Source organism: Verrucosispora sp. SN26_14.1, from assembly GCF_004307965.1.
Classification (GTDB): Bacteria; Actinomycetota; Actinomycetes; order Mycobacteriales; family Micromonosporaceae; genus Micromonospora.
In genome coordinates this window covers 1-57,671 of record NZ_SISL01000002.1, presented here as the reverse complement: position 1 = coordinate 57,671, position 57,671 = coordinate 1, and the positions used below count along the sequence as shown (strand labels likewise).

Here is a 57,671-nt window from a genome sequence, read left to right as displayed (position 1 = left end):
AGGTGGCCGCCGCCGTCGAGGTCGTCGGCAGCCACGCGTCCCGGCTCGACAAGGTGACCGACCCGCTCCCGCTCCTGGCCCACGTGTTCGAGGTACTCGACCTCACCACCGTCGCCATGGAGCACGGCCAGGTACGGGTGGACACCGATGCCGCATCCCTGGCCGACCGACTGATCTCGACCGCTGGTCAGATCCTCGCGGCCATCGACGACCCGCCCCGGCTACCGCCTCCGGTCCGCGAGATGATGCGCCGCAACAACACCCTCGACGTCCACGATCCGGCCGGGCCCCGCACCGTCGGCGGAATCAACCTGGGCGCACGGATGCGCGAGATTCTCCTGGCCTGAACCCCGCGATCACGGGGCATCCCGGAACAGCCGAGGCCGCTACCGACATTTTCGCTGGTTACGGCCCTGATCGCGAAGTGCACCCGAAGGCTCGAACACTGCGTGGCGGTGCCGAACCCGCATCCGGACCACGCCCGCTTCACGGCTGCGGACCTCCTACTCACCAGCGCCACAGACCTGTCGCTGGACGCGGTCATGGCCGCACTGGCCGGGCAGGCGGGCCGCCTCCGCTGAGCGGAGGCATCGAGGAACCAGTCCGCGGCCCGGTTGGTGGTGTCGTTGCGGAAGTTGTAGCGGGTGGTCGCGTTGCCGCCGCACCCGTGCATGATCTGGCGGCGACGTCGAAACGGCGGCTGGTCGCCCAGGCCGCCGCGGGCCTTGCTGCTGAATGGCACCCGGGCAATGAACGGTTCCGCACCGTGTCCGCGACTCGGAATCGTCTCGATCTTGTGGTGGCCATGGGGATTCTCCGTGGTCCGCAGCCGGGCCTTCCCCACCTTGCCAGGGGAGTCGACGATTGGCCGAGCCCATGATGAATGGCGACAAGGAACTGACACCAGTTGCTGCAGAATCCAGCAGACCACCCCAGAAGCCGTCCATATTCATTATCAACAAACGATTACGCCATCTCTATCCATTCTTTACCGAGGAATCGCTGGCGGGCCGCCGACGACCGCGCGCCGACACCGAGGGCACTTCGCAAGGACGACGGGTCGGTGCCGCTCTTGCGAGTCACGCGAGGGATCGACTCTCCTGGCCGGACAAATATCGCTAATTCAGCGCAATCTCCCGGGAAGAGCGACCCCCGGGGTGAACCGCTGGGCACCGCTCGCTCTCGGTCGCGCCCCAGGGTCGCCTCGATCCTCGCGCGGGCGGGTGCTGCCGACCCGGGACGAGCCACGACGAGAAGGTACGGTTCGCCCGAATCGGGCCTTTGGCCTCGTCGAACGGCCTGGTTACCAGCTATTTTCATTTCATTGAAGGCCGTCGAGAGCTGAGGAAGCCTGGTAAGGGCTCATTTCCACCATCGACCTCAGGCCGCTCAACGCCTCGGAGGCAGCGGACTCCCGACGAAAATCGGTCATCACTGTTAACCTATGCCACCGGAGGTCGGCGCAATGGAGGGGGAAATATTTGTGGTCGCAAGCGCGCAAGCACGACTGTTGGGGCCGGTCACGGTTGCGACCACCGATCGGGAGGTCGAACTCGGCCCACCGAGGCAGAAGTCCGTTTTCGCCGTGCTGGCCGCAAACGCCAACCAACGGGTCAACCGGGACGAACTGATCGAGGCCGTGTGGGGCAGCGAGCCTCCGGCGACGGCACGCAACAGCGTCCACACCTACGTGGCCGGCATCCGTGCCCGCCTAGAGCCTGAGCGTCCCCTCCGCGCGCCGTCGGAACTGTTGATCTACAACGGGTCCGGGTACACGCTGCAATTCGCGCCGGAGAACATCGACCAGCAGTACTTCGAGGCCCGTCTGGCAAACGCGGGTCGGTTGCGCCGGATGAACTCCCTGCACTCGGCGATCGGCGAGCTCGATGCGGGCCTGGAATCCTGGCGAGGAACTCCGTACGGCGGCACGGTGGGGCCCTTCGCGGAGGCCGAACGCCTCCGGCTGAGCGAGATGCGGCTGATCGCGCTCGAAGACCGTGCCGAGCTACTCCTGGAAACCCGACAATATTCGCAGGTCATGGTGCACCTGCTAAGTCTGGTACGGCGCCACCCGACGCGGGAACGGCTGCGATACCTGCTGATGTCCTGTTATGTACGGATGGGCCGTCAGCCGGCCGCCCTTCAGGAATACCACGACATACGCGCTGCGCTCGCCGAGGAGGTCGGCGTCGAGCCGGGCGACCGACTTCAGCAACTCTACGAGCAGATCCTGCGCCGCACCGGCGACGGCGCCGACGGCCAGCCGATCGGGCTGCCGGACGACCGTGTCCTGGTCAGGCTGTCGACCGGACCGGCCCCACCGATGACCGGCGGCCAACTCGACGAGCCCGACGGACAGTCCACCACGATGGCACAGCTGGCCCGGACCGTCCCCGGCTTCACCGGCCGGGCAGCAGATCTGCGACAGCTCAATGACGTGGTGTCCGCCGCACACAGCGCGGGGGAAGCCGCGGTCGTCGCGCTCACCGGCCCGCCGGGGGTCGGCAAGACCGCGCTGGCGGTGCAGTTCGCCCACTCCCTCGCCCGGCAGTTCGACGACGGGCAGCTGCACATCGACCTGCGCGGCTTCGCCGAAGAGGGCAGCGGTCCGATGTCCGGAGGAGAGGCTCTCGGGCATCTTCTCGCCGCGCTCGGAGCGCCCTCTCCCGGCGGCGACCTGGAACGGATGAGTGGGTTGTACCGGAGCCTGGTGGCGGGGCGACGGATGCTCATCCTGCTCGACAACGCCCACTCAGCCGAACAGGTGCGGCCACTGTTGCCGGGTGCCACCTCCTCGCTGACCATCGTCACCAGCCGCAACCGCCTGACCGGACTGACCGTCCGCGACGGCGCCCGTCAGCTCGCCCTGGGCCCGCTGGGCGAGAGCGATGCCGTCGAGCTGTTCGGCAACATGCTCGGGCGGCCGGCGACGTTGCAGCGGAACCGATCCGCGGTGCGCAAGGTGGTGCATGCCTGCGGGCGGCTGCCGCTGGCACTGCGGATCGCGGCTGCCCGCATCGCCGGATCGCCAGCACCGGACCGGGCGCTACTCGAACCGGTCGGGACCGAACTACTGGACCGACTGGAGGTCCCCGGGGACGAGCACTCCTCGCTGCGCAACGTCTTCGGTTGGTCCTACCGGGCGTTGGCGCCGGAAGCGGCTGCTATGTTCGTGGCGCTCGGGCGGTCCACCACCCGCACCATCAGTCTCACCACCGCGAGCGCGTTCGCCGGCACCGAGTCTTATCACGCGCGCCACGCCCTAGACGCGCTCATCGATGCAAGCCTGGTCGAGGAGATGGCGACGGACCTCTTCCGGTTGAACCCCCTGATCTTCGCGTATGCACGCGGCTTGGCGACGGCCGGCGACCTGGAATCGGACCCGTGCCGCGCACCTGGATGCGCCACACGGGTCCGGCCGCAGGCTATTCGTGATGAATCGCTCGGAGGACATTCATCTTCGAGGCCCGACGGGCGGGCCACAGGGCGGCGACCACCGCGATGACGATCGCAGCGAGCAGGTAGGAGCCCAGGCGGCCCACGGGAATGCGGAGTGTACTGACCTCGTCGGCCATCGCCCGCTGGAGAGCCCAGCCGACGGCCGTGCCGAGCGCCACCCCGAGGACGGCGCCAAACAGTGCGATCATTATCGATTCGTACCTGATCATGGCGGCGACCTGGGACCGCGCCATCCCGACTGCCCTCAGCAGACCGATCTCCCGGGTCCGCTCGATGACCGAGAGGCCAAGGGTGTTCACAATCCCGAGGGTCGCGATTGCGATCGAGAGAACGAGCAGCACCACCACGACCGTCAGGATCTGATCGATGCCCTGACGGGCGGTCGCCTTGGCATCCTCCCGGTCCTGGAGGTCGACGTTCGGGTACGCCCGCAGCACGTCACGCACCTCAGTGAGCGCTGTCGCGGCCCGAGTGTCGTCGAGGTCCACGAAGGCCTTCTGGATCAGCGTGGTAGGCGCGTGGCTGGTGTAGCCGTCGGGATGGATCACGATCGAGCGGCCCACCACTCGGTTGTCGGAGAAGATCCCGCCGACCCGGAAAGTGGCGGTTTTGCCGTCCGGATACCTACCCGAGACCGTGCTGCCGATCTGCCAGGCCCGCGACTCGGCGAGCGAGCGCTGCACCAGGATGTCGTCGGTTCCCAGCGCCGCGGAGCCCGCCACGATCGTCAGGTTCGCCGGCACCGCCAGGGCCTGCGCGTCGGCGACCACAGCCGCCATCTCCTCCTTACCGACTAACAGCGAGCCGATCTGCAACGGCGTGACGGTGCGGACGCCTGGCACCGCGGCCACCTTGTCGACCACCTCCCGGTTGAACCCGGTCAGCCCACGTGGCTCCATCGTGTAGTCGGCGCCGAACTGTCGGTCGACATCGGCCTCGGCGGAGGCACTCATCGAGGTGGCCAGCACCGTCGCCACCGACACCAGGGCCAGCCCGACCATCAACGCGGAGGCGGTCGCCGCCGAACGGCGAGGGTCCCGGTGGGCGTTCTCTCGACTCAGCCGGCCCACCGCGCCGGTCACCTTCGCGATCGGCCAGCCGAGCAGCCGGATCACCGGGCGGCCCAGGTACGGGCTGAGCATGGCGGCGGCCAGCAGCAGGACCAGCCCGCCGATCACCACCAGGGCGGCGCCGCCGGCGCCGGGGTCCGCCATTCCGCCGGCCAGTGCCGCGCCACCGAACAGCGCCACCACCAGCCCGAGGACCAGCCGGACCAGCCGGGCCCGGCGGGCCTCCGTGACGTCGTCGCGCAGTGCCGCCATCGGCGGAATCCGCGACGCGCGCCGCGCCGGGATGTACGCCGCCGCCACCGTCACGAGCACGCCCACCAGGTAGGACCAGAACACCGTCGTGGACGCGACGACCGGCGTCCGCAACGGCAGCTGGGTGCCCGCGAACTGGGTGAACAGCAAGCGCAGCAGGAACGACACCCCGACGCCGGCAACCAGACCGAGGGTGGAGCCGAGCAGCCCGATACCCAGCCCCTCGACGAGCACGGCCCGGGTCACCTGGGCGCGTCCGCCGCCCAGCGCGCGCAGCAGTGCGAGCTCCCGGGTGCGCTGCGCGATCAGCATGACAAACGTGTTGAAGATGATGAATGAACCCACCACCACCGACACCCCGGCGAAGGCCAGCAGGAAGCGGCTCAGCAGGGCGAAGAGTTGCATGAGTTCGGCCTCGAACTGTTCCGCCTGCTGGTCCGGTGTCGTCGCCTCGTACTGCTCCGACAGCAGCGGCCGCACCTGCTCGATGATCTGCTGCTGGGAGGCGCCCTGGTCAGGTTTGAGGAAGACCGCGGAGTAGCGATCCGGCCCGGTCAACAGTTCGTGGGCGGCAGCTGGCGAATAGCCGATGTACGTCACCACCCGACCGATGTCGTCGTCCTTGAGCGCGAAGATGCCGACGACCTTCATCTTGCGGGTGTCGCGCTGGGCGACCACCGTGAACGAGTCACCGACCTTGACCAGACCTTCGGTCGCGGTCCTGGTTTCCACCACTATCTCGTCCGCCCCGACCGGCTCCCGGCCGCTGAGCAGCGTAAGGGTGACACCTGGCCGCGGCGTGAACGCGCCGCCCAGGTTGGCGTTGACCCCCTCACCGACGATCGAGCCATCGTCGCGCACCAGCGCGGAGTATCCCTCGATCTGCCCGTACACCTCGGCGTCGGTGACCTTCTCGGTGAGGGTGGCGAGCAGGGCGGCCGGGACGGTCGGCGGCGGCGCGCCCTCACCGGAGACCGTCTCCACCCCGCGCACGGTCACCGTCTCCGCCTGGGCCCGCTTCTCGAGGAGCGGCCCGAAGCTCTGGCTCGCCGTGTCCCGGAAGATCATCGTTCCGGCGACGAACGCGACCCCGAGCGTGACGGCGATCGCGGTGAGCAGAAACCTGGCCCGGTGAGCGAGCAGGTTGCGCAGCGCCAGCTTGGCGATCATGACTGGAGCTCCTCGGCCGCCGCCACCCGGGCGTCCAGATTCTTCATCCGTTCCAGGACGGTCGCCGGGGTCGGCTGCCGTAGGCGGTCGACCAGGCGACCGTCGGCGAGGAACACCACGTTGTCCGTGTAGGCGGCGGCGACCGGATCGTGGGTCACCATCACGATCGTCTGTCCGCTGGCGCGAACCGATTCCCGCAGAAAGTTCAGCACCTCGCCGCCGGAGCGGGAATCCAGGTTTCCGGTCGGTTCGTCGGCGAAGATGACGTCCGGCCTGCTGGCCAGGGCACGCGCGCACGCCACCCGCTGCTGCTGGCCGCCGGAGAGCTGACTGGGCCGGTGGTCGAGGCGATTGCGCAGATCGGTGGTCTCGATGACGGTGTCCAGCCACTCCGCGTCGGGCTTCCGGCCTGCGATGCTCATCGGGAGGATAATGTTCTCCAGGGCGGACAGGGTGGGGATCAGGTTGAACGACTGGAAGATGAAGCCGATCCGGTCCCGCCGTAGCCGGGTCAGCTGTTTGTCGTCCATCCCGGTCAGCTCGTCGCCGCCGATGAATACCCGGCCCGCGTCGACCGTGTCCAGCCCGGCCAAGCAGTGCATCAGTGTCGACTTGCCCGAGCCGGACGGCCCCATGATCGCGGTGAATTCTCCGCGTGCCAGGTCGATGGTCACGTCGTCCAACGCGACCACGGCGTTCTCGCCCAGCCCGTACCGTTTGGCCACGCCCTCGGCCCGAACCGCGGCCGTCCCGTCGCTGTGTGCGGGAGGGATCGGCTGCGCCGTTCGCTCCGTGATTCCGGTCATGGGTGCTCTCCGATTCGGCGGATCTGCGGTCATGTCGAGGCCGGCGGACGATCTCATGTTGGCCCACCACGGTGCCTGGCCTCGAGTGGCGAAAGTGCCCGATCCGGTGGCCGGCCTTCGACTTTGGTCGACTGCACCGGCCACGCCGCCGGTCGGTGGTCTGCGGGCATGAGCGGCTTCGGCGCCCCGGCTCCGCGCGACGTGGCGCACGCTCACGCAACCGGCCCGCGGAAGGCGGGAACGGACCAGCACCGACCCCGTGCGCGCTCATGACCCTTCGCTGGCGTTGGCGCGGGGCCCGCAACGTCGTCGTCGACGTCTGCTGCGTCGGCATCGCGTTGATCATCGCGGTCGCCATCGCCGGTGAGGCCGAGGGCACCGGCCAGGTCACCGGTCGGGCCCTGTTCTGGGCGCTGGTGCCGGCTGTCGTCGGGTCGGTCATGCTCTGGTGGCGGCGGCGGTATCCGGTCCGGGTGGCTATCGCGCTCGCCCCACTGGCAATGGTCACCGACATGGTGGCCGGCGCTCTGTTGATCATCGTGTTCACGCTGGCCGAGTACTGCAGGTGGCGGGTCACCGCCGCTTTCACGGTGACCTATATCGCGGCCCAGGTGCCGTACCTGCTGGCCCGGCCGGAGCCGGACCAGTCCCCGCTGGTCATCAGCACGGTCCACGCGTTCCTGCTGACGATGGTCGCCCTCCTGGGCACGCTCGTGCGAGCGAGGCGGGACGCCGTCGCCGCGGTGCGGGACCGGGCGGCACGTGCCAAAGCCCAGGCGGAGCTGCGCACCGAGCAGATCCGCGCTGTCGAGCGGGCCCGCATCGCCCGGGAGATGCACGACGTTCTCGCGCATCGAATCTCGCTGGTGAGCTTGCACGCGGGAGCGCTGGAGATCCGGGCCGACCTCCCTGCGGCGGACGTTTCGAAGTTGGCCGGAACGATCCGGGTCACCGCGCACGAGGCCCTCGACGACCTGCGGGAGATCCTGGGCGTGCTTCGAGGTGGTGGCCTGGCCGTCGACGGCGCACCGATGGGCCTACGCCCGCAACCGGATCTGAACGACCTCGCCGCCCTCGTCGCGGAGTGCCGGGAAGCCGGCGCTCAGGTCACCGTCACCGACGACCGACCGGACCGGGCGATGTCCACATCGGCGAGCCGTACCGCGTACCGGGTGGTGCAGGAAGGGCTGACCAATGCCCGTAAGCACGCGGCGGGCATCGAGGTGCGGGTGCGACTGGCCGGTACGCCGGACGACGAGTTGTACGTGGAGCTGTGCAACCGGCTGGCGGACCGGGCCACCGCCATTCCGGGCGCTGGCGCCGGCCTCGTCGGGCTCGCCGAGCGGGTTGTTCTCGCCGGCGGACGATCCCGGCACGGCGTCCGGCCCGACCAGTCGGGAGCCCTGTTGTTCCGTCTGGAAGTGTGGCTGCCGTGGCAGAAATGATCCGGGTGCTGGTCGTGGACGACGACCCGCTGGTGCGGGTGGGACTGTCGTTGGTACTCAGCGCCAGCGGCGACATGGAGGTGGTCGGCGAGGCCGGTGACGGCAGGCAGGCGCTCGAGGCGGTCAGCAGGTTGGCCCCCGATGTGGTGCTGATGGACATCCGCATGTCCGGCATGGATGGCCTGTCGGCGACCGAGGCGTTGCGGGCATCCGACGCTCACATCGCCGTAGTCGTGATCACTACCTTCGACACCGACGAGCACATCCTGCGGGCACTGCGCGCCGGTGCCAGCGGGTTCCTCCTGAAGGACACTCCCCCTCTGGAGATCATTGACTCGGTACGCCGGGTTGCCGTAGGGGAGTCGATGCTGTCCCCGACGGTCATCAAGCGACTGATCGACCACGTGGTGCGTGCCGATGTCGACACCGGGCGCATCAACGACCGCACGGCGTACGCCCGGGCCGCGCTGGCCCGGCTGAACGAGCGTGAGCGCGAGGTCGCCGAAGCGATCGGCGCCGGCCGGTCGAATGCGGAGATCAGCGCCATGCTCTACATGAGCCTCACCACGGTGAAGGCATACGTGTCGCGCATCCTGGCCAAGCTGGAGTGCACGAACCGGGTTCAGGTCGCGATCTTGGTCTACGAGGCCAGAGGCTGACCCGTTGCGGTGGTCACCGCACGACGGCGGTGCCGCCCCTGCCCCCACGGACGCCGCTCATCTCGGATTGATCAGGTCGGGCCGGGTCCAGCCGTCCAGGTCGTACTCCGACATGCACTGATCGGCGAACCCCTTAAGCGCGTCGGCCTGACCGTTCGCCTGGTACGCCTGCAGCGTCTGGACCCGGATACCCTCGTGGTCACCGCCGTAGTTGCGCTCGTACAGCTCGTGCCGGGCACCGAACTCGGTGCCGATCGCGTCCCAGAGCAACTTGAGCAGCTTCACCCGGTCGATCGCCTGCACTCCACGGGAGCCGCGCAGATAGCGGTCCAGGTACGGCCGGACGTCCGGGTGCTTCCAGTCGTCGGCATGCGAGTTCAGATAGATCAACGCGCTACCCAGGGTCTGCTGGATGATCTCGCGGATGCGCGGATAGCCCACGCCCATGAACGTCCGGTACGCCAAGCCGTAGTTGAGGTTCGGCTGCACCGCACCGCCCACCCACGGCGTGGGTGATTTCGCCATTGCGTCCGAGAGCCCCCAGAACATGTCGCGCCAGTTCAGGATCTCGCCAACCTGTGCCTGCACTCCACGGAACGTGCCGGAGCCGGTCGTCTCCACCGCCTTCAGCACACAGCCGGCGATGAAGTCCAGCTTTACCGCCAGCCGGGCACAGCCGTGGAACGTGAACCGCTCGACGAAGCCGGACTTCGTGGCGAACGCGTTCGCGGACGCCGCATCGTAGGAGAAGACGTTCTCCCACGGCACCAGGACACGGTCGAACACCATGATGGCGTCGTTCTCGTCCATCCGGCTGGACAGCGGATAGTCGAAGGGGGTGCTCAGAGTCGCGGCGGCCAGCTCGTACGAGGTCCGGCACAGCAGCTTGAGCCCCGGCGTATCCATCGGGACCGTGAAGACCAACCCGAAACGCTTGTCCCGCAGCGGCAGCCCGAAGTGCGCGACCAGATTCGCGTTGGTCAACGCCGAGCCCGTCGCCACCACCTTCGCGCCACTGACGATCAGGCCGTTGTCGGTTTCCTCCTCGACGTGCACACAGACGTCAGCAGTGCGGTCCGCCGGCCGGTCCCGGTCCACCGGCGGGTGCGCGATGGCGTGGTTGAAGAAGAGGACCCGCTCCTGCGCCTCGCGATACCAGCGCTGAGCGTTGCCCTTGTAGTCGCCGTACAGGTCCGCGTTCGCCGAGAGGGTCCCGAAGAAGGCCGCCTTGTAGTCCGGGGTCCGGCCCATCCAGCCGTACACCAGCCGTTGCCAACCGACGATGGCCCGCCTCGCCGCGAGCAGATCATCCGACGACCTCGCCGTGGTGAAGAACGGGTGGGTGAAACCGCCGTTGCCGGTGTCGGTCGGCACCCGCAGTACGCCCTCCGCGGTCGGGTCGTGTAGCGCGTCGTACAGCGCGGCGATCGACCGGGCGCTGTTGCGGAAGGCCGGGTGCGTCGTCACGTCCCGGACCCGCTCGCCGTAGACGTAGACCTCACGCCCGTCCCGGACGGACTGCAGGTACTCGTCGCCGGTCATCGGCCGGATGTCGTTTCGGGAGCCGGTGGGTGCGGTGGACGTGATCGTCATCGTGACTCCTCGTCTGGCTACGGGCGAGTTCGTCCCGGGCACACCGGGTTCGTGCCCGGCGAGCTCGGAAAGTACCCCAGCCGACCAGTCCGGACGAGACCGTCAGCGCCCGAGCTTCTCGTAACGGGCCTCGGTCCGCTCCTTCTGCGGCTTCCACCACCACTCGTTCGTCCGGTACCAGTCGATGGTCGCGGACAGTCCGGCGGCGAAGTCCTTGTATTCCGGGAGCCAGCCGAGTTCGGTGCGCAGCTTGGTGCTGTCGTTGGAGTACCTGAGGTCGTGGCCGGGGCGATCGGCAACGTGGTCGTAGGCGTCCAACCGTTGGCCCATCAGGTCCAGTACCAGTTCCAGGATCTCCCGGTTGCTGCGCTCGTCGCCGGAGCCGATCAGGTACGTGTCGCCGATCCGGCCCCGGTCCAGGATGAAGTGCACCGCCCGGTTGTGGTCCTCGACGTGCGTCCACTCCCGCACGTTGACGCCCGCGCCGTACAGCTTCGGCCGGGCGCCGACCAGCACGTTCGTCACCTGTCGTGGGATGAACTTCTCCACGTGCTGGAACGGGCCGTAGTTGTTGGCGCAGTTGGAGAGCGTGGCCCGCACGCCGTAGGACCGGACCCACGCCCGAACCAGCATGTCCGACGAGGCCTTGGTCGCCGAGTACGGGCTCGACGCGTCGTAACGGGTTTCCTCGGTGAACCGGTCGGCCGAATCCAGCGCCAGGTCCCCGAACACCTCGTCGGTCGAGATGTGGTGCAGCCGCGCGCCGTGCCGCCGTACCGCCTCCAGGATCACAAACGTACCCAGCACGTTGGTGCGGACGAACGGCTCCGGATCGTGCAACGAGTTGTCCACGTGCGACTCGGCTGCGAAGTGCACCACGACGTCGGTGTCAGCGATGAGCCGGTCGACGAGCTCGGCGTCACAGATGTCGCCGTGTACGAATCGAACCCGGTCGGAAACCGGGTTCAGGCTGTTGCGATCCCCCGCGTAGGTCAACGCGTCGAGGACCGTCAGCCGGTGGTCCGGGTGGTTCCGGATGGTGTGGTGCACGAAGTTCGCGCCGATAAATCCGGCACCGCCGGTGACCAGCATTCTCGTCATGGCGCGCATGTTAATCAGCCGGACGGCGTCGGCGGGTGGCCGCTGAAGGTTCGTTGTGGCCGGGAACCGGCTCCCCGACAATCGTCGCCGCTCATGCCGATCGTGATCGTCGCGGGACATGCTGCCCCGCGGCGCAGGCCGCCCGGAGGTCGACCCGTGAACCCGACGTTGTCTGCTGTGGCACCCGTAGCGCCCATCGGCGCGGACGCACTACTCGTGCTGCTGTTGCAGCTCGGCCTGCTGATGTCGATGGCGTTCGCGCTGGGTCGGCTCGCCGTCCGGCTCGGCATGCCCGCCCTGGTCGGCGAGTTGAGCGCCGGCATCATCCTCGGTCCGTCACTGTTGGCGCACTTGTCGCCGGACGCCATGGCCTGGCTCCTGCGGCCGGAGGCGGCACAGCTGCACCTGCTCGATGCCGTCGGCCAGGTGGGTGTGCTGCTGCTCGTCGGCCTCACCGGCGCGCACCTCGATCTGAACCTGGTGCGCAGACGTGGCTTGACCGCGGTACGGATCAGCTTCGCCGGCTTCGCCGTGCCGCTCGGGTTCGGTGTGCTCACCGGTCTCGTGCTACCAGGCTGGCTGGTGCCGGAAACCGCCGACCGGAGCACCTTCGTGCTGTTCCTCGGCGTGGCGATGGGCGTCAGCGCGATCCCGGTCATCGCCAAGACGCTGATGGAGATGCGGCTGTTGCACCGCAACGTCGGCCAGCTGACGCTGACCGCGGTCATGATCGACGACATCATCGGCTGGATGATGCTGGCGGTGGTGTCGGCAATGGCCACCACCGGTGTGCGCGCCGGGACGATCCTCGTCTCGCTCGGGGCCGTCGCCTTGGTGGCGGTCACGGCGGTCCTGCTGCGCCCGGCGGTGCGGGTCGCGCTGCGGTTCACCGACCGGACCGATCGGAGCCAGGCCGCCGCGGGCACGACGGTAGCCCTGGTGGCCACGCTGTTCCTGTTGGCTGCCGCCGGCACCCAGGCGTTGCATCTGGAGGCGGTGTTCGGGGCATTCGTCTGCGGGATCATGATCCGCAGCTGCGGCGTGCTGGAGCCGGCGCGAGTGGCTCCGTTGCGCACCACCGTGCTGTCCTTCCTGGCTCCGGTCTTCTTCGCCACCACCGGCCTGCGGATGGACCTTACGCTGCTGGCGGATCCGGCCGTCCTGCTGACCGGGGTGGCCGTTCTGGCGGTGGCCGTCGTCGGCAAGTTCGTGGGCGCCTACGTCGGCGCGCGACTCAGTCGCCTCACGCACTGGGAAGGGCTCGCGATCGGCGCCGGAATGAACGCCCGGGGCGTCATCGAGGTCATCATCGCCATGGTCGGCCTGCGCCTCGGCGTGCTAGGGCCCGAGATGTACACCATCATCGTGCTGGTCGCGGTCGTTACATCGCTGATGGCACCGCCGATCCTGCGAGCGACGATGAACCGGGTCGAGGAGACCGCAGAGGAACAACTACGGGCGGACCTGCACGAGAGCAGCCCGTCGGTCACGCCTGCGGAGGGTCCGGCCGAGCCGCCGGTGGGCGGCGGCCGGGCCGGCTGATCCGCCTTCTTATTGAATTTCTGCTCGGCCCGGGATGCGACAATCCACCGGTCGAGCAGGTTGCCCGCCTCCCGCCGGGTTCCGGTATGACGGCTGCGGCGCGGCGCCCGACCCCACCCCGTGTCGCTGCTCTCGAAGCCCGGCCACCGGGCCGTCGGGGAGGCCTCGCAGGGCAGTCGGGCGCGGCCGTCCCGCCGGCGAGACGGGCCCCCTCCGGCGTCTAGATCTTGTGTAGTCATCATCCAGCACCCGCTGAAACGATCCGCGTTGCTTGGTCCGAACGACAAACTGCGGGGGCGGTAAGTGTGATCAGCAATCGTACGGTCAGACCTGCGACAGCGAACACGGGCTCGACACAGCAGAGCCTGACGGCCGAGGGAAGCCGCAACGACCCGAACGCCAGGGCGATCAACAGCCGGCTGGGGGTCAATGGCAGAGCCGCTACGAAGCGCACGAACCTGACGATTCCTCAGGGTATGCCAATAACGGCATGGCGCAATCTCGGGAAACAAATATTTGTCATTGCCGACTCGTCGGCCTGGTGGCTCGGCGACTGGCTCATCTACGGCCAGTCCGCCTACCCGGACCGCTATCGTCACGCCATCGCCGAGACCTCGCTGGACTACCAGACGCTGCGGAACTACGCGTGGGTCGCCCGTCGGTTCACACCTCACCGACGGCGGGAGCGGCTGAGCTTCCAGCACCATGCGGAGGTCGCCGGCCTCCCCGAACAGGAGCAGGAGGCCATGCTCACCCAGGCAGAGCTCAACGGCTGGTCACGCAATCAGCTGCGCCGCCAGATCCAGCAGCGGCGCGGTGTCGCGAAGACCCAACCCGCCGAGATCGTCCAGTTGCAGATGAACTTGGTCGCTGATCAGAAGCAACGCTGGCAGGCGGCGGCCGAACGAGCCGACACGGATCTGCTCGCCTGGATCGTCGCCAACCTCGACCACGCCGCCACGGTGCAACTCGAGACCGGCTCCGTACGAGCGAACGGCAGCTGAGACCGGAGCGCGGCAGTCGGCGGTCCCGACGTTTCCGTCGGGGCCGCCGACTGCCGCACCGCGACAATTTGCTGGCAATTTCTCGTCAATTGTCGGGGGTCAACCGGTCGTTGCGACAGGCAGCCGGCTTCATGCAGCATCATGGGATGACAGAAATGGTTGTACCGGAAGCGGGGTCAGCGCCCACACCGACCCCCGTCACACTGCGCCCGCCCCGGTACCGGGTCGAGAGGAAGGCGATCCTGCTCTGGACCCTGCACGCGGTCATCGGCGCCTTCTGGGTCCTCGGCGGGCTCGGCCTGACATACCGGCTCTGGGAGGCATCGCGGCCGTGGCTCGGCCCGATCCTCTGGGTCCTCGCCGTCATCTACCTCGTGAACATCACGATCATGCCGTCGTGGCGATACCTGGTGCACCGGTGGGAGGTCACCGACCAGGCCGTGTACGCCCTCAGCGGCTGGCTCACCCGCGAGTGGCGGATCACCCCCATCTCACGCATCCAGAGCATCGACACCACCCGGGGTCCATTGGCCCAGGTGATGGGGCTCGCCACGCTGAAGGTGACCACGGCCGCCAGGCAGGGCAGCATCACCATCGCCGGGGTGGACGCCGAGACGGTCGCCGAGGTGGCCCAGCGGCTGACCGCGATCACCCAGCAGACCCCGGGGGACGCCACGTGAGCGCCGTGTCCCCACCGAGCACCTCGGAGCAGCCTGACGCCGGGCGGACCGACCTCGCGGAAACCGGTCAGGACGAGCTCGACTACACGTCGCACCCGGCAGTCGAGGAAACCCCCTGGCTACGGCTGGACATTCGCGTGGTCTTCGTCGACCTGGCCATGTTCGTCATCTCGTTCCTGCCGACCTTCCTGGTCTGGGTGGTCTTCGACGTCGACTTCGACTCCGGGTCCTTCGGCATCTGGCCCGCCCTGGTGGCCACCTCGATCGGCGTCCTCAACGCGATCGTGGACCTGCTGCGCTGGCTGAAGACGCGGTACCGGGTGACCGACGAACGGATCGAGCAGCGGATCGGGTGGCTGACCAAGAAGTACCGGTCGGTGCCCCGGGACCGCATCCGCAGCGTCGACTTCACGGCCAGGCCACGGCACCGAATCGCTGGACTGCGGGTGGTCGGCGTCTCCTCCGGTGAGGCGAAGCAGGCCTTCAAGCTCGACGCGCTCTCCGTCGAAGCCGCCACCGCGCTGCGGCTGGAACTTCAGCGCCAGTACCGCAGCCGGCCCACCTCGCAGGAAGATCGGGTCCCCGTTGCGCCGACCACCGAGGACGAGCCGAAAGCGGCGGAAGCCGCGCCGGCCGGGGAACCGCGCGAGGAAACGTTGATCGCCAGCGTCAAGTGGTGGTGGTTCTTCTACAACGTCGTCAACATCTGGGCGTTCCTGGTCGCCGCCCTGCTGCTCTGGGGTTTGTTCTGGGTTCTGCAGATCGTGAACATCGACCTGCGCGACGTCGTCGGCCGGATCGTCGACTGGGACGCGGTCGGCCCGGTCTGGTCCGCGGTCATCATCGTCGGTGGCACGTTCGTGATCGGCATGGCCGGGCTGGCCTGGGGCTTCGTCAAGGAGAACTGGAAGCTCCAACTGCTGCGGGCGAAGACCGAGTCCGGCTCGGCCCTGGTCACCAGGACCGGCCTGTTCGACACCCGCGAGGTCTATCGTGACGACTCCCGCCTGCGCGGCATCCACCTGAGCGAACCACTGTTCTGGCGGTGGATGAAGCTGACCGAAACCCAGGTCATCTCGACCGGCCTGTCGGCATGGTCCGGCGGCGAGTCCGGCGCCACGATCCTTCCCCGGGTGCCGCTGCGCGAGGCTAAGCGGGTCGCCGCCCTGGTGCTCAACGACGACGTACAACCGCTGGAAGCTCCGTTACGACGGCATCCCGACTCCGGGCTGGTCCGCCGGCTCTGGTGGGCGGTCACCGGTCCTGGACTCCTGGCCGTGTTCACCTTCTGGCTCGGCCGGACGGGTGCGCTGCCGGACTGGGTGTGGGAGATCTTCGCCTGGCTGGTGCCGGTGTCGATCGTGCTGGCTGTCGTCGCCCAGCGCACCCTGGGCCACACGCTGGCGGGCGACTACCTGGTGATGCGCGCCGGTTGGAACCGTCGGACGACCAACGCGTTGCACCGCAGGGCGGTCATCGGCTTCATGATGGGCGAGACGCTCGTCCAGCGGGCCCTCGGCCTACGGACGATCGAGGTCTCGACGGCGGCCGGCGAGAAGGCTTACCAGGTGCGCGACATCGGCACGGCACAGGCTGTGGCGTTCCTGCACGAGGCCCTGCCGCACGTGGTCGACGATTTTCTCGAATTCGCTCACCAGCCATCAAGAGACAAACGGGGAAAGTGATCTGACTCCGCCGAACTATTGCGCGACGCCACTCGTTTGGGGAACATCCACTCCCGACGACACCTAGGTCACCGAGATGGTGGATTTGAGAGTGGAAATGCACGAAACCAGGCTCGCGGATGGTTTTCAGGTCAGCGCGATCGGTCTCGGTTGCAGCTCGATGTCCCATGGTTACGGCACGGCGGAGCGTGACGACGAAGAGTCGGCCAGGGTCATCCATCGGGCGGTCGAACTGGGCATCAATCTCTTCGACACCGCCGACGCATACGGCCCGTTCACCAACGAACGGCTGGTCGGCCGGACGTTGCGTCGATATGGCGAGTCGGTGCACATCGCCACCAAGTGTGGCCTGGTCACCGGACCGGACGGCAAGTTCAGCCGCAACGGCAGGCCGGAGTACCTGCGCAAGGCATGTGAGGCATCCCTGCAGCGGCTACAGGTCGAGGTGATCGACCTGTACCAGCTGCACCGGGTCGACCCGGTCGTTCCGCTCGCGGAGACCTGGGGCGCGCTTGCCGACCTGGTCATCGAGGGGAAGGTTCGGAGCCTGGGCATCTCCCACGCCACCTGCGAGGAACTGGATCAGGTCCACGCGCTCTTTCCGATCACGGCCGTTCAGTACGAACTCTCGGTGTGGGCGCCCAGCAGCCGTGAGGACATCCTCCCGTGGTGCCAAAAGCACAACGTGGGCTTCCTCGCGTTCGCCCCGCTCGGACGCGGCTACCTGTCCGGACGGGTGGATCCGAGCGCGCTGGTGCCCGAGGACTCGCGGCTGCGTGATCCCCGGTTCAAGGCGGACGCGGTACGCACCAACCAGCAGATCGTCGACGGCATCCGGCGGATCGGCGCCCGGTTCGGCTACACGCCGGCCCAGGTGGCGATCGCATGGACGCTGGCGCAGGGCAACGGGATCGTGCCGATCCCGGGCACCCGCCACCGCCGCTGGCTGGAGGAGAACGTCGCCGCGCTCGACCTGCAGCTCACCCCCGAGGCGCTGCACGAGATCGATCTGTTGCCGAGCCCCGCCGGCGAGATGAGCTGGGACTACAGCCGGCACAACGGCACCCGAGCCGACATCAGCGGGGCGTCCTGACCTGTACGCAACGCCTGCGGCCGTCCCGCCAGCGGGACGGCGACCCACCCTGGAGCTGACCGTGATCTTCCCGTACACCATGTCTCGACGGATCGTGCTGAACCCGGCGACCGCTGCGGACCGGGCGAACTTCTACCAGCACGTGCTGCGGACCGGGCTCGGCTCGTCCCGCCAGTCCGGGCGGGCCACCAACGCCGACTCCCGCCCACACGCCACGTTCCTCGTGGCCCTGCGCAGCAGCGGCGAGGTTCTCGGGTTCAGCGCGCTGCACGCTCTCGACCCGGCCGGACACATCAGGCTGGGGGTATACCTCGACACCAGGCGCGCTCGCCTCGGAATCGGGTCGGAGGCGGTCAATCTCTCCATCAATTACGCTTTCGCGACCCTCGACATCGATAAGATCATCGTGCAGACCACCCAGGTCAGCTTCGCATCTTTCGGCGTGCGCCCCGGCAACAACTCGGAGCGGGCAGTCCTGCCCGAACACGTCTATTTCCGGGGCCGGTTGTGGGATCTGCACAGCTTCGAGATCCTGCGGCAGGAATGGATCGAGGAAGCCAATCTCGATGGCGTCCTGCTGACCCGTCACTGACCCGCACGAATATTGAGAGGAGCGGCCGTGGAAGGCCAACGGAAGCCACCATTGATCGCAGTGCTCGGCGCCTCCGGGCTACTCGGTACCGCCGTCTCTCGTACCCTCGCGCGTCGTCCGGTGCGGCTACGGCTCGTCGGCCGCCGGCCCACCGCACTGCCGGCCGGCGCTCGGGCCGAGACCGAGGTGCGCGCGCTCGACCTCACCGACGAGGGTGCGGTCGCCGCTGCGATCGCCGGCGCCGACGTGGTGGTGCACCTAGTGGCGCACATGACCGGATCAGGCACCTGGCGCTCCGCGGCCACCGATCCACAGGCCGAACGGGTCAATCTCGGCCTGGTGCACGACATCGTGGCCGCGATCCGGGCACAACGGCCGGCCCGGCCACCCGTGGTCGTCTTCGCCGGATCCATGTCCCAGGTTGGCAAGCCGCCGTCGCACCGGATCGACGGCTCCGAGCGGGACGAGCCGATCACCGCCTACGACCGGCAGAAGACCGCCGGTGAACGGCTGATCGAGTCGGTCACCGCGGACGGGCTGCTGCGCGGCACCACCCTCCGCCTGGCCACCCTGTACAGCCAGGGCGCCGATCCGACCGGCCTGGACCGCGGCGTGGTGGCGACCATGACCCGCAAGGCCTTCGCCGGTGAGCCGCTGACCATGTGGCACGACGGCAGCGTCACCCGCGACCTGCTCTGCGTGGACGACGCCGCCGCCGCGTTCGTCACTGCGATCGACCGCATCGAGGAGCTGGTTGGCCGGCACTGGCTGGTCGGGACCGGGCAGGCGACCAGCATCGGTGACCTGTTCTCGACGATCGCCAAGGTGGTGGCGACGACAACCGGCCAGCCTGAAGTGCCCGTGGTCACCGTGCCGCCGGCCACCCACTCGATGCCGACGGACATGCTCGACTTCGTTCTGGACCCGGCTCGATTCCAGGGGGCGAGCGGTTGGGCGCCGCAGGTGGCACTGCAGGACGGCTTGGAGAACCTCGCCCGCGCGCTGGCCCATGAGAGCGCTCCGGCGCGGACGTCCTGAGCTGCGGGGAGTGACGCGATGCGGGTGCTGTTCGCCCTGAACCCGGAAAAGACCATCTTCCAGTACATGGTGACCACCGCCTGGGCGCTGCGGACCGCCGGGCACGAGGTGCACGTGGCCAGCCAGCCCTGGTTCGCCGACACCATCACCCAGGCCGGTCTCACCGCGGTGCCGGTCGGCGGCAACCGCGACCCGTGGCGAATCACCGCACACCGCCCAGATCTGCTGGCCCAGATGCGCGTCGGCCACTTCAAGCCGTACGACGCATTCGATGATCCGACCAAGGCGACCTGGGAGTACCTGCGGCCAGGCATCGCCCGCGCGGCGGCCGGATTCCACCGGGTGGCGAACTTTCCGATCATCGCCGAGTTGGTGGAGTATGCCCGCCACTGGCGGCCGGACCTGGTGGTCTGGGACGCTCTGTCCTATGCTGGCTCGATAGCGGCCCAGTCCTGTGGCGCCGCGCACGCCCGGCTGCTGTTCGGCGTCGATGTCTACGGCGGAGTCCGGCAGCTCTATCGTCAGCTGAACGCCGCCCAGCCGGAAGATGAGCGGGCGGATCCCATCGCGGACTGGTTCGCTGGCTACGGCCGCCGGTACGGGTTCGACTTCACCGAGGATCTCTTCACCGGCCACTTCACCATCGACCAGCTCCCTCGCAGTCTGCAGGTCGAGGCCGACCTGGAGTACGTGCGCACCAGATACGTCCCGTACGGGGGTCCGGCGGTGGTCCCCCGCTGGCTGTTTCGTCCGCCGGAGCGGCCACGGATCGGACTGACCATGGGCGTCAGCGCGACCGAGATCTTCCGCGGCTACGCGATCTCGATGGCCGACGTGTTGGCCGCCCTGGCCGACCTCGACGTCGAGGTGGTGGCCACCGTGGCAGCCGATCAGCAGGCCGGCCTCGGCGCCCTTTCGGCCAACGTCCGGCTCGTCTCATACGTTCCGTGGCACGCCCTGGTGCCGAGTTGCTCGGTGGTCGTCAACCACGCCGGTGCGGCGACCCTGGCCACCACCGCTCTGTACCCGGTGCCTCAGCTGGCACTGCACCATCACGCCGACCAGCCGATCCTCGGTCGGCTGCTCGCCGAGCAGGGCGCCGGGCTGGAGCTTCCGACCACCTTGGCGACCGGTGAGAGCGTGCGCGCCGCCGTGCTGCGCCTGCTCGGTGAGCCGACGTTCGGCCTGCGGGCAGCCGCGCTGACCGCCGAGATCGAGGCCCTGCCGACGCCGAACGAGATCGTGCCGAGGCTGGAGGAGCTGACGGTGAAACACCGCGCCGGCACCGTGACGGCGGGAGGTTAGCCGTGCGCGTCCTGTTCACCTGTAATCCGGACCGGAGCATGTTCCAGTCGATGGTGCCGTTGGCGTGGGCGCTGCGAACCGCCGGCCACGAGGTCCGGGTCGCCAGCCAGCCGGCCTTCGCCGACGTCATCACCCAGGCGGGCCTGACCGCCGTGCCCGTCGGCGCCGACCGCAATCTGTTCCGTGCGTTGAAGGGGGTCGGGGTCACCGCCGAGATGCTGGAGGAAACCAGGGTCGGGCTGCCCGCACCGTACGACACGGCCGTCGAGCAGCCCCGGTCCGAAGACTTCATCCGGATGCGAGAGTCGTACGACTATCGGGTCAGGCACTGGCATCGGGTAGACAACTTCCCGATGATCGCTGGGCTGGTCGCTTTCGCCCTGGACTGGCGCCCTGACCTGGTGCTCTGGGAGCCACTGACCTACGCGGGAGCGATCGCCGCGTCGGCCTGCGGTGCCGCCCATGCGCGCCTGTTGTGGAGCATCGACGTCTTCGCGGTGGCGCGGGAACGGTATCTGCGGTTGGCCGCCGGGCGGGGCCCGGATCCGCTGGCGGCGTGGCTCGGCGGGTACGCCCGCAGGTACGGCGACGAGTTCACCGAGGAGATGGCGCACGGGCACTTCAGCATCGACCAACTGCCGCCCGCCCTGAGCATGCGCGCCGACCTGCCGTACTTGTCGATGCGCTACACCCCGTACGGCGGCGCTGCGGTGGTGCCCGGCTGGCTCGCGGCGCCACCGACCCGGCCGCGGGTGGCGCTCACCCTCGGCATCACCGCCACCGCGCAGTTCGCCGGATACGCCGCGAGCATCCAGGACATCCTCGACGCGCTCGCCGACCTCGACATCGAGGTGGTGGCCACCGTCGCTGAGTCCGAACAGAGCCGGCTCCGCGCGGTCCCGGCCAACACCCGGGTGGTTTCCTACGTCCCGCTGCACGCACTCGTCCCCACCTGCGTGGCGGTCATCAACCACGCTGGTCCCGGGACATTTCTGACTACGGCGCGGCACGGGGTGCCGCAGCTGACCGTGCCGTGGGACTTCGACGAGCCGGAGCTGGCCCGCCGCGCGGCCGTGCAGGGCGGCAGCCTCACCGTGCGCGCCGACCGGGCCACCGGCGCGGCCGTCCGGGAACAGCTGCTGCGCCTAGTGCACGAGCCCGCCTTCCCCGCCCGAGCTCGGGACCTGGCCACCGAGATCGAGTCCATGCCGACACCGAACCAGCTGGTACCGGTGCTGACCGAACTCACCGCAACCTACCGCGCCACGGCGTGAGGGCACGCGGACCGCAAGGACGAGAGGAGCACCATGCGGATCCTGTTCACCACGTACCCGGACAAGCCCATTTTCCAGCCGATGGTGCCGCTGGCGTGGGCGCTGCGCACCGCCGGGCACGAGGTCCGGGTCGCCAGCCAGCCCGAGTTCACCGACCACATCACCCAGGCCGGGCTGACCGCGGTGCCGGTCGGCCGTAACCGGCATACCTGGCGGATGGCCGAACTGGACACCGAGGTGACCGAGGAGGAGCGTCCGGGGCTGCCCGAGCCGTTCCGGGCGGCGGTCACCGATCCGGCCGAGCTCGACTTCGCCGCCTTGCGCGACGGGTACGAACACCACATCCAGCTCTGGTACAAGCTCGACAACTTCCCGATGATCTCCGGCCTGCTGGACTACGCGGTCGGCTGGCAGCCGGACCTGGTGCTGTGGGAGCCGAACACGTACGCGGGGGCGATCGCGGCGAAGGCGTGCGGAGCGGCGCACGGCCGGGTGCTCTGGAGCATCGACGTCTTCGGCGTGGCGCGGGAACGTTATCTGCGGTTGAACGAGGCTCAGCCGGACGGCGAGCGCCACGATCCGATGGCGCAGTGGCTCGGCCCGTACGCCCGACGTCACGGCGACGGGTTCACCGAGGACCTGGTCACCGGCCAGTTCACCATCGACCAGCTGCCGCCGTCGCTGAGCATGCGCGCCGACCTGCACTACCTGCCGATGCGCTACATCCCCTACAACGGCCGGGCGGCCCTGCCCGCGTGGCTGCGGAAGCGGCCGGACCGTCCTCGGGTGGCGCTCACCCTCGGCGTTACGGCCACCGACCGCTTCGCCGGCTACGCCGCCGACGTGGGGGCCATCCTGGCGTCCCTGGCCGACCTGGACATCGAGGTCGTGGCCACCATCGCCGAGGCACATCACGACCGGCTGGGCGCAGTCCCGGACAATGTCCGGCTGATTCCCTTCGCGCCGCTGCACGACCTCGCCGCGACCTGCTCGGTCGTCATCAATCACGCCGGGCCGGGCACGTTCCTGACCACCGCGGCGAACGCGGTTCCCCAGCTGACCGTGCCGTGGGACTTCGACGAGCCGGAGCTGGCCCGCCGCGCCGCCGCGCAGGGCGGAAGCCTCACCGTCCCGGCGAACCTGGCCACCGGCGAGGCCGTCCGCGGGCAGTTGCAACGGCTGCTGTCCGAGGAGGTCTTCGCCGACCGTGCGTGCGCCTTGCGCGCCGAGATGAAGGCGATGCCGAGCCCGAACGAGTTGGTGGGGCAGCTGGAGGAGCTGACCGCGAAGCACCGCACCGCAGGCACCTGACCACGAGTACGAGAGAGAAGGCATCGTGCGCGTCCTCTTCGCCGTGAACCCGTCCAAGACGATCTTCATGTACATGGTCCCGTTGGCCTGGGCGATGCGGACCGCCGGTCACGAGGTCCGGTTCGCCAGTCAGCCGCAGTTCGCCGGCGTGATCACCCAGGCGGGCCTGACCGCGGTCCCGGTCGGCCATGACCGCGACCTGACCCCCGACAAGGAGCACCGGGCCGGCATCCCCGTTCCCTACGACGCGTTCGACGATCCGTCGAAGCAGAACTGGGAGTACCTCAAGCCGGGGATGGCGGCCACCGACAAGTGGTGGCACCGGTACGGCAACTTCCCGATCATCGCCGACCTGGTGGAGTTCGCTCAGCGCTGGCAGCCGGACCTGGTGATCTGGGACCCGCTGACGCTGGCCGCGCCGATCGCCGCGAAGGCGTGCGGCGCCGCGCACGCCCGGCTGCTCTTCGGTGTCGACGTCTACGGCGGAGTCCGCCAGCTCTACACCCGACTACGCGACGAGCAGCCCGAGGGTGAGCGCAGCGATCCCGTCGCCGACTGGATGGCCGCCTACGGCCGGAAGTACGGCTACGAGTACTCCGACGACATGCTCACCGGACACTTCACGATCGACCAGTTTCCGGCGAGTCTGGCGGTGGACGCTCCCGGGCTGGAGTACGTGCGGATGCAGTTCATCTCCTACGGCGGTCCCGCCGTCGTTCCCAGGTGGTTGTGGGCGCCCCCGGAACGCCCGCGGATCGCCCTGACCATGGGGCTCAGCGCGACCGAGGTCTATGACGGATACACCATTTCGGTATCCGAGGTGCTTCAGGCGTTGTCCGGCCTCGACATCGAGGTGGTCGCGACGGTGGCCGACAGCGAGCGGCAGGGCCTCGGCGCGGTGCCGGACAACGTACGCCTGATCCCGTTCGTGCCGTGGCACGCGTTCGTGCCGACCTGCTCGGTGGTCATCCACCATGGCGGCGCGGCCACCCTCGCAGCGACCGCCCGGCATCCGGTGCCGCACCTCACCCTGCACTACCACTATGACCAGCCGATCTACGGCAGGCTGCTGAGCCGGATGGGTGCGGGGCTGGACATGGCCACCGGCCAGGCCACCGGCGACGCGGTCCGCACGGCGGTGTTGCGGCTGCTGCACGAGCCGACGTTCAAGGCCGGCGCCGCCCGGCTGCGCGACGAGACCCTCGCCCTGCCGAGCCCGAACCAACTCGTCCCGCAACTGGAGCAGCTCACCACCAAGTACCGCACGGACGGTCGAGCCCGATGAAGGTCCTCTTCACCACGTATCCCGAGAAGACCCACTTCATGCTCCAGGCGCCGCTGGCGTGGGCCCTGCGCACGGCCGGGCACGACGTACGCGTCGCGGTGCAGCCGAAGTTCGCCGACGTCGTCACCCAGGCCGGGCTGACCGCGGTACCGGTCGGCACCAACCACGACCTGTGGGACTTCATGCACCGGGTCGGGGACTGGCTCGGCCCCGAGGACACCGGCTGGCCCACGCCCTACGACGCGGCCGAACGGGATCCCGCGGACATCTCCTGGGAGTATCTGCACAGCGGATACCAGGGGCAGGCGATCCGCTGGCACAAGACCAGCAACGTGCCGTTGGTGACCGGGCTGGTCGAGTTCGCCGGGCACTGGCAACCGGATCTGATCATCTGGGAGCCGCTGACGTACGCCGGCGGCATCGCGGCCAAGGCGCTGGGGGTGGCGCATGCTCGGCTGCTGATCGGCGCCGACGTCTACGGGATCACTCGCGATCACTTCTTACGACTCAACGCGCAGCGGTCACCCGACGACCGTGACGACCCGATGGCCAACTGGCTCGGGCGCTACGCCGAGAAGTACGGCGGACAGTTCTCCGAGGACATGATGACTGGTCACTTCACGATCAATCAGCTGCCGCCATCGCTGGCCATCAACGCAGACCTGCACATCGAATATCTGCGTTACGTTCCCTACGGCGGTCCGGCCGTGGTCCCCCGCTGGCTGTGGGAGCCGCCGCGGAAGCCACGCGTCGCGCTGACCATGGGTCTGACCGCCACCGAACGCGCGGCCGGATACGCGGTCAGCGTGCAGGACGTCCTGGACTCCCTCGCCGACCTCGACATCGAACTCGTCGCCACCATCGCCGACTCGGAACAGGCCCGGCTGCGGTCGGTACCGGACAACACCCGCCTGGTCTCCTACGTGCCGCTCCAGGCGCTGTTGCCCACCTGCTCGGTCGTCATCCACCATGCCGGCGTCGGCACTCTGGCCAGCAGCGCGCTGTACGGCGTGCCGCAGCACACGGTGCCGTGGGACGTCGACCAGCCCGCATTGTCGGAGCGGGTCGCCGTTCGCGGGGCGGGGCTGAACACCCACGCCACCAAGGCGACCGGACAGACGATCCGGGAGAACGTGCTGCGGCTACTGCACGAACCGTCGCTCCGGGCCGGCGCCGATTCCCTGCGCACCGAGGTGCTGGCGCAGCCGACACCGAACGACCTGGTGCCGCGCCTGGAGGAGCTCACCCAGCAGTACACCGGAAAGGGCTGACCGACGTGAGAGTCCTGTTCACCACCTACCCGGAGAAGGCGCACCTGCTGATGATGGTGCCGCTGGCCTGGGCCCTGCGCACCGCCGGGCACGAGGTCCAGGTCGCGGTTCAGCCGCACTTCGTCGACCACGTCACCCAGGCGGGGCTCACCGCAGTGCCGATCGGCTCGGAGCGGGACCTGTGGCAGCTGATGAGCACCGACGACCGGTGGATCAGCTCTGGCATCAACGGCATGCCGATCCCGTACGACACCGCGGACTGGCGGCCGGAGACGGTAACTATGTCCTACCTCCGCGACGGCTACGAGACCCAGGTCGAGCGCTGGCACCAGGTCAGCACCACGCCGATGTTGCGTGGACTGGTCAACTACTGCCGGCAGTGGAAGCCGGACCTGGTGATCTGGGAGCCACTGACCTACGCCGGACCGATCGCGGCCGAGGCGTGCGGTGCCGCTCACGCGCGCCTGGTGTTCGGCATCGACTCGCTGGCCATTACCCGCGAGCACTTCCTGCGCCTTCACGCCCAGGAACAACCCCCCGGCTCTGACCCGCTCGCCGAGATGCTCACCCGGTACGGCGAGCGGTACGGCGTCAGGTACTCGGAAACCCTGGCGACCGGGCAGTTCACGTTCACCCTGCTGCCGTCGGCGCTACACTCCGGGGCCGCCGGCCTGAAGTACGAACCGCTGCGGTTCGTCCCGTACGGCGGCCCGGCGGTGATTCCGAAGTGGTTGTGGACGCGGCCGGAGAAGCCCAGGGTCGCGTTCACGATGGGCATCAGCCACGCCCAGCTGGGGATGATGTACTCGATGGAGTTGCACGACGTCTTCAAGGAGCTGAGCCGACTCGACATCGAGGTGGTCGCGACCGTCCCCGAGGCGGCGCAACGCGAACTTGAGTGGGTGCCGGACAACGTGCGGATGGTGCCTTATGTTCCGTTGGCGGCGCTGGTGCCGACGTGCGCGGTCGTCGTCCACCACGGTGGCTTCGGCACCCTGGCGACCACTGCGCTCCACGGCGTCCCGCAGATTGTCGTGCCGTGGGACGACGACGGCCCGGCGCTCGCCCAGCGGGTCGCCGCGGTCGGAGCCGGGTTCGCGATCCATGCCAGCCAGGCCGACGGCACGATGCTCCGACAGCGGATCACACGCATCTTCGACGAAGACGCGCTGACCGTCGGCACCGCCGCCCTACGCGAGGAGATGCTGGGTATGCCGTCCCCGACCGAGGTGGCCGACCAGATCGAGGCCATCGTCGAGACGCATTGCGGAGCCCGGTGATGGAGCCGATGCGGGTGCTGTTCGCGGCGAACCCGGAGAAGTCGCACTTGTTGGCGATGGCACCCCTGGCCTGGGCGCTGCGCACCGCCGGGCACGAGGTGCGCTTCGCCGTGCAGCCCGCGTACGCCGACATCGTCAAGCAGGCCGGCCTCACCGCCGTTCCGCTCGGACGCGACGTGGACCTGTGGAAGGAGCTGGCCCGCGACCCGTTCAACCCGGGCTGGACGTGGGACCCTGCGTACGGGCTGCCCAAGCCGTACGACGTCGTCGACGACCCGTCCCTGGCGACCTGGGACCACCTGATGCACGGATACGCCGAGGCCCTGCACACCTGGCACAAGCCCGGATCGTTCCCGATGATCGCGGCACTCGTCGAGTACGCCCGCCGTTGGCGGCCGGACCTGGTGATCTGGGAGCCGATGTGTTTCGCCGGGCCGATCGCGGCGAAGGCGGTCGGCGCCGCCCATGCCCGGCTCCTATGGAGCGCGGACGTGTTCGGAGTGACTCGTGATCGGTTCCTGCGGTTGCAGGCACAGCAGCCGGAGGGCGACGAGACCCGATTCGACCCCCTCGCGCACTGGCTCGGCGGCTACGCCAACAAGTACGGCGGCGAGTTCACCGAAGACATGGTGACCGGGCACTTCACGCTCGACCAGATGCCGCCGTCGCTGCGTATGCAGGCGAGCCTGGACTACGTGTCGTACCGGTTCGTGCCGTACGGCGGCCCAGCCGATGTGCCGCGCTGGCTGTGGGACGCACCGACCCGACCTCGGGTGGCGCTGTCGATGGGGCTGAGCCTGACGGACCACCAAGCCGGATACGCCATCAACCTGCAGGACGTGTTGGACGCGTTGTCGGACGTCAACGTGGAGCTCGTAGCGACCGTCCCGGAGAGCGAGCGGCACCGACTGGCTCGCATCCCGGACAATGCCCGGCTGGTTTCCTACGTTCCGCTGCACGCCCTGGCACCGAGCTGCGCCGCTGTCATCAACCACGGCGGCTTCGGCACGGTCCTGACGGCGGCCCGGTACGGCGTGCCACAACTCGCGCTGCCGTGGGACTTCGACGGTCCGGCGTTCTGCGCCGGGCTGACGGCGCAGGGCGGTTCGCTGGTGATCCGGGCCGACGAGGCGACCGGCGAGGCGGTGCGCGAGAGCGTGCTGCGGCTGGTGCGCGAGGAGCGGTTCCCGATCGCCGCCGGGCATCTCCGGCAGGAGATGCTGAACATGCCCAGCCCGAACGACATCGTGCCGCTGCTGGAGATGCTGACCGCCAAGCATCAGCGCTGAGCCGCGCGACGGCCGCCGCTCCGTTCGGATGCGGCGGCCGTTTCGGCGGGATCGTCAGGCGGGACGGTTCGCGACCACCAGCACCACGCCGTCCGTCGGATTCTCCTCGACCTCCCAGTCCGCCGGCGTGGACTCCTTGATGATGGTGTCCAGCTCGAACCACAGGTCGGTCCGCTCCCGGATCAGCGGGTACGCGTGCGCGAGGGTGTTCTTGGTGTTCTCAGTAATGTCGGTGACCTCTACCAGCTCCAACCCCGCCGCGACGGCGAAGCCGCTGTAGTCCTCGGCTCGCGCCAGTGGCGCCTGCCGCCAGCAGGCCAGCATGAACAACGTGTCCTGCTCGTCCTGGCCGGTCAGTTCCGGGCCGCGAGCGACGTCGTCGGTGAGCACGATCCGCCCGCCGGGCTTGAGCAGCGGGCTGATCCGGGCCAGCAGTTCCCCGCGGTCGGCGAAGTACGCGAACGAGTCGATGGCCACGATCGCGTCGAACGAGCCCGGCTCGAACGGCAGGTCCAGCGCGTTCGCCTGTTGGAAGGTGACGTTCTCCGCGTCGTCCTCACCGGCGGCGTACGCCTGGGCCAGCTCCACGTCCCGGCCACTGATCGAGATGCCGACGACCTCCGCGCCGGTGCGCCGGGCGATGCGCACCGCTGGCCGACCGGTGCCGCAGCCCAGGTCGAGGATCCGCGCCCCGGGCCCGATTCCGGCGAGCCGATCGATGAAGACATCGGTCATCCTGTTGCTGGCCTTCAGCATGCTGCTGGTGTCTGACGGCCCGTCCCAATAGCCCTGGTGCATATTGCCGCCGAAGAACCCGCAGATCATCGAGTTGTACCGGTCGAAGAACTCGGCGACCCTCGCCGGCGTCGGCGGCTCGTAGGGGAAGCCCTCTGGCCGGTCGTCTGCCGCCGCGTCCCCGGCCTCGTCGGTGGCCGGTGCCAGGAACTGGTTGACCTGCGCCCTCAGATGTTGCTCCACACTCATCTGTTCGCCGCCTCATCGTTGTCGTCGGACAGTTCCGCCGCGTACGCCGACATGAGGTCACGCGCCGCGCGCACCTCCGCCGCCATCGGCCGATCGGCTTCCAGAGCCGGGGATATTTCGGCCAGTCGTGCCCACACCCCGGTCGGTGCCGGCGCCTCGTCGATCATCACGGCCGCCTGCGCCACGCCCAACGCCAGCGAGCCGATCGCCAGCCAGCCCAGCTCGAGCGCGTCGGAGACCGCGTTCGCGCCGTTGAGCGCCATCGGAACGTGGTCTTGGTTCCACCCGTTCGTCGGCAGGGTGGTCAGCGACGACGGGTACACCATCTGCCGAATCCGGGACACGAAGGACGTGGTGCTGATCTGCACACCCGCCAGGCCGCAGCCCCGGCCCGCGCGCGGGGTCAGCATCATCGGCAGGTCGCCATTGGTGGCCGGACTGAGCAACAGGTTCAGCTGCCGCTCGGCGAGGTAAGCGACCATGTGCATGGCCAGGCCGATCTGGTCCGAGGCCAGGCCGACCGGCATCGCGTGGAAGTTGCCGCCGTGCAGTACCCGATCGGCGAAGGTGATCGGATTGTCGGTGGAGCCGCTTGCCTCCCGGGCGAGGATGTCGCCGGCACCATCGAGCTGGTCGAGCACCGCCCCGAGCACCTGGGGGGCACAACGCAAGCTGTAGGGCTCCTGCAGTGGCCGGCGTGGGTCGCGGGTCAGGCCGGCGGGCAGCTCGCGACGGATCCAACGCGCCGTGGTGAGCTGACCGGTCTGGTTTCGGGCCAGGGCGATGCCGTCTTCGTAGTGCTCCGGGTTGGCATGCAGCAGGGCGGCGATCCGACCGGTGAGCACCGACGCGGCGCGGACCAGCCGAACCGCCGACTGCTGGTTGAGGATCGAAACCGCCAGGCCGACCCCGGTGCCGTTGACAAACGCGAGCGCCTCCCGGACCGGCCACTGGAACGGGGCCGCGCCGAGCGCTGCGAGCGCCTCGGTCGCCGGGCGGGCGGTCCAACCGCCGTCCTCGGTGCGCAGCCATGCCTCGCCGAGACCGGTGAATGACAGCGCCGCGTGTGCCAACGGCTGGAGGTCACCGCTCGCGCTGACCGTGCCGTCACGCGGGATCAACGGGGTGAACCCGCCGTTGTAGAGATCGGCGAGCCGCTGCCAGAACCGCGGCGACACCGAGGAGTACCCACGGCGCATGCTGGTCAGCCGCAGATACAGCACGAGCCGGGCGACGTCCGGGGCGAGTGGGTGGCCCTGTCCTGTGCCCAGGTGCGAGATGAGCGAGCTGCCCTGCTCCATCTCCGACTCCGCGGAGTAGAGCACCAACGGGCCGAAGCCCTGGGTGAGGCCGTAGATGGGCTCATCCGCGGCCAGATGGGCGTCGATGACGGAGGTGCTGTGCTCCATCGCCGCGCGATTCCGCTCGGAACAGGGTTCCAGGGCGACGTCCCAGGCGGCATTGCGTACCACCTCGGCCAGGTAGCTGGTGCCGGACGTCCCCGCGACGGTCGTCGGCGGGGCGTAGTCGATACTCACGATACTTCCTCTGCGTCTGGTCGATGGGGGGTGCCTGGTCCGGAGGTGAGTGCCGGCTGAACCCGGCGGAGCTTGCCGGTGTCGGACCGTTCGATACGGGGCACGAAGTGAACCTTGCGCGGCCGCAGCCCGATCCGGGCGATGCCGTCGACCAGCCCGATTTCGGCCGCCCTCGTGCCTGGCCGCAGCACGACCAGCAGGTCGACGTGCTCACCGATCATGTGGTGCGTCACCGGAAGCAACGCCAGGTCGGCGCAGTCCACGCTGGCTCGCAGGACGAGTTCGGCCTCGTCCAGGCTGATCCGACGACCGTTGACCTTGACCAGCCGGTTTCGCCGCCCGGCGAAGGCGAACGTGCGGTCGTCGAGGCGCCGGACGTAGTCGTCGGAGGTCCACTCGAGCGGGGCCGGTTGGCCCGGAGCGAACGCCAACCGCGGACCACGCACCACGAGCTGGGACTCGCCGTCCTCATCCACCGCGACCGGCCCGGAATCGGCGTACGAGACGTCCGGGAACAGCGTCCACGGCGGAGGGCTGCCGGTCCGCCACCGCCGGGTGGCGATGCCACCGGCCTCGGTGGAGCCGAGCACCTCCACGATCAACGCCCGCTCCGGCCCGGCCTGGTCCAGGAAGTCGCCGGCGGTCGATGGGAGCATCGCCCCGCCGTGCAACACCGTCAGGTGTTCCTGCCTGCGTACCCAGGCCATGTTCTCGAGCAGCAGCGTGAAGATCCACGGAGTGGCGACGACCACCAGCCGGCGCTGCTCCAGCTCCGGCATCGCGCCATAGAACGAGGGCCGGAACCAGGCCGGCACCCGCAGGTGCGCCGGGATCAGCACGCTGGCCAGCGCACCGTAGAGGTGCACTGGCGGCACGCACGACAGCAGCGCCTCGGGTCGCTCGGGCGCGACGAACCCGGCCAGCATGCCAGCCTCCAGCCACACGTTCTCCCGAGTGCGCCGCCAACACACCCGAGGGCCGGTGCTGCCGGAGGTGTGGAAGTCGACCGTGGCCGGCACGGTCCGGTGGAACAGTTCCTCCGGGTCCGCCTCCGCCTTGCCCCAGTGAACCGTCCAGGCCTGTTCGGTCACCTCCGGCGCCGTCAGACCGAGGGCCAGCAGTTCCTCGGGAGTTCGCTCGCGATAAGCCATGTCGCCTCTCAACCGGCCGTCTGGGCGAGTTCCATCAGATACTTGCCGTAGTCGGAGCTGCTCATCTCGGCGCCGATCTCGTGGCAGCTCTCCGAGTCGATGTAGCCCATCCGCAGGGCGATCTCCTCCAGGCAGGCCACCCGGACACCCTGACGCTTCTCGATCACCTGCACGTACTGGTTGGCGGCCAGCAGCGAGTCGTGGGTACCGGTGTCCAGCCAGGTGAACCCACGGCCGAGCCGGACAAGGTTCGCCCGCCCCTGTTTTAGGTACACCTGGTTGACATCGGTGATCTCCAGCTCACCGCGCGGGGACGGCGTCAGGTCCTTGGCGATCTCGATGACGTCGTTGTCATAGAAGTACAGGCCGGTGATCGCGTTGTCCGACCGGGGCATGGCCGGCTTCTCCTCCAGCGACACGAGCGCACCGCGCGCGTCGACCTCGCCGACGCCGTACCGCTCGGGGTCGGCGACCGGATAGCCGAACAACGTGCAGCCGTCCAACTCTTCTCGGGAGGTCCGCAGCAGCTGGGGGAATCCGGCGCCGTGGAAGACGTTGTCACCGAGGATCAGCGCGGAATTGCCGTCGCCGATGTGATCGGCTCCGATGATGAAGGCCTCGGCGATTCCGCGTGGCTCGGCCTGCACGGCGTAGCTGATATCCAGCCCCAGCCGGGAGCCGTCGCCGAGCAGCGCCCGTAGCGGCGGCACGCTGGTTGGAGTGGAGATCACCATGATCTCCCGGATGCCGGCCAGCATCAGCACGGACATCGGGTAGTACACCATCGGCTTGTCATAGATGGCGAGCAACTGCTTGGAGGTCGCCAGCGTGAGCGGGTACATCCGAGTCCCGCTGCCGCCGGCCAGCACGATGCCTTTCATCAGGATCCCGTCCTTTCCTCGATCAGCGGGTGGCCTGCGGCTCCGGTGTCACGCAGAGTGCGGTTGGAGAACGTGTGTCGTCCGTAGAGCAGCGGGTTGCCCCGCGTCGTCTGCACCGCCACGACCTCTCCGAAGACGACGGCGTGGTCGCCGACGATCTTCACGTCGGCCACCGTGCACTCGGCCATCGCATACGCGTCGTCGACCAGCCACGGCAGACCACCCGAGCGGTTCTCCCGCCAGCCGACCCGGTCGAACCGGTCCGCCGCGCGGGAGGCGAACAGCTCCGCCGCGCCGCGGCCACCCTCGTGCAGCAGGTTCACCAGGAAACCGGCCCGGTCGCGCACCGCCCCCAACGTGCCGCTGTGCTCACCGAGACAAACCAGCAGCGTCGGTGGATCGAGCGTGACGCTGGTCAGCGAGTTGCAGGTCAAGCCGTGTGGCCTTCCCTCGGCGTCGACGGAGGTGACCACCGCGACACCGGTGAAGTACGCGCTCATGAAGCCCCGGAATGCCTCCGGGGTCGGTCTGCCCGGCACCGATGCCGGTGTCCGGGCCGTTGCTCCGGTGGTGGTCACCCGGTTCGCCTCCCTTATCGGTTGATGCTGGCCAGGTACTCGTAGCAACTGGGCAGTGCGGCCACCATCTCGTCGGCCTCGGCTCTGAGCCGGTCGAACTCGGCGATCGCGTTGGCCGGGTCGATGTGGCGCAGCGCCGGGTTCGCGGTGCGCGGCTGATGCCCCAGGCCCAGGTTCATCGCGTTCCACGAGTAGCTCTCGAACCCGTGGTAGTAGGGATAGATGGTGTCCTCGTCCAGCAGCCGGGACTCGGACAACTGGAACTTCTCGGCCAGCCCCGGTGGCATCGCCCGTGTCTTGGCCTCCTTCCAGTACGGGGTGTCGTCCCGCTTCGCCGACTTGTAGTGCAGGACGAGGAACTCCTTGACCCCGTCGACCGCACGCGCCACCCGCGTGTTGTACGCCGCGATGGTCACCGGGTCGAAGCGCTCGTCCGGGAAGTGCTTCACCAACTGCTCGATCGCATGCTGGATGAAGAAGATGCCGGTGGACTCCAACGGCTCGACAAAGGCGCTGGACAGCCCGATGGCCACGCAGTTCTTTACCCACGAGTCGGTGTTGCGGCCGATTCGCATCCGGATGTGGTTGGCCGGCAGGTCGTCCCGGCCCGGGGCGATCGTGTTGCGTAGCTCCCGCTCGGCCTCTTCCGGGCTGATGAACTGGTCGGAGTAGACGTAGCCGTTGCCGTTCCGGCGGAACAGCGGGATCGTCCACATCCAGCCCGAGTTCATCGCGGTCGCGGTGGTGTACGGGCTCATCTCGGTGGAATCCTCGCGCGGGACCCGCAGCGCGACCGCCCGGTTGTTGGGCAACACGTCCTCGAAGGACTGGAACGCCGTGCCGAGCGTCTGGTTGATGAGCAGCCCACGGAAGCCGGTGCAGTCGATGAAGAGGTCACCGGTCAGGTCGCCGTGCTCTGCGGTGCGGACCGCGGAAATCCAACCGCGCTCGTCCTGGTCGACGCGGTCCACGTTGTCGACCACGTGCCTGACCCCGCGGGCGGTGGCGTACCCGGCCAGATACCTGGCCACCTCGTCGGCGTCGAAGTGGTAGGCGTAGGGGAACTGCGCGCGTTGCTCCTCGAGAGTGGAGCGCCCGAGTGAACTGTCCAGGCCGGAGACGAACAGAGAGCCGTCAAGCATCCGTGGTGACCGCTTCGCGTCGCACAGTGCCGTGGTGATGAAGCAGGCCCGGTCGAAGGTTTGGCTGTGGTCGCCGAGCTCCAGCCACCAGTCGGCGAGCGAGAATCCGTGGACCGTCCGCAGTCGCTCGAACGGGTGGTAGAAGTGCTCCTCCGGCTTGCGCCAGTTCTCGAACCGGATGCCGAGCTTGTAGCCGCCCGCGCACTTGGGCAGCCAGTCCACCTCGTCCAGGCCCAGGTAGTCGAAAAAGTGGCGAACGGTGCTGAAGGTTGCCTCGCCGACTCCGATCCGTGACACCTGCGCCGATTCGACCAACGTCACGTCGAGCCGATCGGCAAAGGCGGCCTTGAGATAGCTTGCCGTCATCCAGCCGGCGGTCCCACCGCCCACGATGATCACGGATCGAATCATGTTGCGCACTCCTCAGGGTCGTGACGGTTTTCAGGCCAGCTCATACAGAAAGGAGTCGGCGGGCACCGATACCGGCCGCACGGCGTGACACGTCCACCCGCTGTCCACGAAGACGCCCTCCCACTCGGCGAGGGTCGGCAGGTAGACACCCATCAGGTCGTGGGCGGTCTCGAAGGCGAGAGTGAACACCGGCTTGTCACGATCCGGGATGCCAACCGTGCGGGCGGTGTCGCCGAGCAGGAGCCGGCGCGCATTCGGGAACGCCTCCCGGATCCGGCGCAGCGAGGCCACGCATTCGTCGCGGGGCCAGAAGTCGTGGCCCATCATGAAGCAGGTGAGGACCTCCACCTCGGCGAATCTGGGGTCCGGCGCCAGAGCGCGGGCGTCGCCCTGCACGAAGGAGAACCGGTCGCCAAAGCCGGCGACGTCCAGGTACGACGCCGCGTCCCGCAGTGCAGACGGTGCGATGTCGATGCCGACGCCGGTGACACCGGGATAGCGGGCGGCGATCTGCGCCAACCGGCCGCCGGTGCCGCAGCCCAGGTCGGCGACGCTGTGGAAGGCGAAGTCCAGGCCTTCCATAGCCGACCAGAACACCGGGTCGAAGGAATGCAGGTTGATGTCCCGGCAGGCGTACCCGATCGCCGCCGCGTTGCGTCGGTAGAAGGTTCCCGCCCGGTTCTCGTTGCGCAGGATGTTCGGCATGTCGGCGAACAGCTCCGCGCAACCGATCGTCAGCCAGTGGAAGAACGCCTTGTCCCGGTAGACCTCGTCGAACGACGGCCCGACGTGGACGGTGTCGTGGGCCCGCACGACGACGTCCACCGAGGCCAGGGCGCTTACCATCCCCCGCACCGACTGGGTGTGCAGGTCGTGCTTCGCGGCGAAGTCGGTGATGTCCAGCGGGCTCTCGTCGCGCAGTGCCTCGAGAAAGCCGGACTCCCAGGCGGAGGCGATGGCGAACCCGGCGACGGTGGCGTTGAAGACGCTCGCGGAGGCGCCCATCAGACGATCCGAACCGTCGGCACGTAGAGGATCCACTGGCCGCCCACCTCGCGGAAGGACTGTTCGTTGGCCATGATCTCCTCGGCGTGGTTCCACGCGTACAGCAGCGCGTAGTCCGGGTACGCGGCGGCGAAGTCAGCCGGCGGGCGCACCGGGATGTGCATGCCAGGCGTCACCCGCCCCTGCTTGAGTGGCGTGTTGTCGCAGACGAACTCGACCAGGTCGGGGCCGATGCCGCAGAAGTTGTTCACGGTCGCGCTCTTCGCGGTGGCGCCGTAACCGACGACCCGCTTGCCCTCGGCCCGGAGTCGCCGCAGCAACGCCACCAGGTCATCGCGGATCTGGCTGACGCTGGTGCCGAACGCCTCGAGCGTCGCGTGGTCGGCGAGCCTGCGCCCGGCCTCTTCCGCGACCAGCGCGGCGACCGCCGGGCTCGCCTGTCGGGCCCCGGCTCGGGCCAGGGTGTAACGAACCTCGCCGCCATGCACCGGCAGGCGCTCGACGTCGACCAGCTCCAGTCCGTGGCGGGCGGCCATCGCCTGCACCGACGTGGCGCTGAAGAAGAAGAAGTGCTCGTCGTAGATCTGGTCGAACGAACTGCGCTCGACGATGTCGCCGAGGTAGGGGTCCTCAAAGACGAAGATGCCGTTCGGTGCCAACAGAGCGGTCACGCCGTTGAGGATCGAGGCCATGTACGGGATGTGGCACAGGGTGTTGGCCGCGTAGATGACGTCGGCCGGGCCATCGGTCGTCCGGATGTCTTTGGCCGTCGTCTCCTCGAAGAAAGACTTTCGGACCCGAATTCCTCTGGCCGTGGCCAGATCCGCCACGCCGCCGGAGGGCTCGACTCCCAGGTGACGCACGCCGGCCTCGGCGACCGCCTTGAGCATCACACCGTCGTTGCAGCCCAGCTCGACCACGAACGGATCGTCGCCGGTCAGTTCTGCGGTGAGTAGGCGCTTCGCCATCTCTTCGAAGTGGGTCCGCATGTAGGACGAGCCTGAGGAGTGGTACGGGTACGCCTCGTGGAACATGCGGTCGCGCGGCACCTCCTCCATCAGCTGCACCATCGTGCACGACTCGCAGACACCGGTTGCCAGGTTGAAGAAGAACTCCGCGGCGAAATCCGCGTCCGGCATGAGGAACGCATCCGACAGCGGCTGCCGCCCGAAGTCGTAGAACTCGCGGACGATGCCGTCGCAGACGCGGCACTCGGACGTTCTCGGCATACATGCTCCTGATTAGGCGGCAGGCAGGGGAATCGGTCCGCGCCGGACCGGGAATGCCGCAGATCATTGCCCCACAGGGCTGGCCCGAACAAGGCTTGGCGTCGCGCCGTTCGGCAAACCCGCAGGTCGGCTGTCCCGCCAGCGGGACAAGAACGCATTGACCGGGTCACCGGCTGTGGTTAACGTCGCGCCGCCGCCGCTACACCGAAAAGCGATGACGGGCGACGGTTTCGGAAGGACGATCGATGATTATTGCCGGAGTCAATTCCGCCAGGGGCGGTGGCGTCGCGCTGATCTGCGGGGACCGGCTCACGCTCGGTGCGACCGGGGACGTCGACGATGCCCGAGTGCTGCGCCAGCTTCTGGCGAATAGCGGTCACACACCGGTCGACGTGGACGAGTGGGCGCAGCCCGGCACGCCCGCGTCGCAGGGCGTCGGACTCGCGTCTGCCACGGCGGTCGCGTACCCGCGATCGGAGTGCCGCCTCGCCGCCGCATGGTGCACCAGCCCGTTCGCCGCCAGCGGGGAACGGGCCACCGTCGTGGTCTGGGACACCGACGCCGCTGCGTTGGCCTATGCGGTTGACGCCGACGGCCGGTACGCCCGGATCGACGCGGAACCCTTCGACACCGTCCCAGAGCTGGGCGACCGGTTGCGCACGGCTGGCGACGGCGGCCCGATGAACCTCTGCCTGACCGGGGACCGCGCCCTCGACGTGACGCTGAGCAGCGCGATCCGCACACTGCCCGAGGTGAAGGCGCTGTGGGTGCCGCCGTTCCCGGACGTGACCGGGGACGCGGCCGGAGCGGCGGCGCTGCACCTGGCCCACTGCCGCACCCGAGCGGCAACCGACGCCGGCGACCCGGCCGATCCGGTGCTGCCCGGTCTGGCCTGGCGGCTGCGGAGCGGGACCGTCCCGGCCCGACCGGTACACGTGCCGGCCGGCTGGACCGTCTCACCCTGCCGGCCCGAGGAACTCGCCCGCATGCTGGTTCGCGGCGGCCGCCCGGTCGTCTTCATCAATGGGCCGGCGAAGCTCGGCCCGTACGCGCTCGGCAGCCGCAGCATCCTCGCCCCGGCGACCTCGGGGGACGCCCGGGCCCGGCTCGGCGCGCTCCGAGGGGACCCGACGGGCACCACGGTCACGGCGCTCTGCCTCGAACGGGACGTGCCGGACGTCTTCGCCCCGGGTATCCCCGACCCCTACGTACGCTTCGAGCACCGGCTACGCGACGAATGGGCCGACCGGCTGCCAGGCCTGGCCGACGGCGGTCCCGGGCCGCTCCGGGTACAGACGGTGAGCATGGACGACGACCCCACGCTCTCGACCGTGGTCCGGGAATACCACAAGTGGAGCGGGATTCCGGCGCTGTGCGCCACCGACGCCGTCCCGGCCGACACCGGACCGCTCGCCGACGTCGCCGCCGCGCTGAGCTGGGGCGGTCTCGATCTGGTCTGGAGCGACAACATCCTTTACCGCGCGAACCGACAGGAGCCGCCGCGATGACCCGCGCGCCACGGGCGATGGTGATCTCGTTTCAGAAGTCCGGCACGCACCTCATACAGGAGTTGATGCTGGAGCTCGACTACCGGATCGTCGGCGTTCCCCGGCCGGCACCACATACCGTTCCGCAGTTCGACGACGAGCAACTGCGGTCGATCGCGGCGCTGGTGCTGTCGAAGACCGAGTACGACGATCTGCTCTCGCTGCGCGGTGAAGCGGGTGGCGACAAGGCGTTCACCGACCGGGCCGAAGACGCCTGGAGCGCCTTGGTCTGGCACTGGTATCAGCGCCTCGGTCAGCAGGTGGTGAACCGCTACGGGCAGACCCGGATCGACTTCGCCGAGACGATCGTCAGCAACTCCTACCTGCCGTACACCCGGTTCGCCGACACCCCGGCCGGGCTCTGCTGGATGTTCCACGAGCTGGACATCCACCGGGTCGACGGCAGCTTCCTCAGCGAATGGGTGGAGACGGAGAGCCCTCCGCTGGTGTTGAACTACCGCGACCCCAGGGACGCCGTCATATCGATGATCAACTTCTTGGAGGGCCGCACCCGGGAGGGATACGGCAACTTCTACGAGGCCGATATCTTCAGCACGATCCTGGCCAGCAAGCCGACCTGGGACGAAAAGATCGACTACGCGCTGCGCGATCCGTCGTTCCTGGCTCGGGACCAGTTCGAGAAGGCGCTCTGGCTCTATCACCACCCCAAGGTCTGCAACGTCCGCTACGAGGACCTGATCGGCCCACGCGGCGGCGGTTCCCGACGAAGCCAGGTCGAGGCCATCGACCGCGTGCTGCGGCACATCGGCTCCAACCGGGACGCGGAGGCGGTCGCCGACAAGGTTTACAACCCCGACTCCTGGAGCTTCTACAAGGGGCGCAGCGGCGGCTGGCGTGAGCGGTTCTCGGAGCGCAACCTGGCCCGGTTCACCGAGCAGTTCGGCGACCTGCTGGAACAGTACGACTACGAGTGACCACCCACGTCGAACGGGGGCGCGCCGCTGGCGTGCCCCCGTTCGACGTGGGTGCGGTCGTACCCGGACGAGCCGACCGGCGATCGGATGCTCAGCGAACGCAGCCGCTCGGACGGGTGGACCTCACCCTCCGCCCCTGAGCGCGGCGTAGTGCGCCAGGCAGTCGGCGTAGGTGGGCAGTCGGCCGGACGCCTCGGCCTCCTTGAGGGTGGGCGCGTCGCGGTCCTTCTCGGACATGATCGGCTGCTCGGTGAAACCCCACGGGATCCCGATGTCCGGGTCCAGCGGGCTGACCTCGATCATCGTGCCCGGCTCGTACGTCTTGGAGCACAGGTAGCTCATACACGCGTCGTCGGTCAGCGCGAGGTACGCGTGGCCCAGGCCGTCGGCCAGGTACAGGGCGACGCCGGAGTCCTCGTCCAGTGGCACGACGTCGTAGCGCCCGAACGTCGGTGACCCGACCCGCAGATCGACCACGACGTCCAGAACCGCGCCGCGGACGCAGGTGACCAGCTTCGCCTGACCGGGCGGGACGGTGGTGCTGTGGATGCCCCGCAGGGTGTTGCGGCGGGACAGCGAATAGTTGCCCTGCTCCAGGACGAACGGGTAGCCGATCACCTTGGACAGCACGTCCGCTCGGTACGCCTCGAAGAAGTTCCCGCGCAGGTCGGGATGCTTCATCGGGGTGATCCGGTAGGCGTCCGACACCGCCAGCTCGGTGATCTGGGTCGACTCGAACATATGCAAGCACGCTCCGGCTACGTAGTAGGGGTCAGACGGCGAGCTTCGCCAGCAGGTCCACGACCTCGGCGGGCGAGGGCTGCGCGACGATGTCGGCTGCGACCTCGACGGCCGCCTGCCGGTAGGAGGGCGCCTCGATCAGGCCCGAGATCAGTTCCGCCACGAGTTCCGGGCTGGTCTTGTCCGGGGCCAGCCCCAGGCCCGCGCCGGTCCCGGAAACCGCGACCGCGTTGTCGAACTGATCGTCGAACTGCGGCAGAATCAGTTGCGGACAACCGGCGCCCAGAGCGGTGAGCACCGAGCCGTGTCCGCCGTGGTTGACCACAGCGTCGCAGCCGGGCAACACCTGGGCCAGTGGCAGCCGTCCGATCCAGTGCGTCCCGGACTCGGCGCCGGCCCAACCGGTCACCGCCGCCGGGTCACCGGCCACCAGCAGCTCGACACCGAGTTCCTCCAGCGCCCGCAGCAGCGGCACGATCATGGCGGCGCCGGACGTCCGCAGGCGCGGCGCGATGGTGCCGAACGTGACACAGACCCGGGGCCGGGTGCGGTCGCGGAACATCCAGTCGACCAGGCGGACGGTACCGTTGTACGCCAGGTCCTGGATCGACTGGTGCCCCACGGCGTGCGGCAGTCGCATCGCGCTCGGCCACGGGTTGAGCACCTCGGTCGGTTCCGGCAGCCCGGGCAGGCCCAGCGCGGCCAACTGCGGCGCCAGCACCACCTGGGCCGCAGAACGGTACTCGCTCAGCGTCGCCACCCCCCAGTGATAGGTGACCGACGGCACCTCAGCTGCGGCGGCCGCGACCGGACCGGCGAACTCGGCCCGTTCGCTCACCACCAGATGCGGGCGCCAGGACTCGACCAGCGCCCGGGTGCCGGGCAGGGCCCCGGCGGCCAGCCGGCCGAAGGCCATCCCGTGCCGGTAGCGATGCGCGTCGACGCCCGTCGGCGCCGCCCCGTACCCGCCGCTCTCGCCGACGGCGACCAGGTCCACGAAATCGGCCGCCGGTCCGGAGGCCGTGGCCGGCAGCCCCGACTCCAGCACCACTGGCAGGAAGCTGTCCGGCGCAGCGACCAGCACCTCGTGCCCGGCCGCCCGGGCCGCCCACGCCAACGGCACCAGCGGATACAGGTGCCCCCGCAGCGGGCCCGTGGTGAACAGGAAGCGCATCGAGGGTTCCTCTCAACACAGGCTGTGCAGGCAGGCCAGCAGGCTGCGGGCCTCGATGTTCAGGTAGTGCCCGTGCCGTAGCAGGTCACCGAGCTGCCGCACCGTGATCCAGCAGTAGTTCGGGGGTACCTCGATCGGCACGTCATCGCCCACCTCCACCACCTGGTATCGGGTGAGGGCGTGGTAGAAACGGCCGCCCTCCTCCGACAGGACGGCGTCGTACCGGGTACGAGCCGAGCCGGCGGCCAGCACGTCGTGCAGGAATTCGTCCGGCAGCCGGTCGGCGTCCGCACCGGGCAACAGGTGCACTGTCGGCGCCATCTCCACCAGGTCCATCAGTCCGTGCTCGGGGCGGGCCTGGACCAGCAGGTGCAGCACACCACGGATCGGCCGGACGACGAAAACAGCCAGGCCCTCGCCCCGTGGATACAGCAGCGGCTGGGTCCACCGCCGCACCTCCCGGGTGCCGGCCTCGACCGACACCGCGATGATCCGGAACTGCCGGTCGTCGAGATCGCCGATCTGGTCCGCGGTCTGCGTCCAGCCGGTCACCTTGGCCAGCGGCACCAACCGTGCCGTCCAGTCCAAGCGGGTCTTCGTCTCGGTGAACCAGCTAAGGATCTCCCCGGCGGTGTGCAGCTCCGCCCCCCGGGCGCCGGACTGGACCTGGAACGAGCGGATCAGGGCGTCGCGGAAGTCGTCGCCGCTCGGCGCCTGATCGTCCGGCAGCTCGAACGGCATGCAGGACAGCACGGTCCGGGCATCCATGTTCACCAGGTTGTCCACCCGGGTCAGCGCTCGCACCTCGGTGAGTGGCAGCCACCGGTAGTCGTCGTGCAGCGGCACGTCGCCGCCGACGAGCACGACCATGTTGCGGTTGCGCTTACGCCAGAACCAGGCGCCCTGTTCGGACTGCAGTACATCGACGAGGACCTGACCGCGACGAGGACCGGCGAAGTACTCCAGGTAGCGGGTGCTGGTCCCGCGGTGCACCTTGGTGTAGTTGCTGCGGGTGGCCTGTACGGTCGGCGACAGTTGCAACGTGTTGATGTTCCCGGGTTCCATCTTCGCCTGCATCAGGCAGTGCAGGACCCCGTCGAACTCCTTCACCAGGATGCCGAGGATGCCGATCTCGGGCTGGTTGATGATGGGTTGGGACCAGGTGTCCACCCCGGCGTCGCGGACCTGAAGCCCCTCCACGGTGAAGAAGCGTCCGCTGGTGTGCGCGAGGTTGCCGGTACTCGGTTCGAAGTTCCACGCGTCGAGCTGGGCGAACGGGATCCGCTCGACTACGAATTGCCCAGCCGCCAGCCGCTCCGCCCACCAGGTCTCAAACGCCGAGGTGGACATGTCAGACCTTCGCCAACACAGCGCAGACGGTGTCGATGACCCGTTCCTGGTCGACGTCGCTGAGCGAGGAGAACATCGGCAGCGAGAAGATCTGGTCGGCCACCTCCTCGGTCACCGGCAGGGAACCCTTCCCATACCCGAGATGGGCGAACCCGGACTGCGTGTGCACCGGCCACGGATAACTGATGTTCAAGGCGATATCGTGCTGTTTCAGCATCTCGATGATCCGGTCGCGGGCCGGGTGGCGCACCACGTACACGTAGTAGACGTGCTCGTTGCCACGCGCGGTCACCGGCGTCACCAGGTCGGTGTCGGCGAACGCCTCGGCGTACCTGGCGGCGATCACCTGGCGGCGACTCACGTAGTCGTCCAGCCGGGTCAGCTTGCGTCGCAGGATCTCGGCCTGCACCTCGTCGAGCCGGCTGTTGTAGCCCGGGGTCTCTACGACGTAGTAGACCTTCTCCATGCCGTAGTAGCGCAGCCGGCGCAGGTTCGCGTCGACCTCGGGGTCAGCGGTGATCGTCGCACCGCCGTCGCCGTACGCTCCGAGCACCTTGGTGGGGTAGAACGAGAACGTCGCGGCCCTGCCCATCGAGCCGGCGATCCGGCCGTGGTGGCGGGCGCCGTGCGCCTGCGCGCAGTCCTCCAGGATCGGCAGGCCGTGCTTCGCGGCCACCGCCTCCAGCGGTGCCATGTCCACGCACTGGCCGTAGAGGTGCACCGGCAGCAGGCACCTGGTGCGCTCGGTGATGACGGACTCGACCCGTTCGACGTTCATCAGGTACGTGTCGCGGTCGACGTCGACGAACACCGGCGTGGCGCCGACCGCGTCGATCGCCAGCACCGTCGGCGCGGCCGTGTTCGACACGGTCACCACCTCGTCGCCACGGCCCACGCCCAGCGCGCGCAGGCCGAGGACGATGGCGTTGGTGCCGTTGTCCACGCCCGCGCAGTGCGGCACGCCGTGATAGGCGGCGAACTCTCGCTCGAACGCCTCGACGCTCGGACCGAGCACCAACTTCCCCGAGCGGAAGACGGTGTCGACAGCGTCGAGGATGTCGGCGCGCTCCTTCTCGTACTCGGACAGGTAACCCCACACATAAAGGGTCATCTCAGCACCTCACCTCCGGGGCGCGGGTTTTAGACGATCTGCTTCAGCAGGTCAACCCCGAGCGTGTTCCATTGATCCCTGTACATCGCTAAAATATGGACGTCCCAACGCCTCCCATAGAAGTAGACGTAATCGGTGAGCACGGCCTCCACCTGAACCATCGCGGAGTGCTCGAGCCCGAATCCCAGACTGCAGGGGTCCGGATCGGTGGAGTGGAAGTAGACCTTCCGGGTCCGCCACATGGAAAAGGCAAAATTGGCCGTCAACGCATTCGCGTCCGCGCTCACGCCCTCCTCCTCGCCCGCTTGGACATGAACGTCGGCACGGACATGCCCGGCCGGTGACAACTCCGACAGGGTGGCGTTCCCGACCACATCGCCGTCGTCTTTTCGCATGATGACGAACGATGCCGACGAACCGCGCCCGAAGGACTCGTTGAAGGCCTCGAACATCGGCAGCTGCACCCGCCCCAACCGGAACAGGATGTCGTAGATCTTCATCGCGTCCTTGCCCGTCGCCGGGCGCAGCGAGATCCGTCGAGTTTCGAGGTACGGGAATAACATGCCTGGTCACCCTCGCTTTTCGGGTAAAGCCTCGGCCGTGCGAACACAGCAGCCGTCCCGCCGGCGAGACGGAAGAAATACGGGACGGATCCAGACCCTAGCCCCGCGACGAATACCTGGCAACGCATTGCCGAGCGCCTCTCCTCTATTGACCGGCACGGAACGGCGTGGCTAGTGTCGGCACCCTTCGACCATCAGAAGGGCTCATCTCGATATGACGGACACCGGCATGATGACAAGCGTCGACCCGAAGCTGGTCGCGCATCTGAAGCAGGGCACCGAGGTCGACGACGCCTTTGTCGACGAGATGGAGACGGTCGTCCGGACAACTGCGGAGATGATTTGCGCGGAGCAGCCGGACGTGCCCAAGCCGGAAAGCCTTTACGACCTGGACTCCTTCTCCATGGTGCAAATCCTGCTGGAGCTGGAGAACACCCTCCAGATGAAGCTCCTGGAGCGGCTCGAGGGCTTCGAGGGCACCACTTTCCGCGACGTCGGCTTGTTCATCATTCGGATGGCTCAGGAGGACGACGCGCTGGCCCGAGGCGTCACGCCGCCGCCGGCGGCGGCCGGTACCGGCGAGCCGACCTCTCCGGAGGCCGCATCCGCCGGGACCGATCGCCTAGCCGCTACGGCCGACGGCACACCTCCGGTCGCCACCGCGCCGGCCGAACCCCAGGCCTCCAACCGGACCAGCGACTGAACATGCAGGCCGACCGGCTCGTCGTTCCCGCGACGTGGGGCGAGGACGAAGACGGGCCGCCCGTCACGGTCAGCACACCCTTCCATGACATAGAACCTGAGCTATGGAAGTTGGTGGGGTCGGATGGACCACTGCATACCGCGGTGCTGGCCGCTCATGTGGCGGTCTGGCGCGCGGTCACCGGACCGGTGCCCTACCAGACCTCGATCGCACGCCCGCACGGCGTCGCCTCATTCCTGGCCCCGGTCGCGGAGACCTGGCGGACCCTGGTGGTGGCGGTCCGCGACGCCTCCGCAGTCGACATACCAGGGCCCCTGACCAGCGAGGACACCGCTGTCCTCTTCGACCCGGACGGCGCCGCGGCGCACACCCACGCCGCCGTCCGGGTGTCGGTTCGCGGCAGCAACCTGGTGCTGACCGCGCGGCGGTGCGTCATGGGGCCGGAGCGCGCCGCGGTGCTCGCGCGGATGTACCGCCTCGCGCTCATGTCGATGGCCGCCGACCCCGACGGCAGCACCGGTGCCTCACTGCTGCCACCCGCCGAACGCCGCCGGCTCCTGTCGATGGGCCGCGCGCCGCAGATCCCCGCACCACGCGAGGCTGTGCACGAGGCCGTTGCGGGCCAGGCGCGGAACACCCCGGACACCGTCGCCGTCCAGGCTGGCCCCTACTGCCTGACCTACCGTGAGCTGGACCGCCGCGCCAGGGCGTGGGCGGTCGCGCTGACCGCTGCGGGCGTACGGCGGGGCGCGCTGGTCGGCGTTGCCATGCCCCGGGAGGCAGAGCTCGTCGCCGCTGTCCTCGGGATCCTGCACGCCGGTGCCGTCTACGTGCCGGTCGACCCCCAACACCCGGCCGAACGACTGGTCACGATGCTGCGCGAAGCCGAGGTGCGCACGCTCGTCGTCGGCGACGCCACCTCCTGGTCCCTGCCGGGCGGGCCAGCCACGGTGCTCTCCCCGGCTGAGGTACCCGATGTCGTCGGCTCGGCGGACCCCATCCGCAGCGGGGCCGACGATCTGATCTACGTCGTGCACACCTCCGGCTCCACCGGCACACCTAAGGGTGTGATGGCCCGGCACACGGCACTCGCCGACCGGGTCGCCAGCATGCGCCGCAACGTGACGCTTTCCGCCGCCGACGTCCTCGTCGTCGTCGTGCCGATGACCACGGACGTCGCCCAGCTGGCCATCTTCCTCGCCCTGACCACCGGAGCCCGACTCGTGCTGGCCGCCGAGGACCTCGCCAGGGACCCCCGATCACTGGCCGACCTGCTACGCCGTAGCGGGGCCACCTTCATGCAGGCATCGCCCACCACCTGGCGGATGCTGCTGGAGTGCGGGTGGACCCCGCCGGCCGGGTTCCGCTTGTTGTCCGGCGGTGAGGCGATGAGTGGCGACCTGCTGGATCGGCTGCGCGCCACCGAGGCGCAGGTGTGGAACATGTACGGGCCGAACGAGGGCACGGTGTTCTGCTTCGGCACCCGCCTCACCGGAGCCGCCGCCCCGGCCTGGCAGCCGGCCGCGAACACCCCCGTGTACCTGCTCGACGACCAGCTCGACCCGGTCCTGCCCGGGGTCACCGGCCAGATCTGGATCGGCGGCTCCGGGCTGGCCCGCGGCTACCTGAATCGGTCCGAGCTGACCGCGGCGGCGTTCCGGCCTGACCCGTACGCGTCCGAGACCGGAGCACGGATGTACGCCACCGGAGATCTGGGCCGGTGGTTGCCGGACGGGCAGATCGAGATCATCGGCCGCCGCGACCACCAGCTCAAGGTGCGTGGCCACCGGGTCGAGTTGGGCGAGGTGGAGACGACGCTCGCTCGGCACCCGGGGGTCCGCGCCGCGGTGGCGCATCCGGTTCCCGGCCCGGCGGGCGAGCCGCAGCTCGCCGGGTATCTGCTGCTGCGGCCCGGCACCAGCGCGGCACAGGTGTCGGCGTACGCCGGGAGGCACCTTCCGGAGTACATGGTGCCGACCCATCTGGTGGTGCTGGACTCGTTCCGCCGACTGCCCAATGGCAAGGTGGACCGGTCCGCCCTGCCGGTTCCCGAGCGCGGCCGGTCCACACTGACGCCGTACGCCCCGCCGGCCAGTCCGGCTGAGGAGGCGGTGGCCCAGGTCTGGGCCAGTGCCCTCGGCATAGACCGGGTCGGCCGGGACGACGACTTCTTCGCCCTCGGTGGCCATTCCCTGATGACGGTGCGGATCATCGAGCGGTTACGGCAGGCGCACGCGCTGCGGGTCACCTTTCGCGACTTCCTCACCCGGCGGACCGTCCGCGGGGTGGCGGCCACCGCGGTCGCCGCGGTCGCCGCGGTCGCCGCGGACAGCCGAACCCACGACGAGTCGGCACTGGTGTGGCTCAGCACGTCCGGCTCGCGTACGCCACTGTTTTGCCTGCACCCGGGCGGTGGCAGCGCGCAGTGGTACCTGGACCTCGCCGACACCCTGGCGCCGGAGCGTCCGCTGGCCGCGTTCGAGTGGCCAGGGCTGCACGGCGGGCCGCCCGGTCCGCGCACTGTCGCCGAACTGGCGGGCGTCTACCTCGCCGAGATGCGGGCGGCGCAACCGGCCGGCCCCTACCACCTGCTCGGCTGGTGCGGTTCCAGCGGCATCGCCTGGGCAATGGCGTCGCGGCTGCACGCCGAGGGCGAACAGGTGCGGCTGATCCTGCTGGATCCGACGGTGGACACCGCGTTGCGCGACGACGCAGCCCTCCTGCACAACGTCGCGGTGTTCCGGCGCGCCGAACGGTACTTCACCGCGCTACGGGACGGGCCGCCGGACGACGGGCAGCGCCGCGACGTGCACGACGAACTGCTCGCGGTGCTGCGCAACGTCGCCGAAGACGCCGAGTCGCTGGCCACCGCGCTCGCCGACGAGGCCGGCCTCGGCGACGCCTGGGCGCAGCGGCTACGTGCCTGGCGCGGGCTGCTCGAGGTACGCCTGGACTACCGGTTCCCGCAGTACCCCGGCCAGGTCGACCTGATCCTGTGCGAGGAACTGGCCACCGAGCGCTACCAGCCGATCGTGGGCCACCGGCTGGACGAGTACCTGGCGCAGTGGAGGCGGCTGGCCGATGGCGGTGTCACGATCCACCGGGTGCCGGGTGATCACCGGAGCGCGGTGCGTCCGCCACATGTCCGGGCCTTGGCGTCGACCCTGGAAGAGATCCTGATCCGGCCCGACACGGGGCGAGCGCCGGCCCGCCTCGGCGAACGGTGACAGCGTGACGTACCGAAGGGCGACACCCATGCGCGTGTTGATGACCACTTATCCCGAGAAGACGCTGTTCTATTCGATGGTGCCGTTGGCCTGGGCGCTGCGCTCCGCGGGTCACGACGTCCGGGTGGCCAGCCAGCCGTTCTTCTGCGACACCATCACCCGGGCCGGATTGACCGCGGTGTCCGTCGGGCGGGACCGTCGGCGGCCCACCGAGCGAATGATGGAGCTCGACCCGGAGCAGAACGAGGATGACCGCGAGGGCCTGCCCGATCCGTACAACGCCGCCGCGCGGGATCCGGCGAGGCTGGACTGGGCTGCGATGCGCGACGGGTACGACTTCCTGCTGCACACCTGGCACAAGCTGGAGAATTTCCCCATGCTCGCCGAGCTGGTGACATTCGCCCGCCAATGGCGGCCGGACCTGGTGCTGTGGGAACCGTCGACGTATGCCGGTCCGATCGCGGCGAAGGCGAGCGGCGCGGCACACGGCCGTCTGCTCTGGAGCATCGACGTGTTCGGGGTCGCCCGCGAACGTTTCCTGGCGTTGACGCCGGACCCGGCGCACGAGCGGCCCGACCCACTCGCCGGTTGGCTGGAGTCCTACGCGCGGCGGTACGACTTCGCCTACGACGAGGATCTGATCACCGGGCAGTTCACTGTCGACCAACTGCCGGACTCGTTGCGGATGAAGGCCGACCTGGAGTACGTGCCGATGCGGTACGTACCGTACAACGCGACCACCGTGGTTCCCGACTGGCTGCGCCGGCCGCCGGACCGGCCCCGGGTAGCGGTCACCCTGGGCATCACCGCCACCGACGTGTTCGGCGGATACAAAGTGAACCTCCAGGACCTGTTGGACCAGTTCGCCGGACTGGACGTGGAACTCGTCGCCACGGTCGCCGCCAGCGAACGGGGCAAACTCACCCGGGTGCCGGCCAACGCACGCGTGCTGCCCTGGGTGCCTCTGCACCCCCTCGCACAGAGCTGCGCCGCCGTGGTCAACCACGCGGGGCCGGGCACCGCTCTGACCACCGCGATCTGCGGGGTACCGCAGCTGCACCTGCCCTGGGACTTCGACGAGCCGGAGCTGTCGCGCCGGTTCGCCACGCAGGGCTCGGCGTTGTCGCTGGACGCCGGTACCGCGACCGGCGAACAGGTTCGGGAGGCGGTGCAGCGGTTGCTCGATGAGCCGGACTTCGGGGTACGGGCGGCGGCGCTGCGCCGGGAGATCGGGGCCCTACCGTCACCGAACTCGGTGGTGCAGCGGCTGGTGGAACTGGTCGACGCGCACCGCCCCGGGTGAGCTCGTCACCACCGACCGATCGACGACCACGAGGGGAAACGCCATGCGCGTGCTGTTCACCACCTATCCCGAAAAGACGCACTTCATGCTGCTCGCGCCGCTGGCCTGGGCGCTGCGGACGGCCGGGCACGAGGTACGGGTGGCCGTGCAGCCGCGATTCGTCGACACGGTCACCCAGGCGGGGCTGACCGCGGTGCCGATCGGCCGGGACCGCGACCTGTGGGACACCATGGGCCGGGTTCGCGAGCTCGAAGTCGATGACTGGCTGACGCTGGACGGCGCCGGCTGGCCGGTCCCGTACGGCGCGGCGGCGAAACCGGCCGGTGAGGTGACCTGGGAGGACCTGGTCGATGGGTACGAACGCAACGTGACCCGCTGGCACAAGGTCAGCAACATGCCGATGATCGGTGACCTGGTGATGTTCGCCCGGTACTGGCAGCCGGACCTGGTGATCTGGGAGCCGGTCACGTTTGCCGGAGCCGTGGCCGCCGTCGCGTGCGGTGCCGCACACGCCCGCCTGCTGATCGGCACCGACGTGTACGCCATCACCCGCGACCACTTCCGTCGGCTGTCCGCGCAGCAGCCCGAGGACACCCGGAAGGACCCGCTCGGCGACTGGGTCGCCGGGTACGGCCGCAAGTACGGCCTGGTCGACACCGACGCCACCCGCGAGGAATTGATCCGCGGCCAGTTCACCATCGACCTGTTGCCGCCGTCGCTGCACCTGCAGGGCAAGGGACACTACGAGTCGCTGCGTTACACCCCCTACGGCGGCGCGGCCAAGGTGCCAGCGTGGCTGTGGCGGCCGCCATCCCGGCCCCGGGTCGCGTTGACCATGGGCCTGACCATCAACGACCGTGGCACGGGATATCCCATCGACGTGCAGGAGACACTGGACGCGTTGGCGGATCTCGACATCGAGGTCGTCGCCTCGATCGTCGAGGAGGAACAGGCGAAGCTCACGGAGATTCCGGAGAACGCCCATCTGGTGTCATACGTGCCGCTACAGGCCCTCCTACCGAGTTGCACCGCGGTCATCCACCACGCCGGAGTAGGCACCCTCGCCACCGCCGCACTGAATGGCCTGCCGCATCTCTGCGTGCCGTGGGACACCGACCAGCCGCTGATCGCCGACCGGCTCGCCGAGATGGGCGCCGGACTGACGATCCCCGCCAGTCAGGCGACCGGCTCAGCGATCCGGGAGAGCCTGCTGCGGTTGCTGACCGAGCCGTCGTTCCGCACCGGGGCCCAGCGGTTGCAGATGGAGTTCCAGGCGCAGCCGTCACCGAACGAGTTCGTGCCTCGCCTGGTGGCGCTCGCCGACGAGTACCGCAGGGTTGCCACCAACGCCTGAACAATGCACCGGGCCGCTGCGCGACTCCACAGCTGGCCCGGTGCCTTCGGTGTCTGTCTCGTGCTGGCGGGAGGCCCCTTCGTCAGCGGTACTGTTTCAACATCAGCGGCCGTCCCGGCCCCCCGTCGCGGCGCACCACATCCATCCGCACCCGCACACCGGCGTCGCCGTTCCTCAGCCGCAGGAACCCCCGGTGGTAGGTGTACCCGGCCTCGGAAAGTTCCCGGAAACTCTCTACCCGAGGACGCATCGAACCGTCCTCGTCGAGTACCAGGCAACCCTTCGATGTCCACGGCGGCACCGCAGCCGAACACAGGTCCTTGGGCAACGCCCTCAGGTGCACGCGGCCCACCGCGCGTTCCTTCGCCGGGCCGGGTGCAGGAGCATAGAACGCCAACCGGATCCCGGCCGGGCTGACGGCGCGAAGCAGCCCCACCTGCTGATACAACAGCACCATGCTCAGATAGCGGACGATCCGCTCCACATGCTGCGCGGTCCCCTCGGTGGGATACAGCGTCGCCAGCCTGCGCAGATAGTGGGCGCGGGTCTCGGAGATGATCTCACCGTTCCAGCCCGCCGCACGCAACGCCAGATACGCCTCACTCTCCTCTGCGCCGTCGGCGTTCCAGTAGGCCAGTAGCAACTCGCGGTTACGCTCCGCCTGCGCGATGCTCATCCGGTAATCGGTCCTGACCAGGTCGAAGAAGACGTGCGTACGGACCGCCGGCCCGGCGACGGTCCGCAACAGGTCGGTAAGCGCCTGCGCGTACCGGTGCGAGCCGTCATGGACCGACGCCTGAACGTCGGCCGAGAACCCGTAGGCGTCCTCGTACCAGACCCCGAAGTCCTCGATGACCACGTCGAGGCGGGCTCCGGGCGGGTAGACCGCTTCGATGTCCCGGACCACCTGGGCCAACCGCAGCGCGGCGAAAACCTCGGCCAGGTCGATTTCCTGGTCCTCGTCCAGCACATAGTGCTTGATGGCTCCCCACATCGTGACCAGTGGCACGGGAGCCCCCTCAGCCACGGCCGCCGCCACCCGGCTTCGGATGAGCGCCCGCCCCTCAGCATCCGGCCTCGGCGCGAACCGGGTGCGCTTGGAACCGATGATGACGGCGACGATCTGATCCGCCAGGTTCTCGCCCGGCTCCACCAGCCTTTCCGCACCCGCGACGGTGACCACGCCGGTGACACAGGCGGCGATCAGGCCGGCTGGAACCACCACACCCTCGGTGGACCAGTCGACGGTGATCCGGCCGCCGAGCGCGTCGACAGTCATGGTGTCTGCGTAGCAATGATCTGCAACTGTCACAGCGCCCCCAGTTCAAGATCCCGAAACCAAAGTCGACGTCAGCTGTCCGCCGGCCGCGCCTTCATCTGCGGGAGGTCCCACCCCTGGCTCGTACAGGGGCGACGCAAAGGGATCAGATCACCTGCAAACTCTGGATCTGCGGCCACAGCTCGGACCACTGCAGTTCACTCGCCTCGCACAACCAGATGGCGGTGCCGAGCTCCGGGTTCACTCTGGCCGTCACCTCACCGATTTGACGAACGTCGCGGAAGTGCGCCCGTAAGTCCTCCTCGGAACCGCCCACCCACATCACCGTGCCGACCTGCCCCTTCGGTCGGTCGAAGTAACCGAAGCCCCGGCTGGCGCTGTACGGCTTGGGCAGGTTGTACGGTTCTCGGGTCCCGAGCACCTCGAGCACGCCGGCCTGCCCGAAATGCTGCGTCACGATGGTGGCCCGAGCAGCCACCTCAGGCGGTAGCGAGTGGTACGCGCGGGACACGGAATCCGTGTACTCAGGCCAGCCGAGCATCCTGACATCCTGAAGACGACTGAGCAGTTCGGCTTTGGTCTGCGGCTGCGTGATCGACGACTCCGGCTTCCAATTCATCTCCGTCACGGGCGGGAAAAACGACAGGGCGACGATCGGCAGGCTCACCGTCCATCGCCACCACCACGCCGGCCGTTTGCTCTGCACGTATACGGCGGCGGCTGCGTAGAGCAGCGGGAATACCCCGATCGCATACGTGAACCGCCCTCGGGTGACGAAGACCAGCGCGATCACGAGCACACTGGTCCAGCCAAGGAAGCGGAAGTCCTGCAGGCCCGGCCAGCGGAAAAGTTTCCACAAGCCGATGATGGCCAGAACGGTCCCGATCCCCATCCCCGTCATGAGCAACAGATACGTGAAAAAGGTCCACCATGGACCGAAGAACCAGAGGTTCTCAGCGGCCAGCACGCCGGTCATCCGCAGTTGCGGCCAGCCGTGCGTAGCCTGCCAGGCCATCGTCGGGATCGCAGTCAGTCCGGCGATACCGAAGCCGATCCACAGCGCGCGGCGGCGCAGCATGTCCTGCGGACCGGCCACCAGGACCGCCAGCACAATCGCCGCCCACAGAATGAGGACCTGGAATTTGACCTGCAACGAAACAGCGGTAGCCACTCCCGCCCAGATCAACAGGACGTCGATGGCTCGGCCCTGCCGGTACAGCCGGACCCAGCGGGTCACGAGCAGCATGATCACCAGCCACAACGTGTCGCTGAACGTATCGGTGTCCAAGACGCAGCCCGAGGGCAGGAACGCCACCGAGTACCCACACGCGGCCAGGAACTGCGCTCTGCCACGTGCGCCGAACTCCCGCGCGAGTTGACCGACCAGCAACACCCCGGCCATCAAGAGGAACACGTCGGGCAGACGCATCATGAAGGTCGACCCAGGCGCAATCGTGTCCATCAGTCGCGCGACCAGTGGCACCAGCGGGGGCTGATCGGCGTAGCCCCAGTCCAGGTGTCGACCTGCGGAGATGAAGTAGTACTCCTCATCGCTCAGTCCGTACCGGCCAACGGTGAGCAGGAGCGGAACAGCGATGGCGATGGCGAGCGTCAGCAATGCCTTCCACGCCAGCCGCGGATGATCGTTCTGCTCACCCGCATTCCCCACCTCGGCCCCCGACGCTCCAGTGAGCGGTGTCGCCGATGGCGCTTCAAGACCGTCAGCCGCACCCATTAGCCGCCTCCCGCGTGATCGCACTACCTGATGACAAGGCATGGAGGCTCGCCAATGAGTGAAGCGCCTCAGAAATCGATGCAGTTCAACAGAAGCACCCGACACGCGTCAACCGGCAGCGCTGTGCGACCAGGGCTAACTGCAGGTCAAGCGGTGTGGGGATGGCGGCCAATCGCCAGCGCGGGCGGGTGTGAACACGGGACGCACCACCGCCCGGAGTTGGTCCGGATCCATGCGGCCTGACTGCGCGACGCGGTACGGGTGTTCAAGGGTCAACCCTCGGACGGGCCACGCCGGCGCCGCTGAGCCGTCCTGTCGGCAGGACGGCACCCGCCCGCGCGGTGGCCCGATATATGGGTACGCCCAGATGGCTCAACTCCGCGTTGTCGCTGGCCAGCAGGGTCGGTGACACACGCGGCGGCGCCCGCGCTGTTGTCCCCGCCTGGGTTCTACGCCAAGCTGGCACGCATGACGAACAGCCACAATCGCGAACGGACTCGGAAGAGCCGCACGGTGGCCGGCATCTTCCTGGCGGTCGCTGGCGCCGCGCTGCTCGTCGTCCTCTTCACCGGGCTGGCCGACCGGCTCAAGGACGCGGGCGGGATGGCATTGGTTCTCCTGTTCGGACTGCGCGCGCTCGCGTGCTGGGCTGTTATTGGCGGCGCCTGGATGGCATACAAGGCCTGGAACCGGATCAACCAGGCGAGTTGACGGCCGCACCGCCTCAGCCCGGCCCGACGATCGGCTACAACACCGGCGGTTTCAGGGCGTTGGCATCATCAGCGCTGTCGCGACCGGGCCGCAGTTCGAGGGCACCTGCCAGGGATATGACTACACCGGGCGCGTGTGCTCGCGGGTCGCGTTGCACATCAATATCGGCAGCATCCTGTCGCACTTCAACCTGACCATCGCCACCAGCTGACCCGATGACCCCGCCGTCGGGCCACACATCGATGTGGCCCGACGGCAGGTCCGCAGCTACGCTGAGTCTTGCCATGCGTATGCAACGAATCGGCTTTGGTCGCAGCAGCCAGCTTCCTGGCGGCGACAGCAGGGTGCGCCGGATCCGAAGCCAACGATCTTGGACAGCCGGCGCGGCCAAAACCGGCCCAAAACCGGGAACTTCTGACGACGCCCTCCACGACTCTCGGTGACACACCGCGAGAACTGCTGATCCGGGACGCCGAACGCACCTATCCCACTATCTCGTACTCAGGCATGAGCGCCGATGGAGCGGCGCTGGTGATCCACCGCGTGCCAGTGCCACGAGTGGACGAGATCGACACCGGTCTGCGCCTTCGACACCCGGAAGTCCAGGTGGCCTTCGCCGACGCGCAACATCCACGCACCGTGCTCAACGAGGTGTCGGACAGCATCAAGAAGGACATCCCGTACTGGCAGACCGAAGGAGTGGCCGTCGCGGCCGTGGCACCCCGCGCCGACGGATCCGGTGTCATGGTCATGGTCGACCAACCGACTGCGGACCTGGCCGCTGCCATGCGGGAACGATACGAGTTCCCGAACCTCAAGCTGACCCAAGGCGAGATCGGCCCCACCCTGACGCCCCTTCGTCCTCATGCAGATCAACCTGGCACCAATTTCGGAACCACGCCCTCACCCCACCCCGCCCTCCACGCATTCGATCAACTTTCGTGGATTGATCGAGGAGGGTGAAAGTTCGGCATCGTCAAGCTCGCACGGACCCGCCCGGACGCCCCCGGACAGTCCGACACGCAGGGGATGCTCGTCGCACGAGCAGCCACCGAGCAGCCAACCGTCCCTCATGGACAGAAACAGACAAGGCCCTGACCGCCGTAATGGCAGGTCAGAGCCTTGTCGATCTTGTGCGCCCGAAGGGACTCGAACCCCTAACCTTCTGATCCGTAGTCAGATGCTCTATCCGTTGAGCTACGGGCGCTGGTGCTCGGCCAGTCTACACACCCGGCCTTCGCGCGGAGACTCCGGGATTCGAACCCGGGAGGGGCTTTAAGACCCCAACCGCATTAGCAGTGCGGCGCCATAGACCAGACTAGGCGAAGTCTCCCTGGTGGCCCGCAGACCACCGCGCCCGAGGATACAGGCCCCGCCCGTCCGGGGGCAAAGCGACTACCGGAACCCGCCGCCGCGCAGACCGGCGAGGGGATTCTTGCGCTGTGCGTCGCCGTGATCGCGACTACGCTCCATCGACATGCAGGAGGAGTCGCCACGCGAGCATGACCACCCGGAACCTGCTCGGGAAGCGCGCCGCCGCTTGCCGAAGGCGACGTTCACAGCGCCTCCGGCTCCGGCGCCCCCGAGCGACGCGGAGCCGCAGGAGGACGAGGGCGGGCGTCGACCTCGTCAGGCGAAGGCCGCGCCGGGTCTGATCTTCCAGCCGCCGCCCGTTGCCGAGCAGCCGGTGCCCCGTCAGACTCGTCCTGCTTCGTCCAGGACACCGTTCACCCCCACGCCTCCGGCCGCTCCGGCACCCCCCGCCGAGGCCGGACCGGCACCCGCGGCCGGACCGGCATCGGAGGGAAGCCAACCGGCCCAAAGGGGAGCCGACGGTCCGGACGGCGCGTCTTCGGACACCCCTGCGCCGCCGCGTCGGAGGGCCGCCGCTAAGAAGGCACCTCGATCGAGACCTGAGCCGACCGGGCCGGAATCGGGCGCCACCGGTCCCGCCGATTCCTCTGCCGCTGGGGCAGCGACCGCCGGGCCGTCGACCGGTAGCGGGCAGCACGACGCGACGGACACGCCCTCGGACAGGACCGAGCAGCACGACGCGACCGGAACGCCGTCGAGCAGCGATGGGCAGAACGACGCGACTGCGACTGCGACTGCGGCGACGCAGGCGGCTCCGGCCCGGAAGGCGGCCAGAAAGGCCACGCCGAGAAAGGCCACGCCGGCTGCGGCTGCTTCCGCCGAGGCCACCCCGGTGAAGAAGACAGCGAGGAAGGCGGCGGCGAAGGCCGCACCCGGCCGGAAGTCCGCGACGAAGGCGACCGGGGTCACCGCCGCCGGTGGGATCACAGCTGCCGCCATGGTCGGAGCGGACGACGCCGTGCCCCAGGCCGAGGAGACCGCCTCGGCCCGCACCGACACCTCCCCAGCAGAGCAGGCCAATGAGCCGACCCCGGCCGAGGCAACCCCCACACCGACCCTGGCCGGGCCTACCCCCACACCGAACGCCGCCGAGCCGACCCCGGCCGAGCCGACCCTGCCACCGAACGCCGCAGCACAGACCGGCGCCGACCTGAGCGATCCGACCGAGTCGGATCCGACCCGACCGGACTCCGTCGAGACGACCCGACCTGAGCCGGCCCCGGGCAAGCCCACCCCGACCTCACCCGAGCCGACTCCGTACCCCCTGGCCGCACCGGCACCGACGCCGGTCGACGAGATCGAGGCGGGGCTCGTCGGGCGTACGCCGGATCTGCGGATGCTCGTGTCGCGGTTGCTGGAGCACCCGGGCTACACACCGGAGCTGCTCGCCCTGACGGCCGTCGAGGCGCTCGGGCCGGGGGCTGTCTCTTATACACATAGG

Annotated in this window: 47 protein-coding genes, 2 tRNA genes and 1 pseudogene (1 of these 50 running past the window's edge); 28 read left to right on the top strand and 22 right to left on the bottom strand. The window is 68.7% G+C overall.

The features are described 5' to 3' along the window. From EYA84_RS00520 to EYA84_RS00510, 3 genes are all read left to right on the top strand, one after another. On the top strand, nt 1-347 hold the final stretch of the coding sequence (locus tag EYA84_RS00520; protein ID WP_131050968.1) for a hypothetical protein. Its footprint begins 367 nt before the window's first position; the window shows 347 of its 714 coding nt (coding positions 368-714); its start codon lies beyond the left edge, outside the window; its stop codon occupies nt 345-347. Nucleotides 348-455: 108 nt separating this feature from the next. Next, nucleotides 456-581, top strand: coding sequence for a hypothetical protein (locus EYA84_RS33815; protein WP_255446584.1), 126 nt, complete (start codon nt 456-458; stop codon nt 579-581). An 863-nt stretch (nt 582-1,444) separates the two neighbouring features. Next, a complete protein-coding gene (locus tag EYA84_RS00510; protein WP_131050966.1) occupies nt 1,445-3,505 on the top strand; it encodes a BTAD domain-containing putative transcriptional regulator in 2,061 nt (686 codons plus the stop codon). Here EYA84_RS00510 and EYA84_RS00505 read toward each other — a convergent pair. Continuing rightward, a complete protein-coding gene (locus EYA84_RS00505) occupies nt 3,426-5,951 on the bottom strand; it encodes an ABC transporter permease (RefSeq protein WP_236145514.1) in 2,526 nt (841 codons plus the stop codon). The genes EYA84_RS00510 and EYA84_RS00505 overlap by 80 nt on opposite strands. Beyond that, nucleotides 5,948-6,757: an ABC transporter ATP-binding protein gene (locus EYA84_RS00500; protein WP_131050964.1), complete on the bottom strand. Its 810-nt coding sequence runs from the start codon at nt 6,755-6,757 to the stop codon at nt 5,948-5,950. The genes EYA84_RS00505 and EYA84_RS00500 overlap by 4 nt, the downstream gene beginning before the upstream one ends. Before the next feature lie 269 nt (nt 6,758-7,026). On the opposite strand from EYA84_RS00500, the gene EYA84_RS00495 reads away from it, so the two are divergent. Next, entirely contained in the window at nt 7,027-8,202 is a 1,176-nt protein-coding gene (locus tag EYA84_RS00495; protein WP_131050962.1) for a sensor histidine kinase, read from the top strand. Beyond that, nucleotides 8,190-8,861, top strand: coding sequence for a response regulator (locus EYA84_RS00490; protein ID WP_394347537.1), 672 nt, complete (start codon nt 8,190-8,192; stop codon nt 8,859-8,861). Before EYA84_RS00495 ends, EYA84_RS00490 begins: the two co-directional genes overlap by 13 nt. A 57-nt stretch (nt 8,862-8,918) precedes the next feature. Here EYA84_RS00490 and EYA84_RS00485 read toward each other — a convergent pair whose 3' ends face one another. Both EYA84_RS00485 and rfbB read right to left on the bottom strand, forming a co-directional pair. Continuing rightward, nucleotides 8,919-10,454, bottom strand: coding sequence for a 4-hydroxyphenylacetate 3-hydroxylase family protein (locus EYA84_RS00485; RefSeq protein WP_131050959.1), 1,536 nt, complete (start codon nt 10,452-10,454; stop codon nt 8,919-8,921). A 102-nt stretch (nt 10,455-10,556) separates the two neighbouring features. Continuing rightward, a complete protein-coding gene (gene rfbB / locus EYA84_RS00480; protein ID WP_131050997.1) occupies nt 10,557-11,546 on the bottom strand; it encodes a dTDP-glucose 4,6-dehydratase in 990 nt (329 codons plus the stop codon). 102 nt (nt 11,547-11,648) lie between these two features. On the opposite strand from rfbB, the gene EYA84_RS00475 reads away from it, so the two are divergent. The 14 genes from EYA84_RS00475 (at nt 11,649) to EYA84_RS00410 (ending at nt 28,204) form a co-directional block, all read left to right on the top strand. Beyond that, the gene (locus EYA84_RS00475) at nt 11,649-13,097 is read left to right on the top strand and encodes a cation:proton antiporter (RefSeq protein WP_131050957.1); all 1,449 of its coding nucleotides are present in this window, start codon (nt 11,649-11,651) and stop codon (nt 13,095-13,097) included. 305 nt (nt 13,098-13,402) lie between these two features. Further along, entirely contained in the window at nt 13,403-14,101 is a 699-nt protein-coding gene (locus tag EYA84_RS00470) for an LmbU family transcriptional regulator (protein ID WP_236145513.1), read from the top strand. Between the two features lie 146 nt (nt 14,102-14,247). After that, complete coding sequence (locus tag EYA84_RS00465; protein WP_201272248.1) at nt 14,248-14,781, top strand: PH domain-containing protein; 534 nt, start codon at nt 14,248-14,250, stop codon at nt 14,779-14,781. Further along, nucleotides 14,778-16,466 (top strand): PH domain-containing protein, encoded by a 1,689-nt coding sequence (locus EYA84_RS00460; protein ID WP_131050955.1) that lies wholly within the window; start codon nt 14,778-14,780, stop codon nt 16,464-16,466. Before EYA84_RS00465 ends, EYA84_RS00460 begins: the two co-directional genes overlap by 4 nt. Before the next feature lie 76 nt (nt 16,467-16,542). After that, nucleotides 16,543-17,559 carry an aldo/keto reductase gene (locus EYA84_RS00455; RefSeq protein ID WP_343232736.1) on the top strand — a complete coding sequence of 339 codons (1,017 nt, stop codon included), beginning with the start codon at nt 16,543-16,545 and terminating at the stop codon, nt 17,557-17,559. Between the two features lie 94 nt (nt 17,560-17,653). After that, complete coding sequence (locus tag EYA84_RS00450) at nt 17,654-18,151, top strand: GNAT family N-acetyltransferase (RefSeq protein WP_161594867.1); 498 nt, start codon at nt 17,654-17,656, stop codon at nt 18,149-18,151. A 27-nt stretch (nt 18,152-18,178) separates the two neighbouring features. Beyond that, nucleotides 18,179-19,189 (top strand): NAD-dependent epimerase/dehydratase, encoded by a 1,011-nt coding sequence (locus tag EYA84_RS00445; RefSeq protein WP_343232735.1) that lies wholly within the window; start codon nt 18,179-18,181, stop codon nt 19,187-19,189. An 18-nt stretch (nt 19,190-19,207) separates the two neighbouring features. Continuing rightward, complete coding sequence (locus EYA84_RS00440; RefSeq protein ID WP_131050951.1) at nt 19,208-20,494, top strand: activator-dependent family glycosyltransferase; 1,287 nt, start codon at nt 19,208-19,210, stop codon at nt 20,492-20,494. A 2-nt stretch (nt 20,495-20,496) separates the two neighbouring features. Further along, the gene (locus tag EYA84_RS00435) at nt 20,497-21,768 is read left to right on the top strand and encodes an activator-dependent family glycosyltransferase (RefSeq protein WP_131050950.1); all 1,272 of its coding nucleotides are present in this window, start codon (nt 20,497-20,499) and stop codon (nt 21,766-21,768) included. A 33-nt stretch (nt 21,769-21,801) separates the two neighbouring features. Continuing rightward, entirely contained in the window at nt 21,802-23,079 is a 1,278-nt protein-coding gene (locus EYA84_RS00430; RefSeq protein WP_131050948.1) for an activator-dependent family glycosyltransferase, read from the top strand. Between the two features lie 25 nt (nt 23,080-23,104). Beyond that, on the top strand, nt 23,105-24,364 hold the full coding sequence (locus EYA84_RS00425; RefSeq protein ID WP_131050946.1) for an activator-dependent family glycosyltransferase: 1,260 nt from the start codon (nt 23,105-23,107) through the stop codon (nt 24,362-24,364). Then, nucleotides 24,361-25,635: an activator-dependent family glycosyltransferase gene (locus EYA84_RS00420; RefSeq protein ID WP_131050944.1), complete on the top strand. Its 1,275-nt coding sequence runs from the start codon at nt 24,361-24,363 to the stop codon at nt 25,633-25,635. Before EYA84_RS00425 ends, EYA84_RS00420 begins: the two co-directional genes overlap by 4 nt. A gap of 5 nt (nt 25,636-25,640) precedes the next feature. After that, nucleotides 25,641-26,915, top strand: a complete 1,275-nt coding sequence (locus tag EYA84_RS00415) for an activator-dependent family glycosyltransferase (RefSeq protein ID WP_131050942.1) — start codon at nt 25,641-25,643, stop codon at nt 26,913-26,915. Further along, nucleotides 26,915-28,204, top strand: a complete 1,290-nt coding sequence (locus EYA84_RS00410; RefSeq protein WP_201272246.1) for an activator-dependent family glycosyltransferase — start codon at nt 26,915-26,917, stop codon at nt 28,202-28,204. The genes EYA84_RS00415 and EYA84_RS00410 overlap by 1 nt, the downstream gene beginning before the upstream one ends. Nucleotides 28,205-28,258: 54 nt before the next feature. Here EYA84_RS00410 and EYA84_RS00405 read toward each other — a convergent pair whose 3' ends face one another. The 8 genes from EYA84_RS00405 to EYA84_RS00370 are packed head-to-tail and all read right to left on the bottom strand — an operon-like array spanning nt 28,259 to nt 37,123. After that, the gene (locus EYA84_RS00405) at nt 28,259-29,188 is read right to left on the bottom strand and encodes a cyclopropane-fatty-acyl-phospholipid synthase family protein (protein ID WP_131050940.1); all 930 of its coding nucleotides are present in this window, start codon (nt 29,186-29,188) and stop codon (nt 28,259-28,261) included. After that, a complete protein-coding gene (locus tag EYA84_RS00400; protein ID WP_201272245.1) occupies nt 29,185-30,726 on the bottom strand; it encodes an aromatic amino acid ammonia-lyase in 1,542 nt (513 codons plus the stop codon). Before EYA84_RS00400 ends, EYA84_RS00405 begins: the two co-directional genes overlap by 4 nt. Further along, a complete protein-coding gene (locus EYA84_RS00395; protein WP_131050939.1) occupies nt 30,723-31,877 on the bottom strand; it encodes a class I adenylate-forming enzyme family protein in 1,155 nt (384 codons plus the stop codon). Before EYA84_RS00395 ends, EYA84_RS00400 begins: the two co-directional genes overlap by 4 nt. Before the next feature lie 8 nt (nt 31,878-31,885). Beyond that, the gene (gene rfbA / locus EYA84_RS00390; protein WP_131050937.1) at nt 31,886-32,758 is read right to left on the bottom strand and encodes a glucose-1-phosphate thymidylyltransferase RfbA; all 873 of its coding nucleotides are present in this window, start codon (nt 32,756-32,758) and stop codon (nt 31,886-31,888) included. Next, nucleotides 32,758-33,297: a flavin reductase family protein gene (locus EYA84_RS00385; protein WP_201272244.1), complete on the bottom strand. Its 540-nt coding sequence runs from the start codon at nt 33,295-33,297 to the stop codon at nt 32,758-32,760. The genes rfbA and EYA84_RS00385 overlap by 1 nt, the downstream gene beginning before the upstream one ends. Nucleotides 33,298-33,350: 53 nt before the next feature. Beyond that, on the bottom strand, nt 33,351-34,889 hold the full coding sequence (locus EYA84_RS00380) for a tryptophan halogenase family protein (RefSeq protein WP_131050934.1): 1,539 nt from the start codon (nt 34,887-34,889) through the stop codon (nt 33,351-33,353). A gap of 30 nt (nt 34,890-34,919) precedes the next feature. Further along, entirely contained in the window at nt 34,920-35,894 is a 975-nt protein-coding gene (locus tag EYA84_RS00375; protein WP_131050933.1) for a class I SAM-dependent methyltransferase, read from the bottom strand. Beyond that, on the bottom strand, nt 35,894-37,123 hold the full coding sequence (locus EYA84_RS00370) for a class I SAM-dependent methyltransferase (RefSeq protein WP_131050931.1): 1,230 nt from the start codon (nt 37,121-37,123) through the stop codon (nt 35,894-35,896). The genes EYA84_RS00375 and EYA84_RS00370 overlap by 1 nt, the downstream gene beginning before the upstream one ends. A gap of 245 nt (nt 37,124-37,368) precedes the next feature. Here EYA84_RS00370 and EYA84_RS00365 point away from each other — a divergent pair, with 245 nt between their 5' ends. Continuing rightward, nucleotides 37,369-38,631: a carbamoyltransferase C-terminal domain-containing protein gene (locus tag EYA84_RS00365; protein ID WP_131050929.1), complete on the top strand. Its 1,263-nt coding sequence runs from the start codon at nt 37,369-37,371 to the stop codon at nt 38,629-38,631. Continuing rightward, nucleotides 38,628-39,605 carry a hypothetical protein gene (locus EYA84_RS00360; RefSeq protein ID WP_131050926.1) on the top strand — a complete coding sequence of 326 codons (978 nt, stop codon included), beginning with the start codon at nt 38,628-38,630 and terminating at the stop codon, nt 39,603-39,605. The genes EYA84_RS00365 and EYA84_RS00360 overlap by 4 nt, the downstream gene beginning before the upstream one ends. 123 nt (nt 39,606-39,728) lie before the next feature. Here the strand turns inward: EYA84_RS00360 and EYA84_RS00355 are convergent, their stop codons facing one another. Genes EYA84_RS00355 through EYA84_RS00335 form a run of 5 tightly spaced genes read right to left on the bottom strand, consistent with a single transcriptional unit; the run spans nt 39,729 to nt 44,544 of the window. Beyond that, the gene (locus EYA84_RS00355) at nt 39,729-40,346 is read right to left on the bottom strand and encodes a dTDP-4-dehydrorhamnose 3,5-epimerase family protein (protein WP_131050924.1); all 618 of its coding nucleotides are present in this window, start codon (nt 40,344-40,346) and stop codon (nt 39,729-39,731) included. 31 nt (nt 40,347-40,377) lie between these two features. Continuing rightward, a complete protein-coding gene (locus EYA84_RS00350) occupies nt 40,378-41,520 on the bottom strand; it encodes a nucleotide disphospho-sugar-binding domain-containing protein (RefSeq protein ID WP_131050922.1) in 1,143 nt (380 codons plus the stop codon). Between the two features lie 12 nt (nt 41,521-41,532). Further along, the gene (locus EYA84_RS00345) at nt 41,533-42,870 is read right to left on the bottom strand and encodes an NDP-hexose 2,3-dehydratase family protein (protein ID WP_131050921.1); all 1,338 of its coding nucleotides are present in this window, start codon (nt 42,868-42,870) and stop codon (nt 41,533-41,535) included. 1 nt (nt 42,871) lies between these two features. After that, the gene (locus EYA84_RS00340) at nt 42,872-43,981 is read right to left on the bottom strand and encodes a DegT/DnrJ/EryC1/StrS aminotransferase family protein (RefSeq protein ID WP_131050919.1); all 1,110 of its coding nucleotides are present in this window, start codon (nt 43,979-43,981) and stop codon (nt 42,872-42,874) included. Nucleotides 43,982-44,010: 29 nt separating this feature from the next. Then, complete coding sequence (locus tag EYA84_RS00335; RefSeq protein WP_131050918.1) at nt 44,011-44,544, bottom strand: GNAT family N-acetyltransferase; 534 nt, start codon at nt 44,542-44,544, stop codon at nt 44,011-44,013. Between the two features lie 214 nt (nt 44,545-44,758). Between EYA84_RS00335 and EYA84_RS00330 the strand changes: the two genes are divergently transcribed. The 4 genes from EYA84_RS00330 to EYA84_RS00315 all read left to right on the top strand — a co-directional run bounded on the left by EYA84_RS00330 (nt 44,759) and on the right by EYA84_RS00315 (nt 51,131). Then, on the top strand, nt 44,759-45,247 hold the full coding sequence (locus EYA84_RS00330; protein ID WP_131050916.1) for a hypothetical protein: 489 nt from the start codon (nt 44,759-44,761) through the stop codon (nt 45,245-45,247). Nucleotides 45,248-45,390: 143 nt separating this feature from the next. After that, nucleotides 45,391-48,474: an amino acid adenylation domain-containing protein gene (locus EYA84_RS00325; protein ID WP_131050915.1), complete on the top strand. Its 3,084-nt coding sequence runs from the start codon at nt 45,391-45,393 to the stop codon at nt 48,472-48,474. Between the two features lie 40 nt (nt 48,475-48,514). After that, entirely contained in the window at nt 48,515-49,777 is a 1,263-nt protein-coding gene (locus EYA84_RS00320; protein ID WP_201272243.1) for an activator-dependent family glycosyltransferase, read from the top strand. 43 nt (nt 49,778-49,820) lie between these two features. Next, on the top strand, nt 49,821-51,131 hold the full coding sequence (locus EYA84_RS00315; protein ID WP_131050911.1) for an activator-dependent family glycosyltransferase: 1,311 nt from the start codon (nt 49,821-49,823) through the stop codon (nt 51,129-51,131). An 82-nt stretch (nt 51,132-51,213) separates the two neighbouring features. Here the strand turns inward: EYA84_RS00315 and EYA84_RS00310 are convergent, their stop codons facing one another. Continuing rightward, nucleotides 51,214-52,410 carry a hypothetical protein gene (locus tag EYA84_RS00310; RefSeq protein WP_131050910.1) on the bottom strand — a complete coding sequence of 399 codons (1,197 nt, stop codon included), beginning with the start codon at nt 52,408-52,410 and terminating at the stop codon, nt 51,214-51,216. A gap of 145 nt (nt 52,411-52,555) precedes the next feature. Beyond that, nucleotides 52,556-54,145: a glycosyltransferase family 39 protein gene (locus tag EYA84_RS00305; RefSeq protein ID WP_131050908.1), complete on the bottom strand. Its 1,590-nt coding sequence runs from the start codon at nt 54,143-54,145 to the stop codon at nt 52,556-52,558. A 468-nt stretch (nt 54,146-54,613) separates the two neighbouring features. Between EYA84_RS00305 and EYA84_RS00300 the strand changes: the two genes are divergently transcribed. Both EYA84_RS00300 and EYA84_RS33220 read left to right on the top strand, forming a co-directional pair. Continuing rightward, on the top strand, nt 54,614-54,856 hold the full coding sequence (locus EYA84_RS00300; protein ID WP_131050906.1) for a hypothetical protein: 243 nt from the start codon (nt 54,614-54,616) through the stop codon (nt 54,854-54,856). Between the two features lie 306 nt (nt 54,857-55,162). Continuing rightward, nucleotides 55,163-55,819, top strand: coding sequence for a hypothetical protein (locus EYA84_RS33220; protein ID WP_236145511.1), 657 nt, complete (start codon nt 55,163-55,165; stop codon nt 55,817-55,819). A gap of 171 nt (nt 55,820-55,990) precedes the next feature. Here the strand turns inward: EYA84_RS33220 and EYA84_RS00290 are convergent. From EYA84_RS00290 to EYA84_RS00280, 3 genes are all read right to left on the bottom strand, one after another. Next, nucleotides 55,991-56,063: transfer RNA gene (locus EYA84_RS00290), tRNA-Arg, on the bottom strand. A gap of 35 nt (nt 56,064-56,098) precedes the next feature. After that, nucleotides 56,099-56,189, bottom strand: a tRNA-Ser gene (locus tag EYA84_RS00285). Nucleotides 56,190-56,551: 362 nt separating this feature from the next. Next, entirely contained in the window at nt 56,552-57,169 is a 618-nt protein-coding gene (locus EYA84_RS00280) for a hypothetical protein (protein WP_131050905.1), read from the bottom strand. On the opposite strand from EYA84_RS00280, the pseudogene EYA84_RS00275 reads away from it, so the two are divergent. Continuing rightward, nucleotides 57,168-57,671, top strand: a pseudogene (locus tag EYA84_RS00275) (hypothetical protein); the annotation flags it as partial. The gene EYA84_RS00280 and the pseudogene EYA84_RS00275 sit on opposite strands and share 2 nt — an antisense overlap.

What these genes read in the sequence shown, in the direction of transcription:
- EYA84_RS00510 (WP_131050966.1), top strand. Translation starts at nt 1,445, where the DNA reads ATGCCACCGGAGGTCGGCGCAATGGAGGGGGAAATATTTGTGGTCGCA.
- EYA84_RS00505 (WP_236145514.1), bottom strand. Translation starts at nt 5,951, where the DNA reads ATGATCGCCAAGCTGGCGCTGCGCAACCTGCTCGCTCACCGGGCCAGG.
- EYA84_RS00500 (WP_131050964.1), bottom strand. Translation starts at nt 6,757, where the DNA reads ATGACCGGAATCACGGAGCGAACGGCGCAGCCGATCCCTCCCGCACAC.
- EYA84_RS00495 (WP_131050962.1), top strand. Translation starts at nt 7,027, where the DNA reads ATGACCCTTCGCTGGCGTTGGCGCGGGGCCCGCAACGTCGTCGTCGAC.
- EYA84_RS00485 (WP_131050959.1), bottom strand. Translation starts at nt 10,454, where the DNA reads ATGACGATCACGTCCACCGCACCCACCGGCTCCCGAAACGACATCCGG.
- rfbB (WP_131050997.1), bottom strand. Translation starts at nt 11,546, where the DNA reads ATGCTGGTCACCGGCGGTGCCGGATTTATCGGCGCGAACTTCGTGCAC.
- EYA84_RS00475 (WP_131050957.1), top strand. Translation starts at nt 11,649, where the DNA reads ATGCCGATCGTGATCGTCGCGGGACATGCTGCCCCGCGGCGCAGGCCG.
- EYA84_RS00465 (WP_201272248.1), top strand. Translation starts at nt 14,248, where the DNA reads ATGACAGAAATGGTTGTACCGGAAGCGGGGTCAGCGCCCACACCGACC.
- EYA84_RS00455 (WP_343232736.1), top strand. Translation starts at nt 16,543, where the DNA reads ATGGTGGATTTGAGAGTGGAAATGCACGAAACCAGGCTCGCGGATGGT.
- EYA84_RS00440 (WP_131050951.1), top strand. Translation starts at nt 19,208, where the DNA reads ATGCGGGTGCTGTTCGCCCTGAACCCGGAAAAGACCATCTTCCAGTAC.
- EYA84_RS00430 (WP_131050948.1), top strand. Translation starts at nt 21,802, where the DNA reads ATGCGGATCCTGTTCACCACGTACCCGGACAAGCCCATTTTCCAGCCG.
- EYA84_RS00420 (WP_131050944.1), top strand. Translation starts at nt 24,361, where the DNA reads ATGAAGGTCCTCTTCACCACGTATCCCGAGAAGACCCACTTCATGCTC.
- EYA84_RS00410 (WP_201272246.1), top strand. Translation starts at nt 26,915, where the DNA reads ATGGAGCCGATGCGGGTGCTGTTCGCGGCGAACCCGGAGAAGTCGCAC.
- EYA84_RS00405 (WP_131050940.1), bottom strand. Translation starts at nt 29,188, where the DNA reads ATGAGTGTGGAGCAACATCTGAGGGCGCAGGTCAACCAGTTCCTGGCA.
- EYA84_RS00395 (WP_131050939.1), bottom strand. Translation starts at nt 31,877, where the DNA reads ATGGCTTATCGCGAGCGAACTCCCGAGGAACTGCTGGCCCTCGGTCTG.
- rfbA (WP_131050937.1), bottom strand. Translation starts at nt 32,758, where the DNA reads ATGAAAGGCATCGTGCTGGCCGGCGGCAGCGGGACTCGGATGTACCCG.
- EYA84_RS00380 (WP_131050934.1), bottom strand. Translation starts at nt 34,889, where the DNA reads ATGATTCGATCCGTGATCATCGTGGGCGGTGGGACCGCCGGCTGGATG.
- EYA84_RS00375 (WP_131050933.1), bottom strand. Translation starts at nt 35,894, where the DNA reads ATGGGCGCCTCCGCGAGCGTCTTCAACGCCACCGTCGCCGGGTTCGCC.
- EYA84_RS00370 (WP_131050931.1), bottom strand. Translation starts at nt 37,123, where the DNA reads ATGCCGAGAACGTCCGAGTGCCGCGTCTGCGACGGCATCGTCCGCGAG.
- EYA84_RS00365 (WP_131050929.1), top strand. Translation starts at nt 37,369, where the DNA reads ATGATTATTGCCGGAGTCAATTCCGCCAGGGGCGGTGGCGTCGCGCTG.
- EYA84_RS00360 (WP_131050926.1), top strand. Translation starts at nt 38,628, where the DNA reads ATGACCCGCGCGCCACGGGCGATGGTGATCTCGTTTCAGAAGTCCGGC.
- EYA84_RS00355 (WP_131050924.1), bottom strand. Translation starts at nt 40,346, where the DNA reads ATGTTCGAGTCGACCCAGATCACCGAGCTGGCGGTGTCGGACGCCTAC.
- EYA84_RS00350 (WP_131050922.1), bottom strand. Translation starts at nt 41,520, where the DNA reads ATGCGCTTCCTGTTCACCACGGGCCCGCTGCGGGGGCACCTGTATCCG.
- EYA84_RS00345 (WP_131050921.1), bottom strand. Translation starts at nt 42,870, where the DNA reads ATGTCCACCTCGGCGTTTGAGACCTGGTGGGCGGAGCGGCTGGCGGCT.
- EYA84_RS00340 (WP_131050919.1), bottom strand. Translation starts at nt 43,981, where the DNA reads ATGACCCTTTATGTGTGGGGTTACCTGTCCGAGTACGAGAAGGAGCGC.
- EYA84_RS00335 (WP_131050918.1), bottom strand. Translation starts at nt 44,544, where the DNA reads ATGTTATTCCCGTACCTCGAAACTCGACGGATCTCGCTGCGCCCGGCG.
- EYA84_RS00330 (WP_131050916.1), top strand. Translation starts at nt 44,759, where the DNA reads ATGACGGACACCGGCATGATGACAAGCGTCGACCCGAAGCTGGTCGCG.
- EYA84_RS00320 (WP_201272243.1), top strand. Translation starts at nt 48,515, where the DNA reads ATGACCACTTATCCCGAGAAGACGCTGTTCTATTCGATGGTGCCGTTG.
- EYA84_RS00315 (WP_131050911.1), top strand. Translation starts at nt 49,821, where the DNA reads ATGCGCGTGCTGTTCACCACCTATCCCGAAAAGACGCACTTCATGCTG.
- EYA84_RS00310 (WP_131050910.1), bottom strand. Translation starts at nt 52,410, where the DNA reads ATGACTGTCGACGCGCTCGGCGGCCGGATCACCGTCGACTGGTCCACC.
- EYA84_RS00305 (WP_131050908.1), bottom strand. Translation starts at nt 54,145, where the DNA reads ATGGGTGCGGCTGACGGTCTTGAAGCGCCATCGGCGACACCGCTCACT.
- EYA84_RS00300 (WP_131050906.1), top strand. Translation starts at nt 54,614, where the DNA reads ATGACGAACAGCCACAATCGCGAACGGACTCGGAAGAGCCGCACGGTG.
- EYA84_RS00280 (WP_131050905.1), bottom strand. Translation starts at nt 57,169, where the DNA reads ATGGCGGCAGCTGTGATCCCACCGGCGGCGGTGACCCCGGTCGCCTTC.